This window comes from Psychromonas sp. (assembly GCF_047632955.1).
Taxonomy (GTDB): Bacteria; Pseudomonadota; Gammaproteobacteria; order Enterobacterales; family Psychromonadaceae; genus Psychromonas.
This window is the reverse complement of sequence record NZ_JBLIED010000032.1, coordinates 1-41175: the sequence shown is the minus strand read 5'-3', so window position 1 is coordinate 41175 and position 41175 is coordinate 1. Positions and strand designations below refer to the sequence as shown.

Below are 41175 nucleotides of genomic sequence, written 5' to 3'. Positions count from 1 at the left end.
TTGATTTTTTTGAAATCACATCAACAATAAGTGTCCACACAGATTGTTTGATTAAATTGTTAAAGAGCGTGCCTTTCGGCGAGGTGCGTATATTACGCTACCTGCAAACGATGTCAACGATTAATTTATGTTTCTAATCAACGTTTAACGTTATTAAAAACTTAATCTCTTTCGTTCTGAGTAACCGGATTGACTTGCGTCTTTCCCGTTTCCGTGGATGCGCATTATAGAGATTTAGTCAGCGCTGGCAAGGCTTTATTGGTGATTATTTAAATAAACTGTTCGACTGATTGTTTTATAAACGATGTGTTTTAAAAACATACTTAATAACTAATAATTTTGCTTTTTGAATCTAATTTGGCTTTCCCAAGATAATCTAAAAGTATGCCCGAAGCATTTACAAGCGGATTCTGTTCAGTCTTCTTCAATAGATTTAGACACATTGCTAATTAACTTAACCTTTGACTATCTCCGTACCTACAATGCCCCTCTTCCAAAGGCTATCATTGTAAATAGAAAGCATTAAATAACGGTGAGTAACTTAATTATTAATTCGGTTAATATGTTTTCAACTAGAATGGCACCTCATTTAGCGCTAAGTTATAACCTTTTTATATAATAAATAGACTATATGTTTTCTAATGCTACTGTAACCTTACAACTAGATGTAAGAATATTTCTGGATAGCTAATAAAGCTTAAATGATTATTCTTCTGTGCATCATTTCCTTCTCTTTATTATTTTCCAATTATCAGGAACTGATCATATCTATTTTTATAATTTATACATGCAATAAAAAAGGTTAAATGAATGAACAAAGCACAAAGAGAGATCACCCTACGTTTTTTAGCTGAACCCCAAGATGTCAATTTTGGTGGCAAAGTTCATGGCGGCTCAGTCATGAGATGGATCGATTTAGCGGCATATGCCTGTGCAGCTGGTTGGAGCGGTCATTATTGTGTGACAGCTTATGCGGGCGGAATCAGATTTGTCTCTCCCATTCATGTCGGTAATTTGGTTGAGGTAGAGGCAAAAGTTATCTATACGGGAAAATCTTCGATGCATATTGCCGTTGAAGTTAATGCTTGTGACCCAAAATTGTTAAGCAGACGCAAAACCACGCATTGTATTGTGATTATGGTGGCGGTCGATGAACATGGTCATTCTATAAAAGTTCCGGCTTGGATACCGGAAACAGAGGATGATATAAAACAGAATGAAACCGCCCGTAAACTGATGGATATGCGTAAAAAAATTGGTGAAGAGATGCAAATATTTGTTGAATAATAACATTATTATAAACTTATCCATCAACTGCACATGTTTATCATAACCGAGATAGTTATATCTTGGTTATGATATTTTCTCAATTTAGTTTCATTCATTAAAATATTAATTACCTGGCAGTTAACTTCTCTTTATTAAATGACCCAAACCAATATGCTTATCGGTAGCCAGTATTTTTTATTTCTTCCTGTAACAGCTAAATGGCATGCTGTTGATCTACTCGGTGGTGGTTAACTAATATCAATTGCATAAATACCGACTCAATTTTGTTTGTTAAAAAACTATAACCGCTTTATCTGATTAATTTTTCCTATCCGATTTATTGTCCGTACCATCAAGCGGAATGATATAACTGATTCACAAGGAAATTTTTTTTGGATTTTCACGGTCTGTTGAAGAATAGAATTTATTTTTACCCCGAGAGAAATTATCAATGCACAGAAAAAAAATAATTATCGTCATTTTAGCCTTTATTGCACTGTGCTGCGTTTTTGAATTTAATCATCTGTTGACGCTGGAAAATGCCAAAATCTATCAGGCGCAGCTCAGCGAATATATCAATAACAACTTCCTGCTCGCCAGTGTGCTGTTTTTTGTCTTATATACTGTTAGCACTGCTCTTTCCATTCCAGGTTCAATTATACTTACTCTGCTCGGTGCTGCATTATTTGGCTTTTGGTGGAGTCTGTTATTGGTTTCATTTGCGAGCAGCATAGGGGCAACAATCGCTTTCCTGTTCAGTCGTTATCTGCTGAGAGACTGGGTACAAAGACGATTTAGTGGAAAACTACAGGCAATAAATCTAGGTATCAAAAAGGATGGCACCCTTTACCTGCTGACACTGAGGCTGATCCCCATTTTTCCTTTTTTTATTATCAACTTATTAATGGGTTTAACTCCCATGTCGGCAAAAAAATATTACCTGTTCAGCCAACTCGGTATGTTACCCACCACCATCGTATTCCTGAATACAGGTACTCAGCTTGCTGATATTAACTCATTATCCGGCTTACTTTCTCCTTCCGTTTTAATGTCTCTGGTAGTATTAGGATTACTCCCGCTTATCAGCAAATTTATTATCAACGGCATTAAACAGAATAAAGTTTATCAGGGCTAGCAGAAACCAACCAGTTTTGATCAGAACATGGCAGTAATAGCTAAGGTGACACTAATTGAAAAACATAAAATGGCTGGAGATTGTGTAAATACAGGTTGTGTACCCTCCAAAGCATTAATCATAACGGGTTATAATATTAAGGAGATATTAAATACACAAAAGTTTGTTGTGGACGCGACAATAAATTCACAACCGGAATGTGCAACAAAAATCATGCCCCGCAAACACTGTTGCGCTGGGTTGAGCAATATTTTAACTGGACGCGTAAAAAGGATCTATCATGAAAAAATTAATCGCTCTGTTTAGCCTGCTACTGCTGACAACGTTCGCCCAGGCTGACAATGTCAATTGGCAGAAAATTGAAGAAAAAGCCAAGGGTCAAACTGTTTATTTTTATGCCTGGGGCGGCAGTCAGGATATTAACAATTATTTACGCTGGGCAGATAAGCGCCTGCAGGCAGAATATGGTGTCACCCTGAAACATGTGAAAGTCACCGATATTTCTGAAGCTATTACGCGTCTGCTAGCAGAAAAAAGCGCCAATAAAAACAGCAATGGCAGTATTGATATGGTTTGGATAAATGGCGAAAATTTCAAATCAATGAAGGATTTTAATCTGCTCACGGCTCCCTTTGTGAACAATCTGCCGAACTGGCAATATGTTGATAAATCATTGCCCGTTGACAGTGATTTTGCAGAGCCAACGCTAGGCTTGGAAGCTCCCTGGGGAGTTGGGCAGCTGGTGTTTATTTACGATAAAAACAAAATAAACAATCCTCCACAGAGCCATCGGGAAATGCTTGAATATGCACAGAGCCATCCCAATAAACTCACTTACCCCCGCCCTCCTTCATTCCATGGCACCAGTTTTCTGAAATCTGCATTGATTGAACTCAGTGACAATCCTGAAGCTTTGTATCTGCCCGTTGATGACGATACTTTCCAGCGAATAACTGCGCCATTGTGGTCATATTTAGACGATTTTCATCAGGTTGCCTGGCGTCAAGGTGAACAGTTTCCGGATAACAGCGCGGAAACCATTCAATTACTTGATGATGGCGAATTAGATCTGGCTATCTCCTTTAATCCCAATGAGGTATTTAGCGCACAGCAAAACGGTTTATTAAGAGATTCAACAACAGCTTATGCGCTTGCTGCAGGCGCTTTGTCTAATATTCACTTCCTGTCAATTCCATGGAATGCAGCTGCAAAAGAGGGTGCGCTAGTGGCCATTAATTTTATGCTGAGCCCTGAAGCACAGCTTAAAAAAGCAGATATTTCTGTCTGGGGAGATCCGACTGTTTTACAATCCTCACATTTCAGCAATACCACGCAAAATACAACGTTATTTAAATCAATTAGTGAACCGCACCCCAGTTGGCAAAAATCCCTGGAAACCGAATGGCAAAAAAGATATGGACATTAAAAGGCGATGAACGGCTCTATACAGAAAATCTCATTTCAGTTTTTACTGGTATTGGCCATTTTTATCTGTTTCACACCTTTGCTGCCGGGCTTACTGGGATTGTTTTTTTCTGCTTTTTCTTATATTCCGGCCGTTAATCTGCACACTTTTTCATTAACGGGGTTTTCAGAGCTTTTATTATGGCCGGGTCTGCATCAGTCGGTTTTGATCACCCTTTTTGTCAGCCTGAGCAGCACCTTTTTATCCGCTATGCTGGCCTTTTCAATTTTACAATCATGCTGGAATAAAGCGTACTGGAATAAATTAGAAAGCTTGCTCGCGCCTATATTGGCACTACCCCATGTGGCTTTCGCTATTGGTTTTGCCTTTTTATTCACCCCGAGTGGTTTTATTGCGCGTATTTCAAACACTCTTTTTACTGATTTTGGTATCGCTAATTGGAGTTTGATTAATGATCCCTATGGTTTAGGGCTCATTCTCGCTCTGACCATTAAAGAGATTCCATTTTTACTGTTTATGAGCATTCCGCTTCTTAAGCAGCTAAATGTTAACACTACCCTGGTGACGGCGCAGAGTTTAGGTTACTCCAAAGCACAAACCTGGCAAAAAATAATTTTACCGCAATGGTTGCCCAAAATACGTTTTACGCTATTTGCCGTGATGGCATACAGCCTGTCAGTCGTTGATGTGGCATTGGTAATAGGCCCGACTTCACCCGCCACCTTACCGGTCCTTATTTGGCAGTGGTTAAATGATCCTGATTTATCCGCATTACCTAAAGCATCGGCTGGCGCGTTATTACTTTTACTTACCTGTCTGGCTTTATTGTATTTAATCCGCTTTATAGAATGGGCAACAATAGTTAAGTGTCGCAGCTGGCAAACCAGCGGCCGCCGCGCACTGCCGCTTGCCGGTAAAAGTGCAATACTGGTGAGCTACGTTATTTCATTATCCACCCTGCCGCTTCTGCTGCTTTGGAGCTTTGCACAGCGCTGGTCTTTTCCGGATCTTTTTCCTACCCGTTGGTCATTACGCTTTTGGCAGCAGGAGTGGACCTTTTTATGGGGCATTATCGGCAACAGTATCTTAATTGCCTTAGTCAGTGCGTCCCTGGCACTTTTATTCGCGATCATTATTCATGAACATAGCATTAGGGCAATCGCCCACAAGCGCCGCTTTGTCGTACCACGGGTAATGATCTCTATTCCGATGCTCGCACCGCAATTATCCATTTTATTCGGGATACAGGTTGCAACGCTTTTTATTGCCCATCAGTATTATTATTTATGGGTTATTTGGGCGCATACCTTCTTTGTTTTCCCTTACGTTTATCTGGTATTAGACGGCCCCTGGCGAAGTTATGAAAAGCGCTTAGATATGATTGCGCTGAGTTTAGGGATGTCTCCTTTGAAGGTTTGGTGGAAAGTTAAAAGACCGGTCTTATTACCCACTCTTTGTATTGCCTGGGCGGTTGGAATAAGCGTCAGTTTGGCACAATATTTACCGACCTTAATGCTTGCGGGCGGACGTATTTCCACCTTAACCACGGAAGCTGTTGCACTTTCTAGCGGTCAAGATCGACGGGTCAGTGCCATTTATGCACTGCTGCAATCATTAGTTCCCTTTGTCTTTTATCTCCTTGCTATTTTTGTCAGTCAAAAAACCGGGATGATAATAAATCAAAGCACAGCCAATAAAAGGAGTGTTGCTCGCTATGTCCCTGACAGTAAAAAATCTAAAAATTATTGATATCAATAAGAAACAGTTATTTTCTCCGCTTTCATTTTCCATTTTGCCCGGAGAAATATTAACTTTAATGGGCCCCAGTGGTTGCGGAAAATCAACCATTTTAAGTGCCATCGCCGGTCATGCCTTACCGGATTTTCACTTCAGTGGTGAATATTATTTAGATGATTGCTTACTCAATGAGATAGCCGTAGAGAAACGTAAAATTGGTATTTTATTTCAAGATGACCTGTTATTCCCGCACCTCAACATTTGGGAAAATCTCGCCATTGCCCTGCCCAATAAATTTAAAAAAGAGCAGCGTAAGGCGGTTGCAATGGACACCTTAACTGAATTAAAGTTACAAACCTTAGCGGAAAAAGGACCATCACAAATATCTGGGGGGCAAAGAGCCAGAGTCAGTATGATGAGAATGCTGCTTGCAGAGCCCGCCGCCGTTTTATTAGATGAACCTTTTAGTAAATTAGATAAATCCTTACGCGGTGACTTCAGAGAGTGGGTGTTTGAACAGATAAGAAAAAGAAAACTACCGGCTTTAATGGTTACCCATGATGAATCAGACGTACCTTCTAATGGTCATTGTTTACAATGGCCTTGGAATGAATAATAAAAATAAGCTTAATAACAAATTAATAAGGAAAAATGCATGCTAGACCGTTTTACCACTAAGATTATCCGCTTTCCCCTTAATTACGCAGCGAAAAAGATAGAAAAACGGGGTATCACGGCTGACCAGATAACCTTATTCGGTTTTTTTTGCGGCCTTCTGAGCCTACCGGCTTTAGCCTTTCAGGCATACTATCTTGCCCTGTTTTTCATTATTCTCAATCGAGTTTTTGATGGTATTGACGGCGCAATTGCGAGAATACAGGGGATCACCGACAGTGGTGGTTTTTTAGATATTACCCTGGACTTTATTTTTTATGCCTTAGTCCCCTTCGGTTTTGTTTTGGCGAACCCGGAAATGAATGCTATCGCCGGGGCTTTTTTGATTTTTTCTTTTATCGGTACGGGGTCCAGTTTTTTAGCCTTCGCGGTGATGGCAGGAAAAAGAAAGATAGAGAACGTTAAGAGTCCAACCCACAGCAAAAAGTCACTTTATTACATCGGCGGATTAACCGAAGGGACTGAAACGATTCTTTGTTTTATTCTTTTATGTTTGTTCCCGCAGTACTTTTCAATTATTGCTTATATTTTCAGTTTCCTTTGCTGGCTGACCACTGTGACGCGAATTTGGACAGGTTATTTGACACTTAAACAGTAACAGCTCAGAACCGTAATCATCCCTCTAAAATAGAATCATCACTATTTTAAAGGGATGATTGCCGTATTACTCAATGAGTATAGGAGTCAAACTGGCCAAAAAGTCCGCTAAATTGTCGGCTAAAACGGCTTCCTGCCCTTTCCCTAAAGTCTCCAGCTGTACTTCACCCGTAGCATTTAACACCGACACTATCTGCATCTCATCGGAACAACTGGCAATGAACATAGATGCCGGCTGTTTCAGACGTTTTTGCATCATGAAATGGGCGATCATATTTTCCTGTAAGAGGTTAAAATCCTCATCATTCCAGGCTTGGATCAACTCGATCGGATGATCCTCGTAGCTCGCAGGTAAACCGGCCGAATAGGCAGAGCAGAAAAATGCCACAATACTCGGGTGCAGTTTAATATCCAGTGCCTGCTCAATATTACTCAAATCAATAACGGATTCACGCTCAACCGGTGACCAGTGAATAAGCTGCTTTTCGACCTCTCCTATCTGGCAGGGTGAAATCCATTGCGAGTCAAAAACCGCTTGAGGTAATGATTTTTTTTGGCTCTGCCAAAGAGTTTTAAAACGTTCGAAAAAATCGAATAGTTGTATTTGTGTGGTTTGATTCATTGCTCGAATAATTCTTTATTTTGTTTACAATACTGTCATTGTATTGTTTTAAAAAATAAAAGCGAAAAAAATGACTAATAAACAACTCTATGATCAAGATTATGTTCTAAATAATCTGGCTCTGGGAAAAAAAACAGAATATAAAAGCAGCTATGATCCTACTTTATTACAAGCAGTGCCGCGCAGTTTAAACCGCAATGAACTGCAGCTTTCAGAACATAACCTGCCCTTTTGCGGTGTTGATTTATGGAATATTTATGAGCTTTCCTGGCTAAACAGTAAAGGTAAACCCGTTGTCGCAACGGGCGTGGTGAAAGTCCCCTTTGACAGTAAAAACTTAATTGAATCAAAATCATTCAAGTTATATTTAAACAGCTTTAACCAAAGCAAATTTGCTTCTATCGAGGCACTACAAAAAGTATTAAGCGCAGATCTGTCACGCTGTGCCGATAAAGCGGTTAGCGTTGAACTGAATACGGATTTAGATAACTTCAGTGATAAGCTGGGTACTTTTAGCGGACAGTGTTTAGATACCTTAGACATTGAAATAGATAACTACCAACTCAACGCAGACTATCTTCTGGACCTGTGCTCCGAGGAGCAGGTAACCGAAACCCTGTATTCTCATTTATTAAAGTCAAACTGCTTAATCACCAGTCAACCGGATTGGGCAAGTATCGAAATAAGTTATACCGGTAAAAAATTGAATGCTGAGAAATTATTACGCTACTTAATCTCTTTCCGTCAACATAATGAGTTTCACGAACAGTGTGTTGAACGCATCTATTGTGACATCATGAAATATGGACAAATTGATTCGCTTTGTGTCTATGCGCGTTATACTCGCCGGGGCGGATTAGATATTAACCCGCTGCGTAGCACGGAACACTCTGATGATATTAATAATATTCGTTTATTACGACAATAAAAATTTGCTGTTATGAGATATATTGGTCAATACTTTCGCGCCCTTTGTGCGCTATTTTTAGTTCAGGTCAGCCAAACGGCCGGGGCCTTGGCATTAACCGATCCGGCGCTACCCAATACACTAAAAAATGCTTTTGAGCTGCGTGATATAGCTCCGCAAAGCTGTATCAATAGCGCAACAATTTATATCAACACGCCGCAGAATACAGCCGCGCTAGCTAACCACCAAAGCAGCAAGCATTTCGCCATACAATTACAGGCCTATTGTTATGCTCAACTTGGAGAACACACAAAAGCGCTGGATTTATTGCAGGTAATTTTAAACAACCCGGACGATAAAAACGACCAGATAGAAACATTGAATCTTATTGCCCTTGAAATTCCTCCGCAAGAGCGCCCGCAAATAAGTAATGTGGAACTGATCAAAAAACTCGGTGAATTGAACGAGGCACTGCAAACGCCATTAATCAACTCAATTAACCTAACGGTGACCAGATCATTAACCCTCGTTAAATTGTATTTAGAAGAAAATAATTATCAGGATGCGCATAACGCTTTAGAAAAAACCAAAAAATTACTGAAAAATAATAACAATAATAATCTACATGCCTGGTTAGATTATTATCAGGGTCTTTATTTTGATCAAATTCAGCAGGAACAGTTAGCCAGCTTACATTTTTTTTCTGCAGACAGCTCAGCTGATCAACATGGCTTTATTAAACTCAGTGGCCAGGTTAAAAACAGCATCATTTTAATGTACCAAAAAAAGTATCGCTTCACTCGGGCTTTAGATTTTTCCGGCAGAAGAATTGAGCTTTATATGGGGACTAAAAACATCCCTAAGCAGGTCGAAAGTATCATTCAATTTGCGGGCTTAAAACGGCAAAACCATGAACATAATCAAGCCTTAATTTACCTTTTTAATGCCTTAGAATTGATTGAAGAAAATTCATACACTGGATTGTTAGGGGCGGCCTACCTTGAAATCGGTCGCACTTACGCTGAAAAAGGAAGTAATGAAAATAACAGCAAAGATCTGGCACTGGCGAAAAAATATTTGCACAATGCGCGTTTTCATTTCAAGCAGTTAAACAAAGTGCAGTTGCAAATAGAAAGTATTTTACTGCTGGCAAAATTGAACATTTTTAACAATGCCCCTACTCTGGCTATTTTACAGTTAGAAAAAGTATTACAACTGTCAGCACAAGATTACCCATTATTACGTGCCCAGGCCGATGAAATGCTGGCATTAAGCTATGAAATGACAGGCTCTCCTCAGCTGGCTATTTTACATTTTAAAAATTTTCACTCATTACAAAATAAGATTAAAGAGAGCGCATTTAAATTACAACAGCTGCAGATCAACGAACAGCTGCAACTGCTTGAACAGGTTCAGCAACAAAATAGATTAGAAACCCAAAACACAACATTACAGGCACAATCAAATTTTTATAAAATATTAAGTTATACGGCGATATTACTGTTTATTTTGTCAGCACTGATGCTTTTATCCAGATCCAAACGCTATCACAAACTGCGCGCGCTAGAGAAACAAGCACAACAACGGCTAGCCTTCCATGGGCGCAGTAAACTGCCCAGGCAGGAAAATAACAGCAATGATTTTAAAGCTATCAGTAACCGCCCTACTCTGTTTTACGCCCTGGTTAATGTGCCATTTTTAAGCGAGCTTAATGCGTTATATGGTGTCAAGCTGGCAAATGAAATAGAAGAAAAACTCGGTGAAACATTAAAAAAACAGTTTACAGACAGCGCTGAAATTTATCATTTCCGTGATAATCAAATTTTATTTATTAGCGAACGGGCTAACTACGTAAATGCAGGCGCCTTCGCAGCTTTAATAGAGCAATGCTTTGACGACTTCGCAGACTATTATCATTTACCAAAAACAATTTCTACCGGCATTGTCGCCTACCCTTTTTTGAAAAATGCCAGTCGCGCCATCAACACTACTCAAATTTTAAATTTAAACAGTTTGGCACTTTTTGCCGCCTCTCAAATCTGCATCTCAAAACAGCAAAACAGCTGGGTTGAACTCTACGCCATTGATAATTTGCAACCGGCCTTTTTTGATGGTGATTTATGGCGATTGGGTCAGATTGCGATTGCTAAAGGACTGCTCAAAATCCATTCCAGTAATAAGGACTATTCGTTTAGTTGGCCAGAGCTTGAGAACAAAAAAATGGTTGAAGAGGTCAGTCAACGGCTGCAGGAGTAATGTTTACTGAGTAGTTGAACCGAATTTATGCATTAAAAACAGCATATTATTAAATATAATTGCAGTAAAAATGGCAACGATGCTTATATTTCTTATACTTACATACCCAGACGCAGGAATCACAGCAGTCAGAAGTGAGTGCCAAGGAGATAATTATCTTCTTGCTTTTACATCCTCAGTTAACTGGGTATACATCAATAACACAAGGAGGTTCCATGATCGCCCATATCAATCCTATTGGAAGCATGGCTTTATTATCGCAACTTGAAGTGAATGAATTACAAAAAAATGCAGATTGCGATATTTATAAAGTATTTCGTAACTGCTCCCTTGCTGTCCTTAACTCAGGCAGTCATACGGACAGCAGTAGGGAAATTTTAGAAAAGTATAAAACATTTGAAATCAAAGTATTACATCAGGAAAGAGGCGTAAAAATAGAGCTGCACAACCCGCCGGAAGACGCTTTTATTGATGGCCAGCTGATCAAGGGTATTCAGGAGCATCTGTTTGCCGTATTACGCGATCTATTATACGTTAATACCCAAATTAGGATCGGCGTTGAAGAGGTAGATCGTTCCTCGCAAATCACCAGTTTAGTTTTTTCTATTTTACGTAATGCCGATATTTTACAAGCAGGTGTCGAGCCGAATGTGATTGTCTGCTGGGGCGGACATTCGATAAGATCCGAGGAGTATGATTATACCCGCGAAGTAGGCAGTCAATTAGGCCTTCGAGAACTTAATATCTGTACCGGTTGCGGCCCCGGCGCGATGGAAGGTCCGATGAAAGGGGCAACAATAGGCCATGCTAAACAACGGGTTCATAATGGCCGATATATCGGCATTACAGAGCCGGGCATTATCGCCGCTGAGCCACCCAATCCAATCGTTAATGAGTTGGTTATTTTACCCGATATTGAAAAACGCCTTGAAGCATTTATCCGCGTCGCACACGGCATTGTTATTTTTCCCGGCGGCCCCGGGACTGCAGAGGAGTTATTGTATCTTTTGGGGATAATGATGCACCCGGAAAATAAACGTCAACCTTTCCCTATTATTTTGACCGGTCCCAAGGGCAGTGAATCCTATTTTAAAGCCATCGATAAATTTGTCGCCGGCACCTTAGGTGAAGAAGCGCAGTCACATTATCAAATAATTATTGCCGATCCGGCTTTAGTCGCACAAACACTCAAAAAATCGATGTCAAAAGTCACTGAATATCGCCGCGCTATTGGTGATGCTTTTTCCTTTAACTGGTCACTTAAAATATCAGAATCGTTCCAACAACCTTTTTATCCTAACCATACCAACATGAGAAATTTAGTCTTAACCCATGAGCAGCCAAGTGAACAATTGGCATCAAATTTACGCCGGGTTTTTTCAGGTATTGTCGGTGGTAACGTCAAAGATGAGGGTATTAAATCCATCGAAAAACACGGTCCCTTTGAAATTAAAGGTGACCCGCAGTTAATGAAAAAAGTAGACAGTTTATTGGAAAGTTTTATTAAACAGGGACGGATGAAATTACCGGGTACGGTTTACACCCCTTGTTATAAGATAATAAAATAAGTTACAGTTAAGACCACAAGCTGTTAAGCGTTTTATTTTAAAGCTCAAAATAGCAATAATTTACTCCTGAGAGTCCTTTAAAAAATGATATCAACGCTATTAATCATAGATGCAATGAACCTTGTTCGGCGCATCTATGCGGTGCAGCAAAAACAGCACGGAGATACCTTAGCTGCGCTTATTGCCACCCAGAGCACAGCAACCAATGCCCTGCAAAAGTTATTACGTATTCATCAGCCAACCCACGCAATTTGTGTCTTTGACAGTCATGCTCCCAGCTGGCGCCATCAAATTTACCCGGAATATAAACAGGGAAGAAAACCCATTCCCGAACTTCTCAAGCAAGGTTTAGCGCAAATTCAGGAACAGTTTTTTAGCATTGGTATTGATTCTTTAGTGACCGAAGGTGATGAAGCTGACGATCTGATTGCCTGCCTGGCTGATAAAATCGCAAAACAGCAACAAAAATGTATTATTGTTTCCACGGATAAAGGGTTTTACCAGTTATTAAATGAATCGGTCAGTCTTTATGATTATTTTAATAACAGCTTTATCAACCGCCAGCAAGTCCTCAAAAAAATGCAACTAACCAGCGAGCAACTTATTGATTATTGGTCTATTACGGGCATTTCAAGCAGTGCCATAAAAGGTGTTGAAGGGATTGGCAGTAAAGGCGCGTTATCTCTTTTACAACAGTATGGCAGTTTGGATAATATCTTTAATCAGGCGGACGATCTTAGCAATAAACTGTTAACTAAAATCAAATCCCAGCAAAGTAATGCACTCTTGGCAAAACAGCTGGTCACATTGAAAACAGATATAAAGCTCGGTTTTAATCTAAAAGATTTACGTTATACCCCTTCCACCGATTAGGTGCTCTATTAAAGCGCATGAAAGCAAGGTACTAGTTGAGTGTAAGTGATGCTCCTTGAAGACGATGCGTGCATATTAACGCCCTTTTCTAAGGGTAAGCTGAATCAGCATAAAATCGGATGCTTTTTTATACTGATTTTTCTGTGACGGACAAACCCGCAGATGCTCAGCTAAAATATCCACCCGATGATAAACAAGCAAATCACAGCAGTCATAAAAGAAATATATTAAAGTTTTTATTTAGTGAAATATTTGGCATCAATGATGCATTATATTAATCACAGTAGCCGCAGACATTTGTATCGGCTAAAAAAACTTTATCAGTAACGGAGTATAAGAGCATGAGCAAAAAAATAACCAACATCACCTATAAAGACGTATTGCTAAATGATTGTACCAACCACTTAGCTGTTCAACTAAAGCAATGTTACACAAAAGGCCAACCACAACAAACACCCGTTAATTCATCATACGAAACGCCGTTAACTGATATTGTAACTTCTGAATTTATTCGCGGTTATAACTAGTGGCTTGCTTTAAAAGGACACCCGCCAATGCTTAGCATAGGCAGGTTCCTTTTTAATGGTGTTGCTTAAGCATATTACGTTGAGAGTCTGGCTATTTAACTTTCTGTGTACAAGTACCATCGAAAATTCAACGCTAGCTGTTCTAAAAAGGAGCGACTACTTCGTTTTCTAGAATACAAACCACTTTACACCTTCGTTTTATTTATCTTTTTAGCCCCCACTTACTCTCGCCAACTTTTAATCCCAAGCACCCCTCTTAGTCAGGAAGCTCTTCTAGCGCGCACCAAATTAAAGCATTTATTCAGTTTTTTATCGCTTGTTGGTGCAATTGAGATTAAAAAACCACGTCTTATTCTTAGGAAACCAATTTATTTTGTGACTATGGTCGCATTAATTAAGTGTAAGCATTGCTCATTAGTATTTTTACTAACATGACAAACATGTCATCTGAGCGTTGGTTTCCGGTCATCTACCAGGGGTTATTCTTGTCGGGTCGCAAACAACCAAACAAAATAAAAAACTTATCAGGGGATAAAAAATGAAATCAATTAAAAACGTATTACTCGCATCAGCAATGGTCATCTTAAGTGCAAATGTTTTTGCCGGTACAGCAGTTTATGGTGATTACGGCGTACACCATGACAGTAAAGTAATTAAGACTCAAACGGTTGATACTAAAGAAGGCGCTTATTCACTAGGTCTTGAAAAATCAAATCAGCTAAAATCAGAATCAGGCAGCGAATTAAGTAATGAGCTTGCATTATTTTTAAGCTCTTCTAAAGAGAAAAACAGTATAACCTTGAATGATAATGCCTTTATTACTGTTCAAGAGTCGCTTAATGCCCAAGGTGAGATGGCCTACAGCGGCCTGGTTAATGTAACTTACAGCTATTCTCAAGCTAACTAGATCAAAGAAAGTAAAAGACTTGATGATTTAATATTGCAGGCTTGATCTACAAACAATTAAAAAACCCAGCCTGATCCTAAGCTGGGTTTTTTGTATTCATCATAGGGCTAAAAATGAACGTCACAGGCACTTTTAGTTCGTATTTTCGCCTTAACACAACCTACTGAAAAATATATAACAGTTTGATCATCAATGCTGGATTATCATTGATCCACCTTTACACTCAATTGTGCTACTTGAAAGATATTTAATCCTCCGTCACCCCCTGCCCTTTAGAAAATACAGCTCAAGATGGCCAACGCGCCATAGGTAGATTTAGAGCGATTATTATGATGATTCATATTGTGCCGGCTATAAACAGGTATACTCGAATCTTTGATCAAAGTATTCGAGAGGCGCAATAATGCGAATTCCAGACAAGCTTTTTAACATAAGAGATAAAAAAACCTTGAAAACCCTGTTAAGCATCCTGCTTGCGCTGCTTATCTCTCTGGCCCTGGCCGTTACTTGTATATTATTTACCCCGTCAATATTCAACTCCACCCTGCATAAAGGATTGGAATTACTACCCAAAAATAAGTTCATCGAATATAAGGTGCAGAGTAAAACTGAGTTGGCAAAAGAATGGCTCGAAGAATCCGATGGTTTAAGGAACGACAAGTCATTTTTCGAGCAGTTAAGAACAAAACTACCTAACAGCAGCAATAAAGATAGCTTCTTTGCTCATATGTTCGTGGTTCACGACTACCCAGCCCCCTGCTTCTTTACCCTTTTTGGCAAACACCGAACCATGGACGTGACTTGGACGGTCACAGGCATTCGCTGCCGGGGTGCAAAAGAGTGTAATGATCCGCAATTTATTGATCACTGCCCACCCCGTAAAAGCGATCACCAATGAAGTCCCGCACTTTAAAAATTATTACTTGGATATTGATTGTTGCGCTAGCAATTTGGGGGATGCGATGGCTTACAAGCAACTACAGTGTCAGTGAGCTACAAAGCGCAATTGAAAAATATTACTGGTACATTTTATCTGGCTATGCGCTGCTGATTGCAGTGAGAGGCCTGCTATTTATTCCAACCATACCAATCATTATTATGATGGCAAGCTCAATTGATGCTTGGGTTATGTTTACAGTCACCTTGGCCGCAACCTGCTGCTCAGCATACTTGGTTTGTCTGGCCGTCGATTATCTGGATATACAAAAAAAGATGGATCTACTGCCAAGTAAAACTCTAAAACACGCTCAAAACTTGATTAACTCCTCGGGCATGGCGGCAGTAACGGGTTGGGCATTTTTTCCTCTCGTCTTTACCGATATCATAGTCTATCTTGCGCGGCTCTCGGGAATGCCCCGTAAACAGATTTTGCTGAGTATCGCCACCGGCGAGGGGTTACTCATCTTAATTCTGATAGCGGTTACTGAATGGCTAGTCGCCATTTTACAGTAATACGGGTGGCTCTAACGAGCTGTATTAACGTCTATTTATCATTTTATAGTTTAACAATACTGCGACGATAGGCCGACCGAATGCGCCTGACAAACGCTCCATATCCGATAGCGTTACCATAATATTAACGTTGCAAATTAGCAGCGACTCATTTGAAACGCAATAACATATATTAGAGCTGTTTTGATTGCTCTGATACGATATGAAAATAATGAGGCCCACCCATTCCATTAAGCTAAACCCCATTTTATTGATGTTTTTACTAACATGACAAACATGTCATCTGTGCGTTGGTCTCCGGTCATCTACCAGGGGTTATTCTTGTCGGGTAGCAAACAACCAAACAAAATAAAAACTTATCAGGGGATAAAAAAATGAAATCAATTAAAAACGTATTACTCGCATCAGCAATGGTCATCTTAAGCGCAAATGTTTTTGCCGGAACAGCAGTTTATGGTGATTACGGCGTACACCATGACAGTAAAATAATTACGACTCAAACGGTTGATACTAAAGAAGCCGCTTATTCACTGGGCCTTGAAAAATCAAATCAGCTCAAATCAGAATCAGGCAGTGAATTAAGTACTGAGTTGGCACCATTTTTAGCGTCTTCTATAGAGAGAAATAGTATTACCTTGGATGATAATACCTTTATTACTGTTAAAGAATCGCTTAATGCTCAAGGTGATACAGCCTACAGCGGCTTGGTAAATGTCACTTACAGCTATTCTCAAGCCAACTAAGATTGCGGGCTTGATCTGCAAATAACCGAACAAAATAAAAAACTTATCAGGGGATAAAAAAAATGAAATCAATTAAAAATGTATTACTCGCATCAGCAATGGTATTTTTAAGTGCAAATGTTTTTGCCGGTACAGCAGTTTATGGTGATTACGGCGTACACTATGACAGTAAAATAATTAAGACTCAGACAGTTGATACTAAAGAAGCCGCTTATTCACTGGGCCTTGAAAAATCAAATCAGCTAAAATCAGAATCAGGCAGTGAATTAAGTAATGAGCTTGCGTTATTTTTAAGCTCCTCTAAAGAGAAAAACAGTATAACCTTGGATGATAATGCCTTTATTACTGTTCAAGAGTCGCTTAATGCTCAAGGTGATACGGCCTACAGCGGCCTGGTTAATGTCACTTACAGCTATTCTCAAGCCAACTAGATCAAAGACAGTAAAAAACTTGATGATTTATTATTGCAGGCTTGAACTGCAAAAATTATAAAACTAAAAAACCCAGCCTAATGTTAAGCTGGGTTTTTTTATATCAATGCGACGCCTCAAAACAACCTCAGCACGTACCCCTTATAACAAACCCACTGATAACCTGCAAAAACACACCTTGCTGACGAGATAAAATATCTGTTTTAATTCTATTCATAACATCCTGTTGTTCAGCACTTCATCACTGGCTACAGCGGTTTAAAATTTGTCTATTCTGGCTGCGTTCCTGCGTTTAAAGAGACTACCTGACAAATGAAATTGGTAGATCATCCTTCGAATAAAAAATTATCTCTTTCATTTTCATCCAATTAAGTTAAGTTATTAAACATATTTCCAATCATTACGACTCTGACTCGCCAGGTTATAATAAATCTGTTAACTATCAGCTGCTATTGATTACCAACAGGAGAGACACACTTGAAAAAAACATTAATAATAACTGCCATCGCAGCACTCGGTGCAGGCGCTTATATTGTTAACCAACAGTTGCAGACTTCACCCGCAGCTTACAATGTACTTGATTACGTGCCGGCCGACACTCCGTTATTAAGCGCGCAACTTAAACCCTTTCCGCTTAAAGATTATTTAAACAGCTCACCGCAATTAAGGACAGCTGAAGACTCAAACGCATTGCAAAATAAAGCCGTTCAAGGTAATTCGCAGTCTAAATTTTTCTTGAGTCTTGCAAAAAGTTATCAAACATCCTTAACGGATACGGATCTGTTTCTTAACACCTTCGGCCTGGCGGATAATATTCGCGCTTATTTTTATATGCTCGGTGCCTTACCCGTATTAAAAATTGAAGTGGAAAATACTCAGGCAATTTGGGATTTATTAGATAAAGCAGAACTGGATAGTGGTTACTCCCACCGCAGCGGTAAAATACAGGAAACTGAATATCGTGCTTACCGGTTGAGTGATCCGGCTGATGCACAAACAACCGAACTGATTATCTCTCAAGATGAAGGCTTATTAACCGTCACCCTAAACAGCTCATTAAATAAAGAAGCATTATTAGCGAGCGCCTTAGGTTTAGTTAAAGCTGAAAATCCGATTACCGACTCGGGCATTTTAGAAGAGATTGAAAGTACATATAATTTTAGCGATCAAAATATCGCTTTTATCAATCATCAGGAGATAATAAAAGGCTTAACCACGGTTGATGCTAACCAGCTTGCACGTCACCTGAGTTTACTGTTTCCAAAACAGGATCAAGACAGTCCGCTGTTAACCTTCAGAACGCCTGAATGTAAAGTAGAGTTGACCAATATCGCCAATAATTGGCCACGTACGGTCTTTGGGTATACGGATTTATCGGTAACAAGTAGTCAATCCACAATGGATTTTTCCACTGTTATTGAAAGTAAAAACCAAACAATTATAAACGCTCTGCAATCGCTGCGCGGATACATTCCACAATATACGCAAAATATTAAAAACAATGTATTTGCATTAGGTTTTGGCGTGGATTTCAATCAATTAAGCTCCACAGCCGCAACCATATTAGCGGATTTAAAAACGCCAAATTATCAATGTGCTCCATTGAAAAAAATGCAAACCTCGTTACAGGATAAAGGGCAAAAATCTTCGATGATGCTGGGAATGGCAGGCGGAGTCGCCAATGGCCTTAAAGGTTTTAGTTTGGCAGTGCTGGATTACAGTATCAGTAAAAATGGGGATAAGCAGGCATTAGAAAGTATCGATGCGCTACTCAGCTATTCTGCGGATAACCCTCTAACCCTGCTCAACTCATTAAAAATGTTTAGCCCGGATCTGCAGCAGATGCAGCTACCCGCTGACGGTACTGCAATTGATTTATCTGCATCACCTTTGATACCTAACGGATTAAATGTGAACCCTAAAATGGCCATTAAAGGTAATCATCTGGTCATCTACAATGGTCAGAAATCTGCGCAGCAGGCGGAGTTACTAAGCAATGAAGCACTGACTAAAAATGGTCTTTTCACTTTTTCGTTCGACTTTAAAAGAATGTTCGACCCAATCATAACGGCGGCTGAACTAAGCGGAGAAAGTATCCCTAAAGAGGCAATGTTTTTACAGGACTATAATATGCGCATGAAATTTGATATAGACGTCAATCAACAGGGTATTGTCTTTAATTCTCACGTCAGTAACAAAGTTGAAAAATAAAAAAAGGGCAGGCTGATTTCGGTCAGTTTGCCCGTTATTGGCACAGTTCATCCTCAAAATCATCTGATTACTTTAAATATTAGCTTTAAAGCTGACTTATAGGTTTGTATCTTTTATAATCCCGTCCTTTTTATACATGAACTATTTCCTGTCTAAAGTACGTTAGACAGGTCCACTTATATAATATGGATCTATTATGTTCGAAAAACTGTTTAAACTAGACGAACACGGAACCTCTGTAAAAACTGAAATTATTGCAGGTACCACCACCTTTTTAACCATGGCTTATATCATTTTTGTTAACCCGCAAATGTTGTCCGCCGCCGGTATGGACTCCGGGTCTGTCTTTGTAGCCACCTGTTTAGCTGCTGCACTGGGCTGTTTTATCATGGGATTTTATGCAAACTACCCCGTTGCACTCGCTCCGGGAATGGGTCTGAATGCCTTTTTCTCTTTTGTGGTTGTTGGCCATATGGGTTACTCATGGCAGGTTGCCTTGGGTGCGGTTTTCCTATCGGGCATCTGTTTTACACTGCTCAGCCTGTTTAAAATTCGCGAATGGATTATAAACTCGATTCCAATGCCGATGCGCAAAGGTATTGCAGCGGGTATTGGTTTGTTTTTAGCGCTTATTGCACTGAAAAATTCAGGAATTGTTATTTCTAACCCACCGACCCTTATTGCACTGGGTGACATGCACGCTTTACCGGCAATCCTTGCTTGTCTGGGTTTCTTTCTTACTATTGCGCTGGCACATTACCGTGTTAAAGGTGGTGTGATGGTCGCTATTTTAGCGATAACACTGATCGGTTTTTTAGCCGGTGATGTTGAATATAATGGTCTTATGTCAATGCCGCCAAGTATTGCACCGACATTCCTGCAGATGGATATTGCAGGTGCATTCAACGTGGGCATGATAAGTGTTGTGTTTGCTTTCCTGTTTGTTGATTTATTTGATACATCGGGCACCTTGATTGCCGTTGCAGACAAGGGAAAACTATTAGATAAAGATGGCAATTTACCACGTTTAAATCGCGCTTTATTAGCCGACAGTGGCGCATCAATCGCCGGTTCAATGTTGGGTACATCAACCACTACCAGTTATATTGAAAGTATTGCGGGTGTTGCAGAAGGCGGTCGTACGGGTTTAACTGCGGTAACGGTTGGCGTGCTATTTTTAATCGCTTTATTCTTTGCTCCATTAGCGGGCATGATACCTGCTTATGCAACAACCGGCGCATTATTATACGTTGCGGTTCTAATGATAGAAGGGTTGAAAACAATTAACTGGGATGACATTACAGAAGCGGCACCGGTTGTTGTTGTTACTCTTATGATGCCTTTAACCTTTTCTATTGCTAATGGTATTTCACTTGGTTTTATTGCCTATGCAGCCATTAAAGTGATGAGCGGAAAATATAAAGAGGTAAGCGCAAGCGTTTGGTTCTTAGCGGTATTGTTCCTGGGAAAAATGATTTTCTTTCCGGGTTAAAACCCTGGTGTGATTAATTTCACCGGTCAATCCTTTGAAAAACACCCTTTATTTATATAAAGGGTGTTTTTTTTGCTCTAAAAATCCGTATACGATACTGCGGTTATAAATTCGCAGATTCAATGTTATCGGCAACCATTTGCACCAATTTTTTTCTGGCTTCTTGACTGGCCCATGCAGTATGGGGAGTGATCACCAAACGCTCTTTTGCCTGCACAGATAAATAAGGGTGGTCTGCAATCATAGGCTCAACCTCCAGCACGTCAGTACCATGATAAATACCCAACTGATCAACAGCTTCGGCCATTGCAGCTTCATTTATTATGCCCCCGCGGCCCATATTAATCACAACAGCCCCTTCTTTTAGCTGTTTTAGCGCCTGTTGATCAATGAGGTTATGAGTATTCTCATTAAGGGGAGCATGGATAGTGATAATGTCAGAGGTGGATAATAAAGTTGTTAAATCAAGCTGCTGGTAAGCTTGTTGATTATTTTTACCCGAGGCAGAAAAATAGCAAACTTCACATCCGAATACGGCTGCAATTTCAGCCACGCGTCGACCAATTTCGCCCATTCCGATAATGCCCCAACGTTTACCCTTTATTTCACCAAAAGGCCTGCTGATATGCGTAAAGCTCGGACTATTACACCATCCTTTAGATTGTATGTAATTATCATAATAACGGCTTTGATGGATTAACTGAAAGAGCATTGAAAAAGTAGATTGAGCGACACTCTCGGTAGAATAACCAGACACATTTTTAACCATTACACCGGCTTTTTCAGCTGCAATTAAATCAACATTATTCATTCCCGTTGCTGCGATGCAGATTAATTTCAGTTGCGGGTTGGCCTTTATAATTTCCTCATCAATAACAACTTTATTGGTGATGATCACATCTCCATCGCCGATATGTAATAGTCTTTGTTCCTTGCTGGTCAGCGGATAGCTTGTAAAATCACCCAACTTTTCAAATGGAGATAAATCACTATCGCCTAATGTTTGTGCATCCAATAATACAATTTTCATGCTCTTCCCTAATGTTAATAGTGATGAACCCAAGCGATTTGAAGCGGCTTTGGGTCTTAGATTAAAATAACTTAAACAGCTCTAAAAAACGTTCAACTGAACATATACTAATCGTTTTTCCTTCGACAGAGATGCAATAATAAGGGCAGATAACTAACTGACCTATCAACAACGATGCCAGAATTATGCGCTAAATAAAACAGCTTCGAATCAAAATAAAAGATCAAAGCAACTTAATGTGAGTCAATCGACGATTGGAAGAGAGACCAAGGTGGCTATACTGTTAAACAAGCTTGATAATTGAAGTTAGCAATATGTTGCTCTGAAATGATTTCTACCCGGCTTAATGAAGGAATATTGACTGATCATCTAATAAACATTATTTGCTTATTATACAAAGAGGACAAGCGCTGAAGATGGGGTTTACTTTGCAGATTCGAATTGTTCTTGGCGAGCAAGGTTAAATGAAAATACCAAGGGCTTGTTTGTTGGTCGTGATGGGCGCTTAAGGGTTATGTACTTTAATGTTGAATCTGCCGGTTAGCAGATTCGACAAAAAAGAACCGAGATCTTAGAAAATAGAATTTAATGAGGGTCAATTTACCTTAATAAACTCACTGTTCCAAAAGCATATCCAATGCCACAGCTTCCGCTATTTTAATACCATCAATACCGGCGGATAAAATGCCTCCGGCATAACCGGCCCCTTCGCCGCCCGGGTATAAACCTTTAACGTTAACACTTTGATAGTCTTTGCCGCGTTTAATCTGCAACGGTGAAGAGGTACGTGTTTCAACGCCAGTGAGCAGAGCATCTGCTGCGGCAAAACCGCGTATTTTTTTATCAAATGCGGGTAATGCTTCACGAATAGCATCAATGGCAAAATCCGGTAAACTGCTGCTCAAATCTATCATTTTCACCCCCGGTTTAAAGGAAGGTTCAATCAGCCCGACAGGTTTAGCTTCACTGCCCGCCAGAAAATCTCCTACACGCTGCGCCGGTGCATCATAATTACTGCCGCCGAGAATATAAGCTTGACGTTCTAATTTACGTTGTAACGCAATTCCCTGTAACGGGTCATCATTAAAATCACTTGGCGAAACACCCACCACAATAGCACTGTTCGCATTACGTTCACTGCGCGAGTATTGGCTCATACCATTAGTAACAACCGCTTCTTTTTCTGATGTTGCGCCAACCACCACGCCCCCCGGACACATACAAAAACTATAAACACTGCGTCCGCTCTTGCAGTGATGTACTAATTTATAATCGGCAGCACCCAGAATAGGATGACCCGCATTGATACCAAAACGACTTTGATCAATCAGATCCTGTTTATGTTCGATGCGAAATCCAACCGAGAAAGATTGCGCTTCAAGATGCACCCCTTTATCGGATAACATTTGCACCGTATCGCGCGCACTATGACCTATTGCCAAGACCACATGCTTAGAGTTGATACGCTCTCCGCCGTTAAGCGTAACACCGGTGATTTGCGCATCGTCAATATGAATTTCTTCAACACGGGTTTCAAAACGAATTTCGCCGCCTAATTCGATGATCTTACGACGCATGCGTTCAACCATGGTGACCAGTTTAAAAGTACCAATATGAGGCTTGCTGACATAAATAATTTCAGCCGGCGCACCCGCTGCAACAAATTCCTGCTTTACCTTTAAGCCTAAAAAATTTGGATCTTTTACCTGACTGTATAATTTACCGTCGGAGAAGGTACCGGCTCCGCCTTCACCAAACTGCACATTGGATTCTGTATTTAACTCGCCTTTTCGCCAGAAACGGAAGGTATCTTTGGAACGCTCGTGTACCGATTTCCCGCGTTCTAAAAGGATAGGATTAAAGCCCATCTGAGCAAGAATTAAGGCGCTAAATAAACCACAGGGCCCCATCCCAACAACGATTGGACGCTCGGTGAGATCCTTGGGGGCCTGTGCGACATATTTATATTGCGTATCCGGTGAGTTACGGACATCCGTATTTTTAATAAAAGACGCTAATAAGGCCTCTTCATCAACATCGGTTAAGGTCACATCCAGGGTATAAATCAAGGTAATAGCATTACGCTTACGCGCATCATAACCGCGTTTGAAGATATGGATATCGGCTAATTGCTCAGCTGAAATCGACAATGTCTTTAAAACATATTTTTGCAGCGCATCATCTGCATGATCTAGCGGGAGTTTAACTTGGTTGAGACGTATCATCGGTTCACCTGAAAGCAAATGGCTGGAAAAATATGCGTAGTTTACGTGATCTCCTGCTTAATTGAAAACAACTAAACAAGCATAATATTTAATGATGGGAGCTATCAGTTATCAACTATCAACTATCCACTATCGGCTAGCGGTTATCAGTTATCAGTTATCAAATCTGTTCATTCAGCTTTCGTTCAGCTACCGGGCGTTATATTAGCGGCATAGGGAAAGCTCGTCATCATTACAACAGACTGGAGAACAATATGAATATTATTAAAAAGTTAACAAGCAAGCCAAAAAGAATCATCGTAGCCGGTTCATTGTTATTAGGTTTAGCATTAACCCCAGCAACCTCATTCGCAGGCAATGATCAACATCAGGGGCACCGAAACGGTGGCTCACAAAAGGTAATGATTCATCAGGTTGAGAATAACAGACACTACAACAAACGTGATAGTCACCACAACAAAAGAGACCGTCGTCAGATGAAACACAAACATTCGCATCATGGCAAATACAGCAACCGCCGTCACAGCGAAACGCATTATGTGGTAGTCAACAATGATCGTCATCGTTCACCACGTTTAGGTATTCAAATAGGGGTACAGTCAGGTAGCTTCAATATTGTTTTTCGTGATTAAAAAATCTAAAGGGGCAGGGAGCTTTAAGGCAGTCCGCTGTCAGATAATAAATCTGTCCCAGAAAGAGACTTACTACGGGACAGATATCACTATTAGCGGATAAACAGGAGCCGATAGTTACTTATTATTAAGGGCTCTTTGTATCTTCTGGCAATGGATTAATACCCTTTAGAAACTTGAACAGTTCACTGTCCGTAGACAATATCAAGGTAGTGTTCTGCGAAATAATGCTCCGGTAGGCCTGCAGCGTGCGGGTAAATTCATACAAAGCGACGGCTTGGGGGCTTTGATTGTATGACAGCGCATAAATTTCAGTGGCTTTGGCATCCGCAAGACCTTGAATTTCTTCCACCTGCCGATAAGCTTCTGACTGTATTTTATTTAAATCCCGCAGACGATTCCCTCTAATTCGAGCGGCTTCACCGTTTCCCTCGGAAAGAAAACGCTCGGCAATTTGCCTGCGTTCACTGATCATGCGATCATAAATTTTGGGCCGCACACTGGCATTGTAATTAATACGTTTAAAACGGATATCCAGAAGCTCAATACCAAAGACCTGCACTTTTTCGGCTGCAGCAATAAAAATCTCCTGCTCCACCAGCAGACGCCCTTTCTGAATAGGTACCAGAGAGCCCATTTTCAGTGCGCGCTCAGCATCGGTCAGAAGATCATCACGCAGCGGCTCGCGGTCTTTTGTGGTGCGGATTATTTCTATCAATTCGTGTTTTGCAACGGCATTACGGGTTTCACTGCCAAGAATATCGTCCAACCTTGATTGGGCGCTGCGCTCATCGCGCAGACGCAGGAAATATTGCAGGGGATCAGTTATCCGCCAACGAGCAAAAAGATCCACAGAGATATAAAGCTTATCCTTAGTCGGCATATCCGATGGATCGCCATCCCATTCTAAAACCCTTTTATCAATAATGTTGACCTCTTGTATAAAGGGTAATTTTGCCTTCAAACCCGCCTCGGTAACCGGGGCACCTACCGGCTTACCAAACTGGGTAATGATAACCTGCTCAACTTCGTCCACAGTATAAAGAGTCGATTTTAAAACCATGATAACCAGCGCTATCAATAATAGTGAAAATCCCGTAGTTATCTGTTTCATGGTTGCTCCCCTTGCAGCGCATTAATATCTAACCACGGCAAAATATTAGGGCTGTTTGAATCTATAATTATTTTGGAGCGGATCTGTGGTAATACCGCCTGCATGGTCTCAAGATAGATACGTCTCTGCGTTACTTCAGGTGCCTTAACGTATTCAGCGAGCAGTGCATTAAATCGCGCCACATCACCTTCAGCCTCGTTAATACGTTTAAGCCGATAACCATCGGCCTCGCGAATACGTTGATCTTTTTCACCCAGCGCTAAGGGAATAACTTTATTGTAGTCACGGCGCGCTTCATTAATGAGCTTTTCTTTTTCCTGCTGCGCCTGATTAACTTCATTAAAAGAGGCCTGAACCGGCTTTGGCGGATTAATATTTTTAAGCTGTACCTGATCAATGCTGATGCCCATTTCATATTTACTGGAAAGCACCTGCATCTTAGTCAGCGCCTCGTATTCAATCTCCTGACGACCAATAGTGATCACTTCATCAACGGTACGATCCCCCACCACTTCACGCATTACCGACTCTGAAACAGAGCGCAGGGTTTCACCGGGTTGGCGCACTTTAAATAAAAATTTAACCGGGTCGGCGATACGGTACTGAACCACCCACTCCACCAGCGCGGCATTTAAATCGCCGGTGACCATTTGTGTTTCCCGTTCACTGTTTCTAAAATTAGAGCTTTGATAAGGATCCGTCGCACCCGGAGTGGTAAAACCAAACTCTTGCTTTAATTGCCTTTTAACCGGAACAATAGTGGCGCGGTCAATGCCGAATGGAATTTTAATATGCAGTCCGGCGGGCACTTCTTTCAAATATTTACCGAATCGCTGCACCACGGCAACGGAGTCACTGGGAATAGTGTAAACAGCCGACCAGAGACTCATTACGATTAGCAGTAAAAAGGCAATATAAAAAACATACCGTGCAGGACCGTTTGAGTGTCCCCCAATAAACCTGTTTTTATAGTGCCTGTATCCTCTTTTAATTAACAAAGAATATTCCAGAGGAATAGGTTGATTGTTCTCCCAAGGGTTACCCCGAGGGTCTTTCTCATTTCCGGTAGGCATAACAATGGCCCCTATGAATGACAAAAAAGTATGCCGTACATCTACTATGGAAGGATCACTAAGATTGTCAAGAAGTAAGTTCAAATAACAACCACTTAGATAAAAATCTGCGCGCTCTGTTGTTATTAATGGGCGAGCATTTAACTGCCTGAATATTGGCGCATAAAAGTTCAACATTCCCTTCACGCCTTCGAGCGGATCGAAAAATGGCTAAGCGAAATGGATACCTGAAGCGGTAATTCACTAACGAAGCTTGCCTGCCGCTATATTGAGTATAATCACAGCGGCAAATAAATAATGATTTTTTCATTTACACTATACAAATCAATATTTACACTCAAGTAACAATATTTACTTTAATTACAATTAGCTAGGGATTAATTATGGAAAATGAGCATAAAAATGAAGTTACCATTGTCGATATAAAAATGCCTTTTTGGTCAATCGTTATATTTATGGTTAAAGCCGCAATTGCTTCAATACCAGCATTTATTATTTTAGGCATAATAGGATCAGTACTGTCGATGGCGATGGGCGGGTTTTTCGGACCGCATAACTGGTAAATAATGCCGCTAATTAATGCTTTTTTTTGATCAAAAACAGCATCATGATCTAATCTTATTTTTTAATGTTAAATTTGGAGTTCTGCCATGACTAATTTAATTTTAGGTTTATGTCTATTTTTAGGAATTCATTCAATATCAATAGTGGCAGAGCCACTGCGAGACCGATTTGCAGCCAAAAGTGAACTTGCCTGGAAAGCCCTTTATGCACTGATTTCATTGGCAGGCATTTTTCTGATAATAAATGGTTATTCCCAAGCCAGATTAACCCCGACACTCATGTATGCCACGCCCTACTGGTTGCGCCATTTTAGCGCTTTATTGATGTTACCCGTTTTTATTCTGTTTTTAGCCCCTTACTTCCGGGGAACAATAAGTAATATCACAAAAAATCCGCAGCTGCTTGCCGTCATACTCTGGGCATTGAGTCATCTGCTTGTAAATGGGAATCTTGCGGATATATTACTGTTTGGCTCATTTCTTGTATGGGCGGTGGGCGATCTGATTTCGATGGAACGCAGAGTCTCCCGGCCATTACCGGGTTTAAAAAAATCTTCCGTCAACGATCTTATTATTGTTATAGCGGGCCTGGGACTATATGGCTTATTTACTGTCTATCTGCATGGCCTGTTGATCGGCATACCGCTGCTTAACTGAGCCTTATCACATAAAGAAGTTAAGCCAAATCAATGACAGCCGGTTTTAAAAAAAGATCAGACTTTCTTTTGCATATGAAAATTAATCAGTTGCTGATCTCTGACTTCAACTGATTGTTGTTTTACTAGGTTAAATCCGAAATGCTCAAAGAAAGGTTTGGCACTGATGCTGACCTGCGAAAAATAGCTGTTAATTTTTTTCTTGCCGCCTAATTCAAAAATATGCGCCATCAGCGCACTGCCTATCCCCTGTCTCTGATATTGGTGGTGACAGAAAAAGTGATCGATCAGACCGTCGTTCTGTAAATCAGCATAACCGACAATAGTGCCCTCAATCTCTGCAATAAAGGGCTCAACATCCATCATGCGTTTGTTCCAGATAAAAAGATCCATTAAATCGGGTGCCCAGGCCTGTACCTGAAGAGGAGTATAGTCATGACTATTAATATTTCTGATGGTATTAAAAAAAAGTAACCAGGTTTCTCTTGCATCTTGTTCAACATATTTTCTGATAATGAGCATATAAAAATTCCATAGGGCTTTAAAAGGCCTGCAAAGATTGCCGATATAACCAAGGCAGTATCAGCACTTGCACTGCGATTAAAAAGATAGACAGCAAAATTTTGGTAGGTTGACTGAACCATAACCGAGGTTTGGCCATTAAACAACGAAGTTATGCTCTATTTTAACTATTGTTCTTATTCTTCAATTGCTATAGCGGCACCGGGACTGTGACCGAGGAGCTTGATTTTTGAATGGTTAAAGCAAAATATATAATTAACAGGTAAATAAATGCACATGCAGCAAACACCACCGGCCAACCACCTGCCTGCCAACAATAGATCAGTACAAAACCGCCAATACTTCCGCCCACATAATACATAACAAGATACAGAGCAGTCGCCGTTGATTTTCCCTGTGTCACGTTTCTTCCAACGTACCCATAAGCAAGAGAATGAATAAAAAAGGCACCACCGCTTAATAATAACAACCCCACTAGAATAGCCGCAATACTTGGCAGGAACATAATCATTAATCCGCAAAAACATACACCTAAACCACTCAAAATACCGGAGATGGCAGAATGCCGTTTTATCCAACGTCCGCTTAGTTTTGCCGACACTGTGCCCATCAAATAACATAAGAATATTAACGAGGTGATACTGGCGGGTAATGATAATGGTGGTGCCGATAATTTAAATCCCATGATGCTATAAACGTTAATAAAGACAGCAAAATTGAGACCGCCAATGATCATAACCAGAAAAATAGCAGGATTTCTAATATGATTAAATAACACTCTATTATGATAATAAAAACGAGCTTTTTGCGGTTTGAAATGTTTTTGCTTGATGATTAAGGGAAAAACAAACAATAAAATAATAAAACTCAAAACAGACATGCTAAAGATGGTCCACTTCAAGCCCACAGCGTCAGTCATTACCCCGCCATAGATACGCCCGATAACACCGCCGAGGGAATTTGCACTGATATAACCGCCAACTGCGACTAACAGGGCTTGTGGTTCAAACTCTTCGGCCATATAGGCCACCGCCACGGCAATAAAACCGGCCAGTGATACACCTAATAATGTGCGCAGGAAGATTAAATGTGACAACTCCTGGCTAAAAAACATCAGCAGATTAACCAGAGGAATTAGTACCAGGCTGCATAACATCACCGGCCTTCGGCCATATATTTCTGAAACAATTGCCCAGGGAATAAGCGAAAAAGCAACGGCAAAAGTAGTACTGGAAAAAAGCCAGTTTACCTGCAGCTCCGATGCCGAAAATTTACCCATAAAATAGGGTAGTAACGGCTGAAAATAATAAAGGTTACAAAAAACCAGAAAAGAGCCTAGCCCTAGTCCGATGGTGACGCGTTTGTATGAGGCGGAATGTAATTTAATCACTTTATCTACTCGGTAATTTATTCTATTCATAGATTAGCCATTAAATGCTAATATTAAAAATATATTAAACTCATATTAGCCATATATTAAACTTATGTTAAATTCCAAAATATTATATTATTTCGTGACCATAGTTGAGCATGGAAGTTATACCAAGGCAGCTCAAGCGCTGGGTATTGCGCAATCTGCTTTAAGTATTGCAATACGCAAGTTCGAGCAAAAAATTGGAGTGACAATATTACACCGCAGTAGTAAAGGCGTAACGGTTACTAAAGAGGGTGAGGTACTATTAACGCATGCCAAAACTATCTTAAGCAAAATAAACGATGCGCAAATTGCCATTGATGAATTACGCGGCCTTAAGAAGGGGGAAGTCAAAATCGGCATCCCAAGCATGATGGGATCCTATTTTTTCCCTGAAATATTAATGGCCTTTAAATTTAAATACCCCGATATTAACCTCTCCATCGTTGAATCCGGCACACAAACTATCAGAGAAAAGTTGTTAAACGGCGAGTTGGATCTGGGAGTAATAGTTAATGATCACTTACCCGATGAACTGCAGGCCAGACACGTGATTACCTCACAAATGGTTGCCGCAGTCGGTACCAACCACCCTCTGGCAGGCCTTAAAAAACTCGATTACGGTACCTTTTTCGAGCAGGAACTGGTGATGTTTAAAGTGGGTTACTTTCACCGGGAAGTGATAGATAAACTTTGTCAGCAATATCAGCACAGTGCCAAATATTCTTTTGAAACAAATTTACTGGCGATGATGTTAAATATAGTCAAAAACGAATTTGCGATAACCGCCCTGCTGGAGTTGGTAACAGACCGAGAACCGGAAGTACTGGGTATTCCCTTTGAAGAGCCTGTTTATCTTGATCTTGCCTTAGCCTGGCGAAAAGAGGGGTATTTATCAATAGCCAACAGGCGTTTTGTCGATTTCACATTAAATGAGGTCAATGAAAAAGGGTTATCAAGCTCCCCTTCAGGAAAACATTAAGCGGTATTTTTAGGCAGAACATAAAAATCAAGCACCGGCTTTTACCGGGCTAAAAATAACCGCCCCGAAAAGCCTGCGTATCTTTCGCTGCAGAGAATTATTCATTCTCGCACCTAGATTCAGTCACTTAATTGGGAAACAACTATCTTATTGATTAGATAGTTGTGCAACGCTGGTTAAACTATGTAAATTTCCGAAGCCATCTTCATCGAGCTCGACAATGCCAACGGCAGAAGTTGAAAAGGCGGGGACACCGGCCTCTGGGGCTAACTCTCCAACTATATATCCCACCAGGGGAAGATGAGACACAATTAAAAGTTTTTGTACACCCGTAGCCTGCAGAGCCAGAATTTCATCAACTGATTTACGGGCGCTGCCCCCTGGAGTTAAAAACTGTAATGTTTGTACATTTGCAACGGCAGAAAAAAACGGGAAAACCGACTGCCAGGTTTGTTGGGCACGTAAATAGGGGCTGACCATTACAGCGTCAAAAGATATATTTTGATTCGCCAGATAGCTGGCCATCATTTCTGATTCTAACCGTCCGAGCGCAGTTAATGCTCTTTCCGAGTCTGAGTGGGCGAGCATCTCAGCTTCCCCATGACGCATTATATAGATATGCAATAACTTACCCTCCGGTCAATATTAAGCTCGACACTAACAGTTTATTAAAATAATTAATCTTGAATTGGGGTCGCGCCGGATATTTTTAAAACAACAACGGCCGCAAAAAAAACGCCGATAAAACCGGCAACAAAAATAGTAGGAATTGCGGCATAACCTGCAATATGCCAAAGAACTGATTCTAATTCGCTCATCATTTTCTCCTTTAAACTAAAAATAAAACGGGTTAAAGATTGGGGCCTAAATCCAGTCATCTTTTATGACTGATTGATTCTTATATAAAAAAATTAAGTATTTAAATATAATTGCTGATTATACGCAATTTTTTTATGACTTAACAGAAGATAACCAAACAGCAAGGATACGTACTTTAGGTAGAAAAAACATGAACAAAATCATAAATATTAGCGATCAATCACTAGACTACTCGACCTTGTTCACATTAACTGAAAATTAATTGCTAGAAACGACGGAACTTTTTCCACTTGAGATGGTCTTTTAACCGCGGTATATTTTCCCCTCCTTAATTTAAAGAAGATTATCACCATGGCAAAACAACAGCTTAACGCATTACGCAGCTACCTGAATAAAATGATCTTAGGACAAAGCGAACTTGTTGATGGTTTACTCATAGCGTTGCTGGCTGATGGTCATATTCTTGTAGAAAGTCCTCCGGGACTGGCTAAAACACGCGCTATTAATGCCCTTTCCAAGGGGATTGAGGGAGATTTTCATCGTATTCAATTTACCCCGGACCTGCTCCCTTCGGATCTCACCGGTACGGATATTTTCCGCCAGGAAACAGGCGAATTTATTTTTGAAAAAGGTCCGCTTTTTCATAACTTAATTCTTGCCGATGAAATAAACCGCGCGCCGGCAAAAGTGCAGTCAGCCTTGCTTGAAGCGATGGCCGAACGGCAGATCACAGTCGGCAAAACAACCTACCCGTTGCCGGAACTATTTTTAGTGATGGCGACCCAAAATCCGCTTGAGCAGGAAGGCACCTATCCTTTGCCGGAAGCACAACTGGACCGTTTTATCATGCATCTGGAGCTTGATTACCCCAATGCCGAAACAGAAAAAGAGATTTTAAAACTCAATCAAAAAGAGATTCTAAAAGAAAAGATTGCCGAGGTCACGCCACTATTAAATGAGCAGATTTTCACTATTCGTCAGGAAATCATGACAGTGAAGATGGCGCCTCATTTAGAGCAGTACCTGATTGATTTAATCATCGCAACGCGCCAGCCGCAAAATTACGGCACACAATTAAAAGAGTGGATCAGTTATGGTGCCAGTCCGCGGGCTACATTGGCGCTAATGCGCACGGCAAAAGCCCGCGCATGGCTTGACGGACGAGACTTTGTGATGCCCAGTGATATTATCCAAAACCTTTATCCGGTTTTACGCCACCGCCTTATTTTAAGCTACGAAGCGGAAGCGCAGGGAATTAATGCCAATAGTGTTATTCAAGAGATCATCAATCAGGTAGCCATTCCAGCCTAATGACCAGCACAAATATAAAAGCAAAAAACGCCATCTTTGTTGATAGCCCTTATCAAACCGGCATAGATGTCAGTCTTAGTGAATTACTGTGTTATAAACAGCAGGCCAAAATACAATTAAGGCCTGTCAGCAGCGCGGCTTACAAACAGCGTTCCGGAAATTATCTGGCCAAAATAAAAGGCCGGGGCATGGAGTTTGCCGAAGTACGTCATTATCAGGCGGGTGATGATGTACGCAGCATTGATTGGTCGGTCACCGCGCGCACCGGCAAAGCGCATACTAAATTATTCCAGGAAGAGAAAGAGCGCCCGGTATTTATTCTCTTAGATCTTTCCGACAGTATGATTTTTGGCAGTCAGTTTGTGTTTAAGTCAGTGCAGGCCTGTCACCTTGCCGCCCTGCTAGGCTGGCAGGCAAAGCAGCGTAATGATCGCCTTGGCGGTATCGTTTTTAACCAGCAAAAAGTAGCTGAACTAAAACCAACCGGGAGAAATACAGGTTTGATGGCGTTCCTCCATCAAAGTGCGCAACTGTGCAGCAATACTCCCTTTAAAACGCTGCAGCAACCGCAATCATTATTACTACAGCTTAAACGCCTTTCCTATTTAGTACAGACCGGCAGTCAGGTGCATTTAATCAGTGATTTTTCACAGCTCGATGAACAGTGCCAAAAATTGATTAGCCAGATTAGCAGGCACAATCAAATTAATGCCTGGCAGATATCGGATCCGCTGGAGTTAGCCTTACCCAAAAGTGTGCAGCACAGCACGCTTAAAATAAACAGTTTACAGGGCAGTGGATTTTTCAGGCAAAAAAAATCACTGCAGGATTACCAGGAGGCGGCCAGTCAACGCCAGCAAAAGGTAATCAAACTGTTTACCAAACAGGGCATTCCATTTTATCAGATTTCAGCTTCACGCTCATTATTGGATCAGTTTCATGTCCGTGCAAAATAATCAAAATCTTCTGGCACAACTTAACGACATACAGGCTCCCTCTTTGCCCTCGTTTTGGCCGCCAGCTCCTATCTACTGGTTTTTATTAAGCGCGCTTATTATTTGCCTGCTTCTCTCTGTTTATTTGTTTAAAAAATATAAAAAACAAAAAGTGAAGCAAACAGCGGCCTTAAAGCAATTAACCCTTCTTGAAAAGTCTAACGCTGACTTTATTCTCTTGAATCAGCTGCTTAAGGGTGTTGCTCTGTTATATTTCCCACGCCGGCAAGTGGCATCGTTACACGGCGAGCAGTGGTTTGATTTTTTACAATCCTATGCACAAACGCCTCTTTTTGGTGATAAGGCGGATTTTATAATCAGGCTTTATGACAGCCCTGAGCCAACCTGTTGCAGAGATGATTTTGAGCAAGCCAGAAAATGGATAAGCGGTTTGCACAAACAGATAAAAAAGCTACAAAACATAACCCAAGAGAAACACAATAATGTTTGAATTTGTTTATTTATGGATCTTTTTTCTCCTGCCGCTGCCGCTACTCATCAGGTATTTATTAAAGGCAAAACAGATAAACTATACTCAGGTTTGGATTCCGCTGGCAGAAGGTTTGAGTGAGCAACGGTCGTCCACTGCAAGGGGATCCTTAACATCAATCATTCCCTGGCTCGCCTGGTTGTTATTATTAGCCGCCTTAGCCAAACCCGTTTGGTTTGGCGATCCCATTCGCCTGCAGCAGCAAAGCCGCGACATGATGATCTCCCTGGATTTATCGGGCAGCATGCAGGAAGAGGATATGCCCTTAAACGGGCAGACAGTCGACAGATTAACCCTGGTCAAGAATTTATTAAAAACCTTTATCGAGCAGCGCAAAGGAGATCGTTTGGGGCTGATCCTGTTTGCCGATCATGCCTATCTGCAAACACCACTGACCTTTGATCTAAAAACCATTCAGCAAATGGTTGATGAAAGTGAAATAGGTTTGGCAGGCACTAAGACTGCAATTGGTGAGTCAATTGCCATGGCTATAAAACGTTTTGTAGAAAACCAAAATGAGCAGCGTGTCCTTATTCTGGTAAGTGACGGTGCAAATAATTCAGGCAGCATAGAGCCGATACAGGCAGCAAAACAAGCAGCTAAAAACAATATCACTATTTATACCATAGGAATTGGTGCTGAGCAGATGATTAAACGTGGAATATTTGGCAATCAACGGATCAACCCTTCCGCGGATTTGGATGAAAAAGCATTAACTGAAATAGCCACTCTCACTGGCGGTAAATACTTTCGAGCACGTAATCAAACTGAACTGCAAAATATCTATCAAACACTCAATAAATTAGAGCCGATTAACTCTGACTTTATGTCCTTTAGACCGGAAAAAGACCTCTTTTATTGGCCATTATCAACGGCATTAATACTGTTATCTATTTTATTTATTACTCTCAAAGTAAGGGGCCCTTATGCTCTCTGAGTTAAGTTTAATGCCCTTGGTATTTTTACGTCCGTGGTGGTTATTGGGCGCCGCAGCGGTTTTGATATTTGCCTTATTCCGTTATCAAACCGGCAAAAAACAACATCAGAGTTTGATTGCCGCACACTTAAGCGAGCACTTAATAAAGATCCCTGAAAATGTCTCATCCGTGTTCTTAACCTTTCACTTGTTGGCAATTATCGCCTGTATTTCTCTGGCGGGCCCTTCCTGGCGGCAGCATGATTTACCGGTTTACGAGATGCATAAAGCACAAGTCATTGCGCTGGATCTTTCCTATTCAATGTATGCAACAGATGCCAAACCAAACCGTTTAAGTCAGGCAAAATATAAAGCCATTGATCTGGTTAAAAGCTGGAGCGAGGGTGAAAAAGGCTTAATTGCCTATGCGGGTGATGCCTTCACTATTTCGCCTTTAACCACAGACGGCAATGCAATCATCAACCATATTCCCAACCTTTCACCAACGATTATGCCCGTGGCAGGGTCGCGAGCAGATTTGGCTTTAGAACGAGCAATAACACTGCTCAAAAATGCCGGTTATGAGCAGGGACATATTATTTTTATCAGCGATGGTATTGATCACAAGCACGCGGCAATGATGGTAGACAAATTAAAAGGGAGTCCCTGGATTGTTTCAATACTGGCCATAGGCAGTGAACAGGGAGCTGCGATTAAACTGCCAGAGGGCGGTTTATTAAAAGACCAGGCAGGCCAAATAGTGATTCCCAAATTAAATAACCGCCCTCTGCTCGATATAACCCGTGCAAGCGGCGGTTTATATGTCAATGTGAGCAATGACAACAGCGATATAGAGCAGTTATCCAAACAGTTTGCGGTTAACCAGGCCGTTAAAAAGAAATCGCAGCAGGGACAAAATAAACTGGCAGTCGATGATGGTTATTGGCTGACTTTTTTATTAATACCACTGTTTTTATTGTTGTTTAGAAAAGGACTATTTTACACTCTGTTGTTGGCACTGACATTGCAGGTTACAACGCCTAAAGTGCAAGCCTCAATATGGAAAAATGATCAGCAAAATGCTTTTCAGGCCTACCAGAATAAAGACTATACGCAGGCAGGTGAATTGTATGATAGCGCATTGGAAAAAGGCAGTGCTTTATATAAAAACAAACAATATCAACAGGCATTAGATGAGTTTACCGAGGCGACCCGCACTCAACCGAACAGCGCAACCGCTTTTTATAATCAGGGTAATGCCTATGCACAGCTGCACAACTTTGAGAAGGCCATTGCAGCATATCAGCAATCACTAGGATTAAACCCAACCTTAAAAGCCGCTCAGGAAAATATTGATTTATTAAAAAATTTAAAAGACCAGCAACAAAAGAACGAGCAGCAGCAAAAGAGCGAACAGCAACAAAAAAGCGAGCAGCAGCAAAAGAGCGAACAGCAACAAAAAAGCGAGCAGCAGCAAAAGAGCGAACAGCAACAAAAAAGCGAGCAGCAACAAAAAAGCGAGCAGCAGCAAAAGAGCGAACAGCAACAAAAAAGCGAGCAGCAGCAAAAGAGCGAACAGCAACAAAAAAGCGAGCAGCAGCAAAAGAGCGAACAGCAACAAAAAAGCGAGCAGCAAAAGGCCGCAAAACAAGCAAAAAGTATGTTAGAACAGCCGGACGAGGTTAATCAGGAGCTCGAAGCACTGCCTAACTGGTTAAAAAACATGCCGGATGATCCTTCAGTATTATTACGCAATAAAATGCAGCTTGAATATCAAAAAAGAGCACAATCAAATTCGGCCGAACAAGAAAACAATGGAGTTATCTGGTAATGCGTATTAAATCTTCAATTTTTATCGCCCTGTTGACAGGTTTTTTTTACAGTCAGATGCTATCAGCCGCGCCGCAAGTGCTTACCTCGGTAAGTAATAATCAGGTTTCATTGGGTGATACTTTTATTTTAAATATCGACATTGATGATAGTGACTCAGATTACCAACTAGATACAGGGCCACTTGAAAAAGAGTTCAACATTTCTCGGCCTTCAAAAAGTCAGCGCAGTACATATATCAACGGTAATTTTATCCAGCAGACGCAATGGCAAATCAGGTTGCAGGCAAAAAGGTCTGGCGATCTGACTATTCCGGTATTAAAAATTGGTCCCTTAAACACCCAGGCAATCCAACTCTCTGTTACTCCAGCCTCAAAGCAGGCGACTAAAACTGCCGATAATAGAGTTTTTATGGAAAATAGCATTGACAAAACAAGCCTTTATATAGGGCAACCATTGATTTTAACGACGCGCATCTATATTGGGCAAGCGGCTGAAAACCTGCAGTTGAGCAACCCGGAACTAAAGGATGCGAGCATTGAGGTTTATGGTCAGGATAAAAATGAAGACGTTATTAAAAACGGTATTCGGTATAAAACGATCACCCGGCAGTTCCAGATAACAACCGATAAGCCCGGTAATTTTACAATCAACTCGCCATTATTAAGCGGAGACGTAAGAAAAATAGCGAATTCCAGTAACGGGCAAAACCAGGTCATGACAGTGCCCATTAATGTTCGCGGTGACAGTATCAAAATACAGGTAAAGGATAAACCCGCCGGTTATCAAGGTGAATGGTTAGTCAGTGAAGATGTACGTTTACTTGAAAACACCCCATTAACACAACAAACTTTTCATCTTGGCGATCCCATCACTCGCACTGTTACCCTGCAAATTGCTTCGATTAATAAAGATAAGTTACCGACCATCGCCTTCAATTACCCTAAGGGGTTACGTTTTTATCCGGATCAGGATGAAATTAAAGAAGGACAGGTAAATGGGCTGTTATATTCACAAAGAACCATGCGTCACGCAATAATACCGGATCAGACCGGAGAGTTAACCTTGCCGGAAATAAAAATCCCCTGGTGGAATAGTGTCACGGACAAGCAGGAGTATGCTGTTTTGCCGGCACAAAAACTGACCATTTTAGCAGCCGTTAAGCAACCCGCCGGTTTAGAAAATAAACAAAAAAACATCGACCAATCAGCCGCTTCGGCAACGGTTTTAATTGATAATGAGGAGTTAATCTACTGGCAAATAATAACCGCTCTGTTGTTATTAGGATTCATTATATTACTGCTTTACCATCTCTCTTATCGCCGTCGGTATTCAAACTCTGCACAACTAAAAGAGCATTCAGTGCCGATAGCTAATCAAGCATATTTAAATCTTCAGAATGCACTGCAGCAAAATAATGCGCCGCTTGTTTATCAGAAATTGATCACTTTTTTGCAAGCTGAAAAGTATAATCTGAAAAGTCTCTCACAAATAAGCGAATATATTGTGATACCTGAAAAAGAAGATGAGAAACAATTTTTGCAGGAAATTAAAATATTAGAGCAGGCATGTTGCGGCACAGTAACAAATTGGGACGCCACACAACTCAGTCGCCTAATAGAAAAATATTTAAGACAAAAAACGGCGTTTAGAGAAAAAAGTATTATGGATTTAAATGCCTAAATTAGTTCAGTGCAGCCCCCTGAGCTAAATTGATAAATATCAATCTTACATCAGAAAATAAAACGCTTAAAAAAAATACAACAAAAAGCAAAAAAGCCATAATCCACGGGCGCTAGAGCCTTATTTCAGGGCATAAAAAACGCCCCAAATGCTAAAAAAAAACTTCTGCCGCAGCAGCGTATAACAGAAAAACATTGAATAATCTTCATTATTATGGTTTCTGTGAGACAGCTCTTATTATTACAAATCATTAAAAAAACTACGTAAAACTACGTAGCGCCTACCAAGAATATCTTCTATTGTATTATATAAATCAGCTATTTAGATCAGCTGAGTTATATGCTTATTTTTTTTGACATGTATTACAAAAACATACACAAGGAAATTTTATGAACATTACAAAGATAGCTTTCTTACTGGGTGCTGCGACACTTGTACCAAATCTAGCTTCTGCTTCTACCTTAGAAGAGGTGGTTAAAAAAGGGGAACTAAGCTGTGGTATCTCAACGGGTATTCCCGGTTTTTCTGCAACGGATTCAAAAGGTGTTTGGAAAGGACTCGATGTTGATTTTTGTAAATCAGTCGCGGCAGCCGTTTTCGGCGATGCTTCAAAAGTAAAATATATTCCGTTAACAGCAAAAGAGCGTTTTACCGCATTACAAAGTGGCGAAATTGATCTTTTATCACGTGCAACCACTTGGACAGCAACACGAGATACCTCTCTAGGGTTAAACTTTGCCGGTGTAAACTACTACGATGGACAAGGTTTCTTAGTCAATAAAAATATTGGTGTTAATTCAGCATTAGAGCTTAACGGCGCAACCTTTTGTATTCAGGCAGGAACCACCACTGAGCTTAATTTAACTGATTATTTCCAGTCAAATAAAATGGATTATAAAGCGGTGACTTATGATACATCAGGGCAAACTGTCGATGGTTTTAAAAGCGGTCGTTGTGATGTGCTGACCTCCGATGCATCACAACTATATGGTTTGAAACTTAAATTAGAAGATCCAGATTCTGCGAAGGTATTACCGGAAATTATCTCTAAAGAGCCGCTCGGGCCGGTTGTCCGTCAGGGTGACGATGAGTGGTTTAATATCGTGCGCTGGACTATGTATGCAACATTAGAAGCGGAAGAGTTAGGTGTTTCATCAGCGAATGTTGAAGCAATGCTTAAATCTGAAAACCCAAGTATTAAACGTTTAATCGGGACTTCAGGTACCGCAGGTGAAAATCTGGGTCTGAAAAATGACTGGGTTTACCAGATTGTCAAACAAGTGGGTAACTACGGTGAAATGTTTGATAAAAACGTCGGCAAAGACTCCCCCCTTAATATCGATCGCGGGATTAATAAGTTATGGAATAAAGGCGGCTTAATGTACTCAATGCCAATCCGCTAAATACTATTTAGGGGGGGGCCTTGTCCCCCCTTTTCCTAAGGATTGCTCTTTTATGAATAAATCACCACTCCCCCCGACCGCCGGCGGCTTATTAAGCAGCCCCAGAAATCGTGCTATTCTTTTCCAACTTCTTGCCCTGCTTGCGGTGATTGCCTGTGCGTTTTATTTTACCAATAATATGTTCGACAATATTGAAAAAAGAGGGATCACCACCGGTTTTTCATTTTTAGGCGAAACAGCCGGATTTGGCGTGAGCCAGTCACTGATCCACTACGATGATACAACTTCTACCTTTTTAGATGTCTTTATTGTCGGGGTCCTCAATACCCTGCTGGTCTCGGTAATCGGCATCATCTGTGCGTCTATATTAGGGTTATTAGTGGGTGTCGGGCGTTTATCCTCTAATTTTTTAGTGGCGAAGCTGTCGATGATATACGTTGAAACTTTCCGTAATATCCCTATTTTATTACAAATCTTATTTTGGTATAACATTGTCCTCGCCGCGTTACCCAGTCCGCGCCAGAGTTTTAGCTACTTTGAATCTGTTTTTCTGAACAATCGTGGATTAATACTGCCCGAGCCTATTTTTCAGTCCGGCAGCCTGTTTATTCTGATTGCTTTTATTCTCGCCTGCGCCGCGGTGTTTTTTTTAGCCCGATGGGCAAAAAAACGTCATGATCAAACCGGTG

At 40.7% G+C, this 41175-nt stretch carries 39 protein-coding genes; 30 read left to right on the top strand and 9 right to left on the bottom strand.

What is annotated here, in order from left to right; genetic code table 11:
• Positions 1-810 precede the first annotated feature (810 nt).
• The 6 genes from ACJAZP_RS15505 to ACJAZP_RS15480 all read left to right on the top strand — a co-directional run bounded on the left by ACJAZP_RS15505 (position 811) and on the right by ACJAZP_RS15480 (position 6840).
• Complete coding sequence (locus tag ACJAZP_RS15505; protein ID WP_415231652.1) at positions 811-1287, top strand: acyl-CoA thioesterase; 477 nt, start codon at positions 811-813, stop codon at positions 1285-1287.
• Positions 1288-1720: 433 nt separating this feature from the next.
• Positions 1721-2404 (top strand): TVP38/TMEM64 family protein, encoded by a 684-nt coding sequence (locus ACJAZP_RS15500; RefSeq protein ID WP_415231651.1) that lies wholly within the window; start codon positions 1721-1723, stop codon positions 2402-2404.
• A 280-nt stretch (positions 2405-2684) separates the two neighbouring features.
• Positions 2685-3830, top strand: a complete 1146-nt coding sequence (locus ACJAZP_RS15495; protein WP_415231650.1) for an ABC transporter substrate-binding protein — start codon at positions 2685-2687, stop codon at positions 3828-3830.
• Positions 3831-3836: 6 nt separating this feature from the next.
• Entirely contained in the window at positions 3837-5579 is a 1743-nt protein-coding gene (locus tag ACJAZP_RS15490; RefSeq protein WP_415231649.1) for an ABC transporter permease, read from the top strand.
• A complete protein-coding gene (locus ACJAZP_RS15485; RefSeq protein WP_415231648.1) occupies positions 5545-6183 on the top strand; it encodes an ATP-binding cassette domain-containing protein in 639 nt (212 codons plus the stop codon). The genes ACJAZP_RS15490 and ACJAZP_RS15485 overlap by 35 nt, the downstream gene beginning before the upstream one ends.
• A gap of 39 nt (positions 6184-6222) precedes the next feature.
• On the top strand, positions 6223-6840 hold the full coding sequence (locus ACJAZP_RS15480) for a CDP-alcohol phosphatidyltransferase family protein (RefSeq protein WP_415231647.1): 618 nt from the start codon (positions 6223-6225) through the stop codon (positions 6838-6840).
• A 66-nt stretch (positions 6841-6906) separates the two neighbouring features.
• Here ACJAZP_RS15480 and syd read toward each other — a convergent pair whose 3' ends face one another.
• On the bottom strand, positions 6907-7461 hold the full coding sequence (gene syd, locus ACJAZP_RS15475) for a SecY-interacting protein (RefSeq protein ID WP_415231646.1): 555 nt from the start codon (positions 7459-7461) through the stop codon (positions 6907-6909).
• A gap of 70 nt (positions 7462-7531) precedes the next feature.
• Here syd and queF point away from each other — a divergent pair, with 70 nt between their 5' ends.
• The 12 genes from queF to ACJAZP_RS15415 all read left to right on the top strand — a co-directional run bounded on the left by queF (position 7532) and on the right by ACJAZP_RS15415 (position 20828).
• Complete coding sequence (gene queF / locus ACJAZP_RS15470; protein WP_415231645.1) at positions 7532-8389, top strand: NADPH-dependent 7-cyano-7-deazaguanine reductase QueF; 858 nt, start codon at positions 7532-7534, stop codon at positions 8387-8389.
• Positions 8390-8401: 12 nt separating this feature from the next.
• The gene (locus ACJAZP_RS15465; protein WP_415231644.1) at positions 8402-10624 is read left to right on the top strand and encodes a GGDEF domain-containing protein; all 2223 of its coding nucleotides are present in this window, start codon (positions 8402-8404) and stop codon (positions 10622-10624) included.
• A gap of 215 nt (positions 10625-10839) precedes the next feature.
• A complete protein-coding gene (gene ppnN, locus ACJAZP_RS15460) occupies positions 10840-12192 on the top strand; it encodes a nucleotide 5'-monophosphate nucleosidase PpnN (RefSeq protein WP_415231643.1) in 1353 nt (450 codons plus the stop codon).
• Between the two features lie 84 nt (positions 12193-12276).
• Entirely contained in the window at positions 12277-13065 is a 789-nt protein-coding gene (xni, locus tag ACJAZP_RS15455; RefSeq protein WP_415231642.1) for a flap endonuclease Xni, read from the top strand.
• A gap of 341 nt (positions 13066-13406) precedes the next feature.
• Positions 13407-13592: a hypothetical protein gene (locus ACJAZP_RS15450; RefSeq protein ID WP_415231641.1), complete on the top strand. Its 186-nt coding sequence runs from the start codon at positions 13407-13409 to the stop codon at positions 13590-13592.
• A 538-nt stretch (positions 13593-14130) separates the two neighbouring features.
• Positions 14131-14499, top strand: coding sequence for a DUF3316 domain-containing protein (locus ACJAZP_RS15445; RefSeq protein ID WP_415231640.1), 369 nt, complete (start codon positions 14131-14133; stop codon positions 14497-14499).
• A 403-nt stretch (positions 14500-14902) separates the two neighbouring features.
• On the top strand, positions 14903-15397 hold the full coding sequence (locus ACJAZP_RS15440; RefSeq protein WP_415231639.1) for a hypothetical protein: 495 nt from the start codon (positions 14903-14905) through the stop codon (positions 15395-15397).
• Positions 15394-15951 (top strand): hypothetical protein, encoded by a 558-nt coding sequence (locus tag ACJAZP_RS15435; protein ID WP_415231638.1) that lies wholly within the window; start codon positions 15394-15396, stop codon positions 15949-15951. Before ACJAZP_RS15440 ends, ACJAZP_RS15435 begins: the two co-directional genes overlap by 4 nt.
• A gap of 374 nt (positions 15952-16325) precedes the next feature.
• Positions 16326-16694: a DUF3316 domain-containing protein gene (locus ACJAZP_RS15430; protein WP_415231637.1), complete on the top strand. Its 369-nt coding sequence runs from the start codon at positions 16326-16328 to the stop codon at positions 16692-16694.
• Between the two features lie 62 nt (positions 16695-16756).
• Positions 16757-17125 carry a DUF3316 domain-containing protein gene (locus ACJAZP_RS15425; RefSeq protein WP_415231636.1) on the top strand — a complete coding sequence of 123 codons (369 nt, stop codon included), beginning with the start codon at positions 16757-16759 and terminating at the stop codon, positions 17123-17125.
• A gap of 477 nt (positions 17126-17602) precedes the next feature.
• Positions 17603-19336: a hypothetical protein gene (locus ACJAZP_RS15420; RefSeq protein WP_415231635.1), complete on the top strand. Its 1734-nt coding sequence runs from the start codon at positions 17603-17605 to the stop codon at positions 19334-19336.
• 196 nt (positions 19337-19532) lie between these two features.
• Positions 19533-20828, top strand: coding sequence for an NCS2 family permease (locus tag ACJAZP_RS15415; protein WP_415231634.1), 1296 nt, complete (start codon positions 19533-19535; stop codon positions 20826-20828).
• Positions 20829-20931: 103 nt separating this feature from the next.
• On the opposite strand, the gene ACJAZP_RS15410 is transcribed toward ACJAZP_RS15415, so the two are convergent.
• Together ACJAZP_RS15410 and ACJAZP_RS15405 are read right to left on the bottom strand one after the other, a co-directional pair.
• Complete coding sequence (locus ACJAZP_RS15410; protein ID WP_415231633.1) at positions 20932-21858, bottom strand: D-2-hydroxyacid dehydrogenase; 927 nt, start codon at positions 21856-21858, stop codon at positions 20932-20934.
• Between the two features lie 614 nt (positions 21859-22472).
• Positions 22473-24083: an NAD(P)/FAD-dependent oxidoreductase gene (locus ACJAZP_RS15405; protein ID WP_415231632.1), complete on the bottom strand. Its 1611-nt coding sequence runs from the start codon at positions 24081-24083 to the stop codon at positions 22473-22475.
• Between the two features lie 254 nt (positions 24084-24337).
• On the opposite strand from ACJAZP_RS15405, the gene ACJAZP_RS15400 reads away from it, so the two are divergent.
• Entirely contained in the window at positions 24338-24715 is a 378-nt protein-coding gene (locus ACJAZP_RS15400; protein WP_415231631.1) for a hypothetical protein, read from the top strand.
• A 127-nt stretch (positions 24716-24842) separates the two neighbouring features.
• Here ACJAZP_RS15400 and hflC read toward each other — a convergent pair whose 3' ends face one another.
• Both hflC and hflK read right to left on the bottom strand, forming a co-directional pair.
• Positions 24843-25829: a protease modulator HflC gene (gene hflC / locus ACJAZP_RS15395; RefSeq protein WP_415231630.1), complete on the bottom strand. Its 987-nt coding sequence runs from the start codon at positions 25827-25829 to the stop codon at positions 24843-24845.
• Positions 25826-26902: an FtsH protease activity modulator HflK gene (gene hflK / locus ACJAZP_RS15390; protein WP_415231629.1), complete on the bottom strand. Its 1077-nt coding sequence runs from the start codon at positions 26900-26902 to the stop codon at positions 25826-25828. Before hflK ends, hflC begins: the two co-directional genes overlap by 4 nt.
• A gap of 383 nt (positions 26903-27285) precedes the next feature.
• On the opposite strand from hflK, the gene ACJAZP_RS15385 reads away from it, so the two are divergent.
• Both ACJAZP_RS15385 and ACJAZP_RS15380 read left to right on the top strand, forming a co-directional pair.
• Entirely contained in the window at positions 27286-27465 is a 180-nt protein-coding gene (locus ACJAZP_RS15385; RefSeq protein ID WP_415231628.1) for a hypothetical protein, read from the top strand.
• A gap of 87 nt (positions 27466-27552) precedes the next feature.
• The gene (locus tag ACJAZP_RS15380; RefSeq protein WP_415231627.1) at positions 27553-28122 is read left to right on the top strand and encodes an NnrU family protein; all 570 of its coding nucleotides are present in this window, start codon (positions 27553-27555) and stop codon (positions 28120-28122) included.
• A gap of 56 nt (positions 28123-28178) precedes the next feature.
• On the opposite strand, the gene ACJAZP_RS15375 is transcribed toward ACJAZP_RS15380, so the two are convergent.
• The gene (locus ACJAZP_RS15375; protein WP_415231626.1) at positions 28179-28643 is read right to left on the bottom strand and encodes a GNAT family N-acetyltransferase; all 465 of its coding nucleotides are present in this window, start codon (positions 28641-28643) and stop codon (positions 28179-28181) included.
• Between the two features lie 190 nt (positions 28644-28833).
• Positions 28834-30063 (bottom strand): MFS transporter, encoded by a 1230-nt coding sequence (locus ACJAZP_RS15370; protein ID WP_415231625.1) that lies wholly within the window; start codon positions 30061-30063, stop codon positions 28834-28836.
• Positions 30064-30127: 64 nt separating this feature from the next.
• On the opposite strand from ACJAZP_RS15370, the gene ACJAZP_RS15365 reads away from it, so the two are divergent.
• On the top strand, positions 30128-31039 hold the full coding sequence (locus tag ACJAZP_RS15365) for a LysR family transcriptional regulator (protein WP_415231624.1): 912 nt from the start codon (positions 30128-30130) through the stop codon (positions 31037-31039).
• Positions 31040-31186: 147 nt separating this feature from the next.
• Here ACJAZP_RS15365 and sixA read toward each other — a convergent pair whose 3' ends face one another.
• A complete protein-coding gene (gene sixA / locus ACJAZP_RS15360) occupies positions 31187-31663 on the bottom strand; it encodes a phosphohistidine phosphatase SixA (RefSeq protein ID WP_415231623.1) in 477 nt (158 codons plus the stop codon).
• 53 nt (positions 31664-31716) lie between these two features.
• A complete protein-coding gene (locus ACJAZP_RS15355) occupies positions 31717-31857 on the bottom strand; it encodes a TIGR02808 family protein (protein ID WP_415231622.1) in 141 nt (46 codons plus the stop codon).
• A gap of 352 nt (positions 31858-32209) precedes the next feature.
• On the opposite strand from ACJAZP_RS15355, the gene ACJAZP_RS15350 reads away from it, so the two are divergent.
• From ACJAZP_RS15350 to ACJAZP_RS15315, 8 genes are all read left to right on the top strand, one after another.
• Complete coding sequence (locus ACJAZP_RS15350) at positions 32210-33169, top strand: AAA family ATPase (protein WP_415231621.1); 960 nt, start codon at positions 32210-32212, stop codon at positions 33167-33169.
• Positions 33169-34125: a DUF58 domain-containing protein gene (locus tag ACJAZP_RS15345; RefSeq protein ID WP_415231620.1), complete on the top strand. Its 957-nt coding sequence runs from the start codon at positions 33169-33171 to the stop codon at positions 34123-34125. Before ACJAZP_RS15350 ends, ACJAZP_RS15345 begins: the two co-directional genes overlap by 1 nt.
• Positions 34109-34615, top strand: coding sequence for a DUF4381 domain-containing protein (locus ACJAZP_RS15340; protein WP_415231619.1), 507 nt, complete (start codon positions 34109-34111; stop codon positions 34613-34615). The genes ACJAZP_RS15345 and ACJAZP_RS15340 overlap by 17 nt, the downstream gene beginning before the upstream one ends.
• Complete coding sequence (locus ACJAZP_RS15335; protein ID WP_415231618.1) at positions 34608-35591, top strand: VWA domain-containing protein; 984 nt, start codon at positions 34608-34610, stop codon at positions 35589-35591. The genes ACJAZP_RS15340 and ACJAZP_RS15335 overlap by 8 nt, the downstream gene beginning before the upstream one ends.
• Positions 35581-37401, top strand: coding sequence for a vWA domain-containing protein (locus ACJAZP_RS15330; RefSeq protein ID WP_415231617.1), 1821 nt, complete (start codon positions 35581-35583; stop codon positions 37399-37401). The genes ACJAZP_RS15335 and ACJAZP_RS15330 overlap by 11 nt, the downstream gene beginning before the upstream one ends.
• On the top strand, positions 37401-39083 hold the full coding sequence (locus ACJAZP_RS15325; RefSeq protein WP_415231616.1) for a BatD family protein: 1683 nt from the start codon (positions 37401-37403) through the stop codon (positions 39081-39083). The genes ACJAZP_RS15330 and ACJAZP_RS15325 overlap by 1 nt, the downstream gene beginning before the upstream one ends.
• Before the next feature lie 389 nt (positions 39084-39472).
• The gene (locus ACJAZP_RS15320; protein WP_415231615.1) at positions 39473-40486 is read left to right on the top strand and encodes an amino acid ABC transporter substrate-binding protein; all 1014 of its coding nucleotides are present in this window, start codon (positions 39473-39475) and stop codon (positions 40484-40486) included.
• Positions 40487-40538: 52 nt separating this feature from the next.
• Positions 40539-41175: ABC transporter permease subunit (locus ACJAZP_RS15315; protein ID WP_415231614.1), on the top strand; the 637-nt coding region annotated here is incomplete at its 3' end.

Bases quoted from the DNA above. Each gene is read 5' to 3' on its own strand.
- ACJAZP_RS15505 (WP_415231652.1), top strand. From the start codon at position 811: ATGAACAAAGCACAAAGAGAGATCACCCTACGTTTTTTAGCTGAACCC.
- ACJAZP_RS15500 (WP_415231651.1), top strand. From the start codon at position 1,721: ATGCACAGAAAAAAAATAATTATCGTCATTTTAGCCTTTATTGCACTG.
- ACJAZP_RS15495 (WP_415231650.1), top strand. From the start codon at position 2,685: ATGAAAAAATTAATCGCTCTGTTTAGCCTGCTACTGCTGACAACGTTC.
- ACJAZP_RS15490 (WP_415231649.1), top strand. From the start codon at position 3,837: ATGAACGGCTCTATACAGAAAATCTCATTTCAGTTTTTACTGGTATTG.
- ACJAZP_RS15485 (WP_415231648.1), top strand. From the start codon at position 5,545: ATGTCCCTGACAGTAAAAAATCTAAAAATTATTGATATCAATAAGAAA.
- ACJAZP_RS15480 (WP_415231647.1), top strand. From the start codon at position 6,223: ATGCTAGACCGTTTTACCACTAAGATTATCCGCTTTCCCCTTAATTAC.
- syd (WP_415231646.1), bottom strand. From the start codon at position 7,461: ATGAATCAAACCACACAAATACAACTATTCGATTTTTTCGAACGTTTT.
- queF (WP_415231645.1), top strand. From the start codon at position 7,532: ATGACTAATAAACAACTCTATGATCAAGATTATGTTCTAAATAATCTG.
- ACJAZP_RS15465 (WP_415231644.1), top strand. From the start codon at position 8,402: ATGAGATATATTGGTCAATACTTTCGCGCCCTTTGTGCGCTATTTTTA.
- ppnN (WP_415231643.1), top strand. From the start codon at position 10,840: ATGATCGCCCATATCAATCCTATTGGAAGCATGGCTTTATTATCGCAA.
- xni (WP_415231642.1), top strand. From the start codon at position 12,277: ATGATATCAACGCTATTAATCATAGATGCAATGAACCTTGTTCGGCGC.
- ACJAZP_RS15450 (WP_415231641.1), top strand. From the start codon at position 13,407: ATGAGCAAAAAAATAACCAACATCACCTATAAAGACGTATTGCTAAAT.
- ACJAZP_RS15445 (WP_415231640.1), top strand. From the start codon at position 14,131: ATGAAATCAATTAAAAACGTATTACTCGCATCAGCAATGGTCATCTTA.
- ACJAZP_RS15440 (WP_415231639.1), top strand. From the start codon at position 14,903: ATGCGAATTCCAGACAAGCTTTTTAACATAAGAGATAAAAAAACCTTG.
- ACJAZP_RS15435 (WP_415231638.1), top strand. From the start codon at position 15,394: ATGAAGTCCCGCACTTTAAAAATTATTACTTGGATATTGATTGTTGCG.
- ACJAZP_RS15430 (WP_415231637.1), top strand. From the start codon at position 16,326: ATGAAATCAATTAAAAACGTATTACTCGCATCAGCAATGGTCATCTTA.
- ACJAZP_RS15425 (WP_415231636.1), top strand. From the start codon at position 16,757: ATGAAATCAATTAAAAATGTATTACTCGCATCAGCAATGGTATTTTTA.
- ACJAZP_RS15415 (WP_415231634.1), top strand. From the start codon at position 19,533: ATGTTCGAAAAACTGTTTAAACTAGACGAACACGGAACCTCTGTAAAA.
- ACJAZP_RS15410 (WP_415231633.1), bottom strand. From the start codon at position 21,858: ATGAAAATTGTATTATTGGATGCACAAACATTAGGCGATAGTGATTTA.
- ACJAZP_RS15405 (WP_415231632.1), bottom strand. From the start codon at position 24,083: ATGATACGTCTCAACCAAGTTAAACTCCCGCTAGATCATGCAGATGAT.
- ACJAZP_RS15400 (WP_415231631.1), top strand. From the start codon at position 24,338: ATGAATATTATTAAAAAGTTAACAAGCAAGCCAAAAAGAATCATCGTA.
- hflC (WP_415231630.1), bottom strand. From the start codon at position 25,829: ATGAAACAGATAACTACGGGATTTTCACTATTATTGATAGCGCTGGTT.
- hflK (WP_415231629.1), bottom strand. From the start codon at position 26,902: ATGCCTACCGGAAATGAGAAAGACCCTCGGGGTAACCCTTGGGAGAAC.
- ACJAZP_RS15385 (WP_415231628.1), top strand. From the start codon at position 27,286: ATGGAAAATGAGCATAAAAATGAAGTTACCATTGTCGATATAAAAATG.
- ACJAZP_RS15380 (WP_415231627.1), top strand. From the start codon at position 27,553: ATGACTAATTTAATTTTAGGTTTATGTCTATTTTTAGGAATTCATTCA.
- ACJAZP_RS15375 (WP_415231626.1), bottom strand. From the start codon at position 28,643: ATGCTCATTATCAGAAAATATGTTGAACAAGATGCAAGAGAAACCTGG.
- ACJAZP_RS15370 (WP_415231625.1), bottom strand. From the start codon at position 30,063: ATGAATAGAATAAATTACCGAGTAGATAAAGTGATTAAATTACATTCC.
- ACJAZP_RS15365 (WP_415231624.1), top strand. From the start codon at position 30,128: ATGTTAAATTCCAAAATATTATATTATTTCGTGACCATAGTTGAGCAT.
- ACJAZP_RS15355 (WP_415231622.1), bottom strand. From the start codon at position 31,857: ATGAGCGAATTAGAATCAGTTCTTTGGCATATTGCAGGTTATGCCGCA.
- ACJAZP_RS15350 (WP_415231621.1), top strand. From the start codon at position 32,210: ATGGCAAAACAACAGCTTAACGCATTACGCAGCTACCTGAATAAAATG.
- ACJAZP_RS15345 (WP_415231620.1), top strand. From the start codon at position 33,169: ATGACCAGCACAAATATAAAAGCAAAAAACGCCATCTTTGTTGATAGC.
- ACJAZP_RS15340 (WP_415231619.1), top strand. From the start codon at position 34,109: ATGTCCGTGCAAAATAATCAAAATCTTCTGGCACAACTTAACGACATA.
- ACJAZP_RS15335 (WP_415231618.1), top strand. From the start codon at position 34,608: ATGTTTGAATTTGTTTATTTATGGATCTTTTTTCTCCTGCCGCTGCCG.
- ACJAZP_RS15330 (WP_415231617.1), top strand. From the start codon at position 35,581: ATGCTCTCTGAGTTAAGTTTAATGCCCTTGGTATTTTTACGTCCGTGG.
- ACJAZP_RS15325 (WP_415231616.1), top strand. From the start codon at position 37,401: ATGCGTATTAAATCTTCAATTTTTATCGCCCTGTTGACAGGTTTTTTT.
- ACJAZP_RS15320 (WP_415231615.1), top strand. From the start codon at position 39,473: ATGAACATTACAAAGATAGCTTTCTTACTGGGTGCTGCGACACTTGTA.